Source organism: Enterococcus sp. C76, assembly GCF_040886985.1.
Taxonomy (GTDB): Bacteria; Bacillota; Bacilli; order Lactobacillales; family Enterococcaceae; genus Enterococcus_B; species Enterococcus_B lactis.
On record NZ_JBFOEY010000001.1, the window covers coordinates 288358 to 346028 of the forward strand.

The following is a 57671-nucleotide window of genomic DNA, read 5'->3' on the forward strand; positions in this document are numbered from 1 at the left end:
TTATTAGCACAAACTAGTGAACATCCTATAGGTATGACAGTAGAAGAAGTAGTATCTTACGGACGATATCCCTATCAAAAACTGTTTAGCGGTATGGATGCACAAGATCATGAAGCAATCGAGTGGGCTTTGGATGCAACAGGTTTGTCTGGATATCGCACGCGAGATATCGCAACGTTGTCTGGTGGACAAACCCAGCGTGTCTGGATTGCTATGGCACTTGCTCAGGAAACAGATATCTTGATCTTGGACGAGCCGACGACGTTTTTAGATCCGTCACACCAATTAGAGATCCTACAGTTATTGACTCAAATCAATCAAATAAAACAAACAACGATCTTGATGTCGATCCATGACATTAATCTTGCTTCACGTTTTTCTGATTATTTACTAGGAATGAAAAACGGTGAATTGATCACGGAAGGTACACCTGAAGAAGTGATCACAAAAGAGTGTATGAAAAAAATTTTTGAGATTGATGCAACGATCGTCACACTACCAAAAACGAATAAACCAGTTTTTCTAACGTATGATCTGTTGCCAAAAGAGCAGGAGGATCAACTATGAAGGCTAGGAAAAAAAACAAACTCTTGCTTTTGATCTGTTTTGTTCTTTTGATCATTTTTTTTATTGCTCTTTCAAATGGCGCAGCGAGTGTGGGAAAAATAGCCTTTTGGCAGGCGTTGGTTGATTTTGATGGATCAAAACAAAGTCATCAAATCATAAGAAACATTCATTTGCCTCGGGTTGCAGGGGCATTTCTCGTAGGGAGTTGTTTTGCATTGAGCGGTGCATTGATGCAAGGAGTGACAAGAAATCCTTTAGCAGATTCAGGTTTACTAGGAATCAACGCTGGTGCTTCGTTGGCAATGGCTCTTAGTTTTGCTTTTTGGCCCAAAGCTTCTGGCTTTTCTGTGTTTCTGGTGTCATTGGCAGGTTCTTTTGCTGTGACTTTACTCGTATTTGGCTTTTTGCAGTTTTCGAAAATGGGCATGAATCCTTTATAGCTGATTTTAGCTGGCGTAGCTATTAGTTCTTTTTTTACTGCAATCAGTCAAGCACTTACCCAATTTTTTAATCTACAGCAGGATCTTGCTTTTTGGTTTGTAGGTGGAGCTGCCAATATCACATGGAAACAATTAACAGTGTTGTTCCCTGTATATGTGCTTGCTGTCTTGGTTTCTTTTTCATTAGGAAAAGCGATATCCTTGATTAGTTTGAGTGAAACCCATGCATTAGCTCTTGGAGGTCATCCTAAACGAACACGGTTGATTGTTTTCTGTCTAGTTGCAGTGTTAGCAGCCATTGCCGTTTCGTTAGTCGGACCTGTTTCATTTATTGGGCTGTTGGTTCCGCCGATTGTTCGCGGAATGGTTGGGACAGACTATCGTTATGTCCTACCTGTCTCTTTTTTAGTTGGAGGCGGACTGGTCATGTTGGCGGATTTTGCAGCAAGGATGATCAATCCACCTTTTGAGACACCTTTTGGATTAGTCATCGCATTGATTGGCGTTCCGTTTTTACTGATACAAGTAAGGAGGGAACAACGGTGAAAAGAATATATTGGACGTTGTATTTCTTGCTTTTTCTACTTATCGTCTTGTCTGTAGGTAGTTTGATGATTGGTACGCCTTTTATTTATCTTGATCAGCTTTTTGACACGTTCATAGGGAAAGGCTCCTCTTCTTTGGCGCTGATTGTTGGAGAGTTTCGAGTTCCTCGATTACTGATCAGTTTATTAGCAGGTGCTTGTCTTGGCGTTTCTGGTTATATCCTGCAAGGAGTGACGAGAAATGAATTGGCAGATTCTAGCATATTGGGGATCAATGCGGGAGCTGGATTTCTAGTGATGCTTTATTTAGGTTTCTTTTCACAATATTCTCTGCCGTTTCTGTTGCTAGTCGTAGCCTTTATAGGTGGTATTCTCGCTGCTTGCTGTGTCTATCTTGCGGCCTATGATCGAAATGGATTTTTAGGGATGAATCGTATCTTATTGTCTGGTATTGCCGTTAATGCGGGTCTTTCTGCATTAACGTTGTTGTGCACCATCCAATTGTCAAAGGAAAATTATGGATTTGTCAATGCATGGTTGGCGGGATCGATTTGGGGTGCGAGCTGGTCCTATGTTTGGGCGCTTCTTCCATGGGCGATTATCTTGATTCCGCTAGGAGGATTTTATGCGCAGCGGATTGGCTTGCTATCATTTGGTCAAGAACGCGCGCAAGGATTAGGGCTAAATGTGGCTAAAAGTCAAAAAATCCTTTTGTTGTTAGCTGTTGCTTTAGCAAGCGGTAGCGTAGCGGTGACAGGGAGTTTATCCTTTGTAGGACTACTGGCTCCTCATGCTGCGAAGCTAGTCGTACGTAAAGAAAATCACTGGACCTTTATTCTAAGCAGTTTGTTTGGTTCCGTTTTTGTACTTAGCGCAGATATTGTTGCACGAGTGATTCTGCCAAGTGGGGAAATACCGACAGGGATTTTGATCGCCTTTTTTGGTGCGCCATATTTTCTGTATGTATTGTTTATCAGACAAAAACACGCGCTGAGCAGTTGAAGTTCATTAAAAGGCAAGAAGGCCGATCATTGTTAGGTCTTCTTTTTCTTTTATTTATACATTTATTTGAAAGTTCGATTGCTATTTTTCTTTTTTTCCTATACCATTTTATGAGAGAAGGAAGGGTGATTTTTTGGAGCAAATGAAAGAAAAATTACGCCGACAAGGAATCGAAAAGCTGAAAAATCTGGCCAAAAGCGGTAAGAAAAAGGACAAAGAACAGCGAATCTATGAACAGCTATTCGCAAGCGAGTACTGGAAGTCGGCACAAGTGATAGGGACGACTTTGTCAAATGAATTTGAGCTGGATACACAGCCGATTATCCAACGGGCGAAAAAAGAACAAAAGAAGATAGTTGTTCCTAAAACTTTACCAAAACGTCAGATGGCGTTTTATGAAATGGATGAACACACCGTTTTTGAACGTTCGAGTTTTGGCGTTCTCGAGCCACAATCAGAGAAGCTTTATTTGCCGGAAATGATCGACCTCCTCATTGTACCAGGGATTATCTACAATAGAGCCGGTTATCGAATTGGTTTTGGCGGTGGTTATTACGACCGGTATTTAAAAAATTTCCATCGAAAAACATGCAGCCTCGTTTTTCGAGAACAATTGAATGAACAATGGCAACCGGAAAGTTTTGATCAGAAGATCCAACAATTATTTATTGACTAAAATGAAATGGGAGGTTTTCATGAATTATCAACAGCAAATAAAAATGCGTGCATGGTTGAGGCGACCGTTATGGACCTATGCTTTTTTGGGGATACAGACAATAGTCTTCATTATAATGGAGTTGTTTCCGCGTCTTGAAATTCCTTATTATACTGGAATGTATGGTCCTTATCTTGTTCACTTCAATGAATGGTGGCGCTTAGTGACACCAATCTTCATCCATTTTGGAGTGATGCATTTCGTCATGAACTCACTGATATTGTATTTTATGGGGCAACAAATCGAGGCAATATACGGTCACTGGCGTTTTTTCCTGATCTATATGTTCAGCGGGATAATGGGAAATACAGCAAGTTTTGCTTTCAACGAAGCGAATGTTTTGTCTGGTGGTGCAAGCACTTCGATATTCGGATTGTTTGGTGCGTTGTTTATTTTAGGATTTCATTTTAAATATAATACGGCGATCCAACAACTAGTCAGACATTTTCTTTTATTTATTGCGATGACATTTGTTTTTGGTCTTCTTGACACCTCTGTAGATGTTTGGGGACATGTCGGCGGACTGGTGGGCGGTTTAGTATTAGGGAACATTTTAGGGCTACCGAAACAGCAGACAAGCTATTCGATACACCAGAAGATTCTTTCTACACTAGTTTTTGTATTTCTTTTTGTAATATGTATTTTACTGGGTTTAAAAAAATATGGTTTACTTGTATAATATGAAGGAAGTGCTTAAAGATGGAGAGCTTATATGATGTACAGCAGCTGTTCAAAAAATTTGGCATCTTTATCTATGTGGGTGCACGCATCTATGATATTGAATTGATGACTATTGAATTGCGGAATCTGTATGATAGCCGTTTGATCGATCATGATACATACATGACAGCGTGGCGCATATTAAAAAGAGAGCACCGAATTGAAGAAAGCCGAAAGAAAGGAAATTTGTAATGGACAAGAAAATTATTGGGATTGATTTAGGTGGAACAACAGCAAAATTTGCAATTTTAACACCAGAAGGAGAGATTCAACAAAAATGGAGCATCGATACCAATATTTTGGATGATGGCAAACATATCGTTCCTGAAATCATCGAATCAATCAACCATCGATTGAATTTATATAATATGAAAGCCGAAGACTTTATTGGAATCGGTATGGGTACTCCAGGAAGCGTGGACAGTGACGCTGGAACAGTTATTGGTGCATATAACTTGAACTGGACAGAAGTACAATTTGTAAAAAAACTGATTGAAGCAGGGACAGGAATCAAATTCGCTATCGATAATGATGCGAATGTGGCTGCTTTAGGTGAACGATGGAAAGGTGCTGGAGAAAACGATCCAGACGTTGTATTCGTTACTCTAGGAACAGGTGTTGGCGGTGGTATCGTTGCTGGCGGGAATTTGATCCATGGCGTGAGCGGAGCAGGCGGAGAGATCGGCCATATCACTGTGGATCCTGAAGGGTTCGAATGTACTTGCGGTAAACGCGGATGTTTAGAAACTGTATCTAGCGCTACTGGTGTGGTACGTCTAGGTCGTTACCTGGCAGAAGAATACGCAGGAGATTCAAAACTGAAAGCAATGTTAGATAACGGTGAAGAAGTAACAAGTAAAGATATCTTTGAAATGGCTCAAGAAGACGATCCGTTTGCATTGATGGTTGTTGATCGCGTATGCTTCTATTTAGGCTTAGCTTGCGCAAACTTGGGGAATACATTGAATCCGTCAAGTATTGTGTTAGGCGGCGGAGTATCGGCAGCAGGAGAATTTTTACGCAGCCGTGTAGAGAAATATTTTAAAGAATTCACTTTCCCACAAGTAAGAGAATCAACAAAAATCAAATTAGCAGAGCTTGGAAATGAAGCTGGTGTCATTGGCGCTGCCTCATTAGCCTTGAAATTTGCTTAAAAAAACGGAGGCATTACATGGTTTTATGGGTAATTAATATCATTTTGCTATTGATTGTGCTTGCAATCATCTTTTGGGAAGTCTATCTACGAGTAATGGCCAAGCGTTCAGCAACGACTTTGACAGAAGAAGAGTTTCGAGAAGGAATGAGAAAAGCACAAGTAATCGATGTTCGCGAAAAAGATGTGTTTGATGCAGGGCATATCTTAGGTGCAAGAAACATCCCTTACACTGTTTTGAAAGATTCACTAGGATCGATTCGAAAAGACCAACCTGTCTATATCTATGATCAAAAGAAAAGCTTGAGTATCCGCACGGCAAATAAATTACGTAAAGCAGGTTATAAAGAGATTTATTTGCTTAAGGGTGGATATGACGGCTGGTCTGGAAAAATCAAAAGCAAAAAAGTATAAAGCATATATTTTTATGACAGCTTTGGAAAAACTAGATCAATAATCAGGTATTGACTAAGAAAAAATGAACGACACGAGGGATAGTTGTGTCGTTCATTTTTTATTTTGTGCTATTATCTACATATAAAATATAAAAGAAAAAAGGCAGAAAGAAGGAAACAACTATGATCAAATTAAAGCGTGTTTACCTTGATGCTGAAGAAGAGGATGGCTTTCGGATACTCGTGGATAGGCTCTGGCCACGAGGGATTTCAAAAGAAAAAGCACACTTAGATCTATGGTTGAAAGAAATTGCGCCTAGTAATGAAGCACGCAAAGCTTTTGACCACGTACCAGAACGTTTTGCTTCATTTGCAAAGAAATATCAGCAAGAATTGTCTTTTGAAGAAGAAAAGACGCGAGCTGTTTCCGAACTCACCCAACTTATGAAAGAACATCCAGTCATTACTTTCGTTTATGGTGCAAAAAACGAGCACCAGAACCATGCCGTTGTGTTAAAAGAATTTATCGAAAAGGAGGTGTACAAATGAAAATAGGGATCATTGGCGCCGGACCTAGAGGATTAAGTGTAGCAGAAAGGATTCTCCATAATAATCAGGGCAGACATTCTCTTGAACTTATTCTTTTTGATCCAGAAGGTCCAGGCGGTCGAGTTTGGCGGTTGAATCAGCCGCCAGAATTATTAATGAATTCTGTTTCTCAACAAGTGACGCTTTTTACAGACGAAACGTTGTCCAGTGGGGGAACGGTAATGCCGGGACCTAATTTGTTTCAATGGAGTAAAGGACCTGCTACAGATTATATCGAACAGACGGTAACCAAAAATAAGCAACTATTTATAGAAGAAATTAACCGTCTGGAAAAAGATCAGCAATCTACTCGTTGCCTATACGGACTTTATCAACGCTGGTTTTTCTCAAAGTTGCAAGAAGAATTTCCAGCTTCTACTCAGCTTGTCTATTCTTTAGTGAAAAAGGTCAGCAAAGAAACAGACGGTTTCCTATTACAGACAGATCAGCAAAGCTATCCTGTCGATCAGCTCATTTTAGCGAGTGGTCATTGGGAAAATGATCAGACAGAAGAGGAAAGAGCCTGGGTAGACTATGCAAAGAAAAATGATTTACTGTATCAGCTTCCTTCTAATCCTGCAGATGTCGATCTTTCAAAGATACCGTCAAAAGAAAATGTCTTTCTAAGAGGGCTTGGTTTAAGCTTTTTTGATTATGTCGGATTGTTTACGGTATCAAGAGGAGGGCGCTTCGAAAACAAAAAGGGAAAACTGGTCTATCATCCATCTGGCAAGGAACCGATTGTATACAGCGGGTCAAGAAGAGGTCTGCCTTACTATCCTCGAGGGAGAAATCAAAAGCAAGGCGGAGCAATGGCATGGCCACGGCTACTTACAAAAGAGAACCTTGAGCAATGGCATCGATCGGGACTTTTGACTGGCGAAACATTTTTTGACTATCTGAAAAAAGACGCTGAGTTGTTTTATTACAAGAAAATCATCGAAGAACATCACTTGCCGATTTCAAGGAAAACTTTTGAGCATGATTTTCTTTCCCTCTCTTCAGAAGAGTGTCTTGGAAAGTATCCAGCATTACTTCCTTACAAATGGTCTTGGTCGTGGCTAGAAACTCCTCTTACCTATCAGGATGAGTCCTTTGCAGAAGCTAGCCGAGCATTTATTGAAGGGCAGATAAAAGAAGCGGAAAAAGGCAATTGCACAGGGGCATTGACTTCGACATTTGATGCATTGAAAGACTGGCGTGATCCAATCCGGCAGGCTATTGAATGGCACGTTTTTTCGGCTAAGGAATACAAAGAAATACTGTGGGGATGGTTTACTCATTTAAACAGCTTTTTAACGATTGGTCCGCCAGTTATTCGGACGAAAGAGTTAGCAGCACTGATAGATGCAGGTATTTTTCATTTGATCGAACCGCCACTTGATATTCAGCAAAAGCAAAACCGTTATGTTATTTCTCTACAAGATAAAGAAATCAGCAGTCGCTATTTGATCGAAGCTCGTTTGCCACAAACAAGCTTTTCTCGTTCAAGTAATCCTGTCATAAAAAATTTGAAGGAAAATAAACTTGTTCGCCCTTTTTCGTTTTCAGATAATACAGGAAGTTATCATTCAGAAGCTATAGATGTTGAGCGAGGTACGAATCGCGTGATTGATGCTTCCGGGAAAATCCAGTCTGGCTTTTATTGCTATGGAATACCAGTTGAAGGTGTGGATTGGTTAACTGCAGCAGCAGCTAGACCTTATACAGATCCATGGAATTTGAGACAAGCAGATAAAATAGCACAACTTATATTGACTGACAAATAAAAATACGCATGATGACTTATCTGTTCTTTCACAAGTCTTCATGCGTATTTTTTAAATAATTATTAACGAGAAACGCGTTTGCGCATTGCTTTTTTACGATTTTCTTCAATCATTGCTTCTTTTTCGTCAATCGGATCGATCACTGTTTTTTTCACAGAAGCGACCAAACCAGCAACGGCAGCGGCTGTTGCCAAGCTACCTACTAATATTCCAGATACAAATTTTTTCATTGAATCCACCTCATTTATTATTTGTTATATCTATTATGGAACAAAAGAGAAAAAAAGGCTAGTTTTACGTTTGTTTGTAAACCTTTGCAAAAAATCCTTGAAAATGTTTACTAAATGTTTTATTATAAATTTACCAGATAAATTTACGAAATTTTACTTTCTTCTTTTCTACCATAAAGTAGACTTCGTTTTTTTAATTATATAGAATCAACAAACACAATTTCACTAATCAAAGGAGTGTTTTTTATGACAATTTTAGTACTAGGCGGAGCCGGCTATATCGGTTCGCACGCTGTAGACCAGCTAGTTCAAAAGGGGTATCAAGTCGCTGTGGTAGATAATTTACTCACAGGTCACAAACAAGCAGTACATCCAGATGCTCATTTTTATGAAGGAGATATTCGGGATAAAGAATTTCTACGTTCCGTATTTGAAAAGGAACCGATTGAAGGAGTAATCCATTTTGCTGCAAGCTCTTTAGTAGGAGAATCTGTCGAAAAACCATTGATGTATTTCAACAACAACGTATACGGTATGCAAATCTTACTTGAAGTCATGCACGAGTTCAACGTCAATAAAATCGTATTCTCTTCTACTGCAGCAACTTATGGAGAGCCGAAAGAGTCTCCAATCACGGAAAATACACCAACTAATCCTAAAAATCCGTATGGTGAAAGCAAATTGATGATGGAAAAAATGATGAAGTGGTGTGACCAAGCGTATGGCATGCGTTATGTCGCTTTGCGCTACTTCAATGTAGCCGGAGCAAAAGCAGATGCATCTATCGGAGAAGATCATACACCAGAAACGCATCTTGTCCCAATCATTTTACAAGTAGCTCTTGGTCAAAGAAAAGCATTGGCTGTTTATGGAGACGATTACGATACACCAGACGGAACATGTATTAGAGATTATGTTCAAGTAGAAGACTTGATTGCCGCACATATTTTAGCTTTGGAATACTTGAAAGAAGGAAACGAAAGCAACTTCTTCAATTTAGGCAGTAATAAAGGGTACTCGGTCAAGGAAATGTTAGAAGCAGCGAGAGAAGTGACAGGGAAAGAAATCCCGGCAGAAATAGCACCAAGAAGAGCTGGAGATCCTAGCCGATTAGTCGCTTCAAGTGAAAAAGCGAGAGAGATTCTGGGCTGGAAACCTGAATACACAGATATCAAAGAAATTATCAAAACAGCATGGGATTGGCATGTCAGCCATCCAAATGGTTATGAAGAATAGGGGAATGAGATATGTCAATCAGTCAAACGATTTGTGATTTTGCCACACTTGCGATCGAAGCTGGCGGATGGATGGAAATGGACCGCTTATATTTACAGAATCGTCTTTTAGGGATGGTAGGAGAAGACGCTCTAGAAAGCGTCGAAGTAAGACCAGTTAAGGAAGAATCAGTAGACTTATTGGATCAGCTTGTCGCTAAGGCAAGAGAAAATGGTGTTCTTTCAGAATTACCAGCAGAACAAGAGATTTTTGAAGCACAATTGATGGATTTTCTTACACCGCCGCCTTCCGTTGTCAATGCATTCTTTGCACAGCATTATTCGAAAAGTCCAGAGGAAGCAACTGATTATTTCTTTGATTTAAGTAAGAAAAATGATTACATCAAAACAAGAGCCATCGCTAAAAATATCAAATTTCTAGCAGAGTCAGCATATGGTGAATTGGAAATCACGATCAATTTATCTAAACCAGAAAAAGATCCAAAACAAATTGCGGCAGAACGTGAGGCAGCCAAAGTAGATTATCCTACATGTATGCTGTGTATGGAAAATGAAGGATATAGAGGACGCTTGAATTATCCAGCCCGCACCAATCATCGAATCATTCGAATGAATCTAGATGGTGAAAGCTGGGGATTCCAATATTCTCCTTATGCTTATTACAATGAGCATTCGATCATTTTATCAGAGCAGCACCGTCCAATGAAAATTTCAAAGGAAACATTTGTTAGACTGCTTCGGATTACTGAAGTCTTGCCTCATTACTTTGTTGGTTCAAATGCTGACTTGCCGATTGTTGGAGGATCGATTCTTTCTCATGATCATTATCAGGCAGGACGTCATGAATTTCCTATGGCAAAAGCACCAATAGAAAAACTCATCAAATTAGCAGATTATCCGCAAGTCATCGCAGGAGTTGTGAAATGGCCGATGTCTGTGATCCGTTTGCAATCAACAGATAAAGAGTTGCTGATTGAAGCAGCTAATTCAGTGTTGGAAAAGTGGAAAGGATATTCGGATGAAACTGTAGAAATCCGGGCTTTTTCAGCAGATGGTACACCACACCACACGATTACGCCAATTGCACGAAGAAGGGACAATTACTTTGAGCTGGATCTTGTCCTTCGAGACAATAATGTTTCAGATGAGCATCCTGATGGTATTTTTCATCCGCATAAAGATGTCCAACATATCAAGAAAGAGAACATTGGATTGATCGAAGTAATGGGACTTGCTGTTTTACCACCTCGTTTGAAACCGGAACTAGCAGAAGTAGAGCGGTTCTTATTGGGAGAAGAGAACCAGATGGCTGAATATCATCGTCCATGGGCAGAACAGTTGAAAAAAGAGCATCCTGATTTGACGAAAGACGCGGTCACTGATGTTGTACAAAAAGCTGTAGGTCAGGTTTTTGCTCGTGTCCTAGAAGATGCTGGAGTGTTCAAGCGAGATGAAAAAGGACAAGCAGCGTTTGAGCGGTTTACTGCGATTTTATAAACGGAAAAAAAGGAGGAGAGACAAATGGCAACAATTAAAGACATTGCTCAGTTGGCAGGAGTTTCTCCTGCTACTGTTTCAAGAGTGCTCAACTACGATCCTGAACTTTCCGTCGGCTTAGCCACAAAGCAAAAAATTTTTGAAGCAGCGGAACGCTTGAATTATACGAAGCACCGCAAAAATGCAGCAAATGCTAAGCAAACCCTTCGTCTGATCCAATGGTACGACGATACAGAAGAACTTGAAGATCTTTATTATTTGTCTATTCGTTTAGGAATCGAAAAAAAGGCAGAAGAAGCAAACGTTACTTTGTTGAAAGAAACGTGGGATTCCATTAGTGAGCTTCCAGCGGATGGAACGATCGCATTAGGGAAATTCGATGAAGCTCAGCTGTTGGATTTGAAACAATCCCAACAAGCCTTGCTTCTGGTAGATTCTGATGGCACTTCTCAAGGAATCGATTCTATAGTTGTCGATTTTAAGTCGAGTGTTCAAAAAGTCATTGAGCACTTTGTTTCCCAGAATGCACAACATATCGCTATGCTTGCTGGAACAGAATATACAAAGAAAAACCATCAGCGACTAAGGGATCCTAGAATCATGGCATTCCAACAAGTTTTAGCAGAAAAAGGCTACGACGAAGGTTCAATTATCGAAGCAGATTTTTCTGTCGAGTCAGGTTATCAAGCGGTTAAAAAATATTTAAAAACAAACGAGCAGATTCCTGACGCACTTTTTGCGGCTAATGATGCATTAGCGATTGGCGCGCTGAAAGCGATTCAAGAAACAGGTTTAGCGGTGCCAGAAGATATTTCCGTGATGGGTTTCAACGATGTCAGTGTAGCGAAATATGTGACACCCTCTCTTTCTACTGTGAAAGTTTATACGGAATGGATGGGAGAGCTAGCAGTGGAGACGATCCTTCAACTAAGTAATTCCAAAGCACCAGTTTCAAGAAAAATCATTGTGGAAACAGAGTTGATTGTTCGAGAGTCGACGAAATAAAAAAAGAAAAAGTTGTGGTAAAGTGTCGTGATACCGCAACTTTTTTTGTGTATGTAAGGAAGAAACTAGATTTGCCGGTCAGCAGATAATCATGTATCATTGTACTAGTTTTGCCTTTGATATTTTCATCATTGGAATAAAAAAGTATGCTACAATGGAAGGCGAGAATGTTATAGCAGAAAGGATCAAATATATGATTACATTAGGAATAGATACTGCAAATCAAACTTTGGCGATCGGTGTGGTGGAAGATAAACAAATTCTTGGGCAAATACAGACAAATATCAAACGCAACCACAGTGTGACGCTGATACCTGCCATTGACCAATTGTTTGCAGATCTTCAAATGAGTCCCCAAGACATTGACCGAATCGCGGTTTCTGATGGTCCTGGTTCTTATACAGGACTTCGTATAGGTGTAACGACAGCGAAAACGATTGCTTATACACTAGATAAAGATCTAATAGGAGTATCTAGCCTGAAAGCCATCGCGGCTAATTGTGTCGGGGTGGATAAAATGATTGTGCCCATGTTTGATGCTCGAAGAAAAAATGTCTATGCTGGGGCATACCGCTGGAAAGAAAATAGATTAGAAACTGTACTTGAAGATGTACATATTGCTGCTTCTGATTTGTTTGCACAACTACAAGAGCTGAATGAAGCTATTTATTTCGTTGGGAGTGATTGTCATAAATTCATCTCTGAAATAAAAGAAATACTACCTGATGCGATGATTAATGCAGTTCCAGCATGGGATATCCCAAGTGGTGTGACTGTGGCTCAATTAGGTGCGTTGGATGAACCAGTTGCAGATAAACAAGCTTTTCTCCCTCGTTATTTAAAACGAGTAGAAGCTGAAGAGAAATGGTTAGAGACGCACACACCTGGAGACGAAAGCTATGTTGAAAAAATTTAAAGCATATGCTAGAAGCCTTTTTCAAGATAAAATGATCTATGCAGAAAAAACAATCGAACAAATCGATCGTCGCTATATACTAAGAGAATTGACTACAGAAGATATCAAAGAGCTGTTGGATGTCGAACGAGAAGTCTATAATGGCGAATTGCCATGGACCAAAAGTGCCTTTATGTCAGAATTGAAGTCACCACTTCCTCATCTATATTTAGGGATCTTTGATAATGGAAGAATGATCGGGTTTGTCGGTTCAAGGGCGTTCGGTTTAGATTGTCATATCACGAATATTGCTGTTCGACCGGCATATCAGCGTAAACGAATCGGTTCGCTGCTTATTGACGAAATCGAGAACTTTGCTATAATGAATCGCTGTGAGACGATGTCATTGGAAGTACGCATGAGTAATCAGGATGCGCAAAGACTTTATCGGAAATTAGGGTTTCAAGCAACGACGATCAAAAAAAGATATTACACTGAAACAAAAGAAGATGCGTTGGATATGATAAAAATTTTAGAAAATGAGTGAGATTAGTTGATTTGCAGAAAAAAAGATTTTGATGAAGCATATTTGGCAGAATGCGTATGGGCAATTAGCGAAAATGCTTATCCATATGGCTCACCTTGGACGAAGATGCAGTTTTTGACAGATATCCAACAGCCCCACACAGATTATCTTCTTTTAGTTGAAGATAATCAGATCTGTGGTTTTGTCGGGTATTCGAAAGTAATGGATGAAGTCGAAATCACGAATATCGCTGTTGCAGTTTCAGAACAAGGAAAAGGCTATGCACGGCATTTACTACATCTGCTGATTGCGGAACAAATAAAAGATTCGCTGCATGTTTTTTTAGAAGTACGTCTGTCTAATGAAGCAGCAAGAAAACTTTATGAATCAGAAAAGTTCCGTATATTAGGTAAACGGAAATCATATTATCGCAATCCGACAGAAGATGCGATCATTATGAGCAGAAAGTTAAAAACGGAGACGATGAAATGAATGAAGAATTGATTCTGGCAATTGAATCAAGTTGTGATGAAACGAGTGTAGCGGTCGTTAGAAATGGAACAGAGATCTTATCTAACATCGTTGCTTCCCAAATAAACAGTCATAAACGTTTTGGCGGAGTGGTGCCTGAAGTAGCTAGCCGCCATCATGTAGAACAAATAACCTTATGCTTGGAAGATGCACTGGTAGAAGCTGGTGTATCGGCAGAAGATTTATCGGCAGTCGCTGTCACTTATGGGCCTGGACTCGTCGGCTCTTTGTTGATTGGTATTTCTGCCGCTAAGGCTTTTGCTTGGGCACACCAATTGCCGCTGATTCCTGTGAACCATATGGCAGGTCATATTTATGCCGCACGTCTGGTCAAACCATTCCAGTTTCCATTGATGGCACTTCTTGTTAGCGGAGGACATACAGAATTAGTCTATATGCAAGAAGATGGATCATATGAAATCATTGGGGAGACAAGAGACGATGCAGCAGGAGAAGCTTATGACAAAGTTGGAAGAGTATTAGGTCTTTCTTATCCAAGCGGAAAAGAAATCGATCAGCTAGCTCATCAAGGAAAAGATAATTATCATTTTCCACGAGCGATGATCCATGAAGATAATTATGATTTCAGTTTTAGTGGATTAAAAAGTGCATTTATCAATTTGGTGCATAATGCACAACAGCGTGGAGAAGATTTAGACAAAAATGATTTAGCAGCTAGCTTTCAAGCAAGTGTGATCGATGTATTGATTACTAAAACACTTCGAGCTTGTCAAAATTATCCAGTCAAGCAACTGGTTGTAGCTGGAGGTGTAGCGGCCAATCAAGGGTTGCGTGAAGGATTGCAAGCTGCTCTGTCAACTAAACTCCCTGAAGTAGAATTAGTGATTCCGCCTCTGAGACTTTGTGGAGATAATGCTGCAATGATTGGAGCAGCAGCACATGTGGAAATGCAAAAAAGAAATTTTGCCAGCTATCAGTTGAATGCTGATCCAAGCTTGGTTTTATCTGAATAAATGAAAGAGAGTGTGGAAAAGCTGCCCTGCATCAAGTTATAAGAACAGCAAAGAAAAAACAGCTTCACATGTTTTTGACTTGGTTGAACTTATTACCGTAGATGCAAGCTTTTGAACACTATTTATTGTAATAAGGGTTGTGACAGATTTTTGTCACAACCCTATTTTTTGCCTATTTTTAATTGAATGTGTTATTTAAATTTATGAGATAACTTGTTTTAAAAATGTTTTATGCTGATATCTGTAATAAAAAATAGTTATTATATAAATTGTGTTCGTTTTTTTCCTGTGCTATGATTAATTCAATAAATCATAGGATTTATTCGTGTACATAGAAAGTCTGAATATAAAATGAAAAAAGAAAGTAGAGAGAATATGAAGAAAAAGAAAATAGCTGCCTCTCCGGTTCCTTTAGTTGCACTAGCTGATCAATCGATTACTGCCGAGAAATATCGAACGATCCGGTCCAATATCCAGTTTGCAGCGATTGATCGTGAATTGAATACATTGGTCATCACTTCTTCCGGCCCAGATGAAGGGAAATCTATTACTGCCGCTAATCTAGCAGTAGTTTTTGCAAATAGTGGAAAACAGGTCTTACTTGTAGATGCCGATTTGAGGAAACCAACTGTAGCATTGTCTTTTCAATTGCCGCATAATGAAGGATTGAGTAATTTACTTAGTGAGCGTGAACGGATAGCGGACGATTACATAACTGAAACACATATAGAAAATCTTTGGATCTTGCCCAGTGGTCCAAAGCCGCCCAATCCTTCGGAAGTTTTAGGGACGAAAAGAATGGAAGAGATAATAGAGGAACTGATACTTGACTTTGATCTGGTCATCTTTGATATGCCTCCGGTAGCGACTGTAACGGATGCTCAAATCCTTGCAGCAAAAACGGATGGAACGCTACTTGTTGTCAGAGAAAGAAAGACAAAGAAACAAGAGTTGTTAAAAGCGAAAGAACTGTTGCAGATTGCAAAAGCAAATATATTAGGTGTAGTTTACAATGGAACAAAAAAAGAGAGTGATCTCACTTATTATTACCAATCATTTGAATAGACGAAACAAAAAGAAACAGCGCCCCCGATAAATATCAGGATCGCTGTTTCTTTTTGTCGCGTTATTCTCTCAAAGCTGGAGTAGTAGCGGTCTTACAGAAAGTAAAATGCTTTTTGTGATAATCTAACAGTCCTGAATCACGTAGTTGTTTGATTACTTGTCCAGCAGTTTCACGTGTCGTACCGCTATTCACTGCTAATTCTTTTAAGGTAATTGGATAAGGAATGGTGATATGGCCGTCTTCTGTTGGTACGCCAAGTTCTTCTTTCAAAATGAATAGATTTTGTTTCACTCGATCAAAAGCACTGGAGGTTAATCCAATTTGGATACGTAACTCATGTATTTCGACTACTTTAGAAATTTTTTGGATCATATAGATCAGTTGTTCAGGATTTTTTCGTGCTAATTTTTCATAGTAGGAAACAGGAAGATAGAAAGTTTCGATATCAGTCATCGCTTGAGCTGTATAAGTGTAGGTCTCTTCTCCAAACATTCCTGACATAGGAAAAAGGTTATTGGTAGTCACGTAATCATAATAATAATAGGTGGCACTTTCATCGTAACGTTCTAAACGAACAAGTCCTTTGGTCAAGATATATAACCGTTGTCTAGGATCTCCATCATCAAAAAGGATTTGTCCTTTCTTATAGGAACGAAGAACAGTATGTTCCTTGATCTGTTGGAACTCTTCATCCGAGAAATGTTCAAAATCAGGTTGATATCTGAGTTTTGAAAAGTGAAAATCGATTTTATTAACACGCATTAAAAAGTCCTCTCCTTATTGTTCACTATAGTTATTGTTACTTTTTTTAAAGAATTTGTAAAGTTTTAACACATCTGGATTAAACATAAGTTTTAATACTTTACAAATAAAATTTGTTATTATGTAAAAAATATACATCTACACTGAATAATTTATTTTGAAGATAAGTATTTGTGTATAAAAAACAATAATAATACATATAGCAAACGCTAACAATGTTAGTATAGTTTATTTTTTTGATTTATTCAAAAAAATTTTTTAGATGAATAAATATTTTTTTGGAAGTGTATACAGAATAAAAAATGAATAAATTACGCTTAAAATTAGAAAAACGTTTAATTATTTAATTATCGAATATTAATGTGAGGGATGTCTCATTTTGAATGAGACAAAATTATGAAAGTGATTACAAAAGGAGGCTATCCTATACATGTAATCAAAAAGAAGGAGGCAACACAACATGGATAAACCTATTCACGTTTTCTCTGAAATAGGGAAATTAAAGACAGTTTTACTGAAACGGCCTGGACAAGAAGTGGAAAATTTGACACCAGATATCATGGATCGTCTGTTGTTCGATGATATTCCATATCTTCCGATTGCTCAAGAAGAGCATGACAACTTTGCAAAGACCTTGCAAAACGAAGGCGTCGAAACTCTTTACTTGGAAAAATTAGCAGCAGAAGCGATTGACGCAGGCAACGTCAAAGAACAATTCTTGAATAAAATGTTGGATGAATCTCATATCGCATCGAATGCAGTAAGAGATGGTCTTCATGAGTTCCTTCTATCAATGGAAACACAAGAAATGGTAGATAAAATCATGGCTGGGGTTCGTACAAAAGATATCGAAGTACGTTCTAGCAGCCTATATGATCTTTCAGCAGACGACGACTATCCATTTTACATGGACCCAATGCCAAACTTGTACTTTACACGCGACCCTTCCGCATCAATGGGAAATGGAATGACCGTCAATAAGATGACTTTTGAAGCACGTCGTCGTGAATCGATGTTTACAGAATATATTTTGAAACATCATCCAAGATTTGCCAATAAAGGGATCGAAGTATGGTTGGATCGTGAAAATCCAGATCATATCGAAGGTGGAGACGAATTAATCTTAAGCGACAAAGTAGTAGCAGTTGGGATTTCTCAACGAACAAATGCAAAAGCTTTAGAAAAATTAGCACGCCATCTATTCGCAAAAAATTCAGGATTTGAAAAAGTATTAGCAATCAAAATCCCGAACAACCGTGCAATGATGCATTTGGACACTGTATTCACAATGGTAGACCATGACAAATTCACTATCCATCCAGCAATCCAAAGTAAAGACGGCAAGATGGATGTCTTTACAATCGAACCAGATGGGGATGATATCAAGATCACTCATTCAGATAACTTACACGAAACGATGAAAGCTGCTCTTGGATTAGATGATCTTGTATTGATACCAACTGGTAATGGGGATGAGATCGTTGCCCCTAGAGAACAATGGAATGACGGATCCAATACATTGGCAATCGCTCCAGGTGTCGTAGTCACTTACAATCGGAATTACGTATCGAACGAATTGCTTCGTAGCTATGGTATCAAAGTGTTGGAAATCAATTCAAGTGAATTGTCACGAGGTCGTGGCGGTCCACGTTGTATGAGCCAACCACTTGTCCGTGAAGACTTGAAGTAGTTTATAACCTGACGACAGTCTTACTGTCAGCTGTCGTCAGGATTTCCTCTTTAATCTTAAATAAAAACAATCTAAAGGAGAATGTTTAATATGAAAGAATCAGTATTCCAAGGAAGAAGTTTATTAGCAGAAAAAGATTTTACAAAAGAAGAGTTACAATATTTGATCGATTTTTCAGAACACTTGAAAGACTTGAAAAAACGTGGGATCCCACATCACTATCTAGAAGGAAAAAATATCGCACTTTTATTTGAAAAAACATCTACACGTACTCGTTCTGCATTTACCACTGCAGCAATCGATCTAGGCGCACATCCTGAATACCTAGGTGCAAATGACATCCAATTAGGTAAAAAAGAATCAACAGAAGATACAGCTAAAGTGTTAGGTCGTATGTTTGACGGAATCGAATTCCGTGGATTCAGTCAAAAAATGGTAGAGGAACTAGCAGAATTCTCTGGCGTTCCAGTTTGGAATGGCTTGACTGACGAATGGCATCCAACACAAATGATCGCTGACTTTTTAACTATCCAAGAAAACTTTGGAACTGTAGAAGGTATCACTGTTGCATACTGTGGAGATGGTCGAAACAATATGGCTAACTCTTTATTAGTAACAGGTGCAATTTTGGGAGCAAACATGCGTATCGTTGCACCAAAAGAATTACAACCTGAAGAAGAAATCGTCAAAATGGCAGAAGGTTTTGCTGAAAAATCAGGGGCACAATTGATGATTACCGACGATGTTGATAAAGGTGTAGACGGAGCAGACGTGCTTTATTCTGATGTATGGGTATCAATGGGTGAAGAAGATAAATTTGAAGAACGGATCAAATTGTTGAAACCTTACCAAATCAATATGGAAATGGTAGAAAAAACACACAATACAGATCGTTTGATCTTCTTGCACTGCTTACCAGCTTTCCATGATACAAACACTGTTTACGGTGAACAAATGAAAGAACGCTTTGGCATCACTGAAATGGAAGTAACAGATGAAGTCTTCCGCAGCAAATATGCTCGTCAATTTGACCAAGCAGAAAATCGTATGCATTCAATCAAAGCAATCATGGCAGCAACATTAGGTAACTTGTTTATCCCTCGCGTTTAAGCATAACCACATTCATCTCACGAAAAAACGAGTCAGCATTGAGGGAAAATCACAAAACGCTGGCTCGTTTTGTTATCTAGAAAATTCAGGAGAACTGAAGAAAGGACGAATGAAATGGCCAAACGAAAAGTAGTTGTCGCTTTAGGAGGCAATGCCATCTTGTCTACGGATGCAAGTGCAAAAGCCCAACAAGAAGCGTTAATGGAAACAGCAAAGTATTTAGTGAAATTTATCGAACAAGGAGATGAACTAATCATCTCTCACGGAAATGGTCCGCAAGTCGGCAACCTATTGATTCAGCAGCAAGCTGCTGATTCTGAGAAAACACCAGCAATGCCTTTAGATACATGTGTCGCAATGACGGAAGGGTCAATCGGCTACTGGCTCCAAAACGCGATGGGTGAAGTACTGAAGGAAAAAGGAATCGATAAAGATGTAGTTTCTTTAGTCACTCAAGTTATTGTGGATGAAAATGATCCTTCCTTCAAAAATCCAAGTAAACCAGTCGGCCCATTCTACACGGAAGAAGAAGCGAAAGAACAAATGAATGCTGATTCTACTGTGACATTCAAAGAAGACGCTGGACGTGGATGGAGAAAAGTAGTCGCTTCCCCTAAACCAATCTCGATCAAAGAAGCACGTGTCATCGAAACGCTAGTCGAACAAGGAGTTATCACGGTGTCTGTCGGCGGTGGCGGGATTCCTGTTGTAGAAACAGCGACCGGATTAGAAGGGCGAGAAGCCGTGATCGATAAAGATTTTGCTTCAGAAAAATTAGCCGAAATCATCGACGCGGATTTGCTGATCGTTTTGACAGGTGTAGACAATGTGTATGTCAATTACCAAAAACCGGATCAAAAGAAACTAGAAACTGTTACTGTTTCAGAAATGAAACAATACATTGATGAAAAACAGTTCGCTCCAGGAAGCATGCTTCCGAAAGTAGAAGCAGCCATTGCATTTGTTGAAGCAAAACCGAACGCTAAGGCAATCATCACTTCTTTAGAAAACATTGAAAATCTTTTAGCTTCTGAAGAAGGAACGATTATCGTAGCTGATTAATTTGTTAAGTCTTTCGTATTTACGAAATGATTTATAACTATCCAGGTGGTATTTCTTCTCCTTTAGGCCATCTGGATTGTTTTTTTTATTAGAAACGACTAGCCTTTCGTTTTTTTTTCTGATATAATTCAAGAAAGTTTAATAAGATTAAGATTTGTTGAACAAGAGAGTACTTGTATCATTCTTGGCTAGCGAATTCGGAAGTGGTGGAAGCCGAATGAAGGAGATACAACGAAGCGCACTTGGAGAATTCTGTTTTAAACAGACGGTCGTCTACCGATATCAGATGGAGCTGGTCCTTTTTTTAGGACAATTGGAGTGGTACCGCGGGAAATCTCGTCTCTAATGATGGCATACTAAGTATGTCGTCATTAGAGATTTTTTTTGTTGAACAAATAAGAGAGTATTTTAGGAGGAATAAAGATGAATAATAAAGATCTTGTCGCAAAAGCCGTCTATGACGTTGTCAAAGACGATTTGACACTTGAACAAGTCGAACAATTACTAGAAAATCCAAAATCAGCCGAACACGGGGATGTGGCATTTCCAGCCTTTTCATTAGCAAAAGTTTACCGAAAAGCGCCACAGCAAATCGCTGCAGATTTAGCAGAAAAAATCGACTCTGCCAACTTTGAAAAAATCGAAGTGGTTGGACCTTACTTGAACTTTTTCATGAATAAAGAACTTATCAGCAAAAAAGTTTTGCAAACAGTAGTGAAAGAAAAAGAACATTATGGGGACAGCAATATCGGGAATCAAGGAACCGTACCGATCGATATGTCTTCTCCAAATATTGCAAAACCAATCTCAATGGGACATTTACGTTCGACAGTTATCGGTAATTCGATTGGCTTCATTATGGAAAAAATCGGATACCAGCCAATCCGCATCAATCATTTAGGTGACTGGGGCACGCAATTCGGAAAACTGATTGTTGCTTACAAAAAATGGGGTTCAGAAGAAGCGGTCAAAGCAGAGCCAATCAATGAACTGCTTCGTTTGTATGTCCAATTCCATGAAGTAGCTGAAACAGAACCGGAATTAAATGAAGAAGCTCGTGCTTGGTTCAAACGTCTAGAAGAAGGCGATGAAGAAGCTATCCAATTGTGGCAATGGTTCCGTGATGAATCGATGAAAGAATTCAACAAAATCTATGATCTACTGGAAGTACAGTTTGATTCATTGAACGGTGAAGCTTTTTATAATGACAAAATGGATGAAATCGTCGAACTTTTAGAAGAAAAACATTTGCTGAACGAAGATAAAGGTGCGGAGATCGTTGACCTTTCTGCTTACGACTTGAATCCAGCATTAATCAAGAAATCAGATGGCGCGACACTATACATCACACGTGACTTAGCTGCCGCATTGTATCGTAAACGTACCTATGACTTCAAACAATCTCTATATGTAGTAGGGAATGAACAAAGTTATCATTTCAAACAATTGAAAGCTGTCTTGAAGGAAATGGGCTTTGACTGGTCTGACGACATGCACCATATCCCATTTGGTTTGATCACACAAGGTGGTAAAAAATTATCAACTCGTAAAGGAAAAATCGTCTTACTAGAAGAAGTATTGAATGAAGCAATCCAATCTGCTAAAGAGCAGATCAGCGAGAAAAACCCTGATTTAGAAAACAAAGATGTTGTAGCTAAACAAGTAGGGGTTGGGGCAGTCATCTTCCATGATTTGAAAAACGATCGTCTCAATACATTTGACTTCAACTTAGAAGAAGTTGTTCGTTTTGAAGGAGAAACTGGACCTTATGTGCAATATACACATGCTCGTGCAGTCAGTCTGTTGGAAAAAGCAGGATTCGTCCCTTCAGAAACAGCAGACTATGCGTTGAATGACGATATCAGCTGGGAAGTAGTCAAATTGGTTCAAAAATATCCTGAAACAGTCTTATCCGCTGGGGAAAAATATGAACCTTCAGTGATTGCGAAACATGCAATCAAATTAGCACAGGCATTCAACAAATACTATGCTCATACGAAGATTTTAGCTGACGATGAACAAAAAGAAGCACGCTTAGCTTTAGTGTATGCAGTGACTGTATTATTGAAAGAAGATCTTCGTTTGCTAGGACTTCATGCCCCAGATAAGATGTAAGAAAAAAAGAATGTGAAATCAGTGTTCAGCTCCGAGTCACAAGGAACAATTTCAAAAAACAGCTTCTCATGTTTGTTGGATATTGTGACTTGTGACCGAGGAATTGGCAGGAGAACACCGTTTATTCGCAATAAGGGCTGTGACAATATTTTTGTCACAGCTCTTATTTTGTATAAAAGTCATTCTGGATTCTTGTCAGCGCACAAAATGTACTCTGTTAACTCCTTCAAGTTATTTACGCAAAGATCAGCACCAGCTTGTTGGAATCTAAGTGCAACAGACTGTTTTAAGCGATCTTTTTCCTCCATCTCTATTTGTTGGTATGCATCATATGAAAGTCCCATCAGCGAACTACCTTCAATCACACCTACTGTAAACACCCCAGCATTTTTCCCTTCTTGGATATCTGAGACCGTATCTCCGACTTTGATTACTTCATCAACCGACTTGTTTTTGAAATATTGTATGTTTTTATGAATCATATAAGGAAATGGTCGTCCATATCCTTCGACGTCTTCAGAAGTTGCCATGAAGTCTGGTGAATACCCTTCTTTTTTTGCGGTTTCTGCTACGATTGCCATCATAGGAGCAGTAAATCCAGTCGTGGAACCAATATTGATCCCAGCGCTTCTCAACTGTTCGATCGTTTCCAATGTGTCGGGTTTCAAGGTAGAATGTTGGGCCAAATCTTTAAACAGATAATGTTCAAATTGCTGATACAATTCCTCCACCTCTTTTTCCTGAGGTAGTTGTCCATGAATCGCTATCCATTGTTCTTTGACAGAAGGGAGGGAAAGAAGCTGTTGGATATGATCCCATTTTAATTTTCCCATCGGTTCGCGGATCTCTTTGTCAGTCAGTTGGATCCCTTTTTCTAGAAAAGCATTTCTAAAAGCGTGGACAGGAGCCATACAGCCAAAGTCCACAGTTGTTCCTGCCCAATCAAAAATTACAGTTTTAATCATTAATGTTCTCCTTATAGTCTTTGATAATTGCTGTCAGTTCTAAAATGTCTTCTGGATAAATCTCGCCAATATTACCGATACGAAAACATTCATGATCGCTGATTTTCCCAGGATAGATCACAAATCCGTTTTGTTTTAAATGCTGATAGAAATGATTGAAATCAAATCGCCAGTCTTTAGGGTAAAGAAAAGAGGTAATGAATGGCCCCTGATACTCTTGGATGAAAGGCTGGAACCCCATCTCTGTCATTTTTTGTCGTAGCACATGATTATTGGCGAGATAACGTGAATATCGAGTTTCGATCCCTCCTTCTAGCTCTAGTTCCTTCAATGCCTGTTGAAAAGCCAAAACCGTATGAGTAGGGGAAGTGAAACGCCATTTGCCATTCTCGTTTTCCATCACGCGGTACTGGTCATACAAATCAAGTGACAAACTTCGACTCGCATTTTTTCGCTTTTCTAGTTCCACTTTATTAGCAAGTACAAAAGAAAAACCTGGAACACCTTGAATACATTTATTTGAGCTAGAAATCAAAAAATCGATCCCTAGTTCCGCTACATGAATCGGTATCCCACCAAAGCTAGACATCGCATCTACTATGAACAAAAGATCTCTTTCCTGTGTGACAGCAGCAATTTCTTCCAAATCATTTAAAATACCGGAAGTAGTCTCGCTATGGACCATTGCAAGTGCGGAGATAGACGGATTCTCTTCAATCAACTGTGTAATCATATGTGCTTGGGGGATTTGGTATTCAGGTACTTCATAAACTGCATAGTTTAGTTGCAGACATTTGCACATGGCAATCATTCGTTGACCGTATGCGCCATTTGAACAAATCAGTAAAGTATCTTCTGGTCTGATCACAGAACTTAAAACAGATTCTACCCCAAAGGAGCCGCTGCCTTGCATCAAGACCGTTGTGTATAGTTCTTCCGGTACTTGAGCAAGCTCCAGCAATTTTTTTCTTATCCATTGTGTCATCTCTTTGTATTCTTGATCCCAGGTACAATGATCGGTCAGCATCGCTTTTTTCACTGTTTCAGAAGTCGTTAATGGTCCAGGCGTTAATAATTTATACATGCGATTTCCTTTCATTTCTTTTTTATTGACATACACAAAGAGCAAGACTCTGCTCTTGCTAACATCCAATATAAATGATGAGTATTGTGATTTAATCAAAGTTATGAAAAGTTTAAATAAAAACTGATGTATTTTTGTAAAGAGTGTAAAGGTTTATTTAACAAGGAAAATATTGAAAATAAAAAAACACGCATTCCTTATTAGGAACACGTGTTCTGATTAAAAAAGTGATACTTCAGTCGGATGGTGAAGAAATTCTTCTACTCGTTTTGCATCCTCCTCATTTTCTGAGATGATCATGATCGTATCAAATCCAGCAATCGTACTGACGATAGGAGGAGGCTTGATCTCATCTAAAACAGATGCAAATAAATGAGCATTGTCTGGCAAGGTATTAACGATTGTCAAAAAGTGGACTCGTTCGACTTTCAACACAATGTCTTCAATCATTTGAATCAGCCGATCCTCTTCTTCAGTCTTAGTATCAGGAGTACCTTTTTCGCGAAACAACACAAAACGGGAAATACCGTTTTCATCAGGTGCCTTCACGATTTTCAGATCACGTATATCTCGAGAAATCGTTGCTTGCGTTGCGGTAACGCCATAATGCCCAAGTTTGTTTAATAGTTCTTCTTGCGTACGGATCGGGAATTCTTCAATGACTTGTTTAATCAGCAAATGTCTTTGAGCTTTGCGCATTTTCTTTCTCCTTTACGAAAGATTTCACATGTATCATAACAAAAAAAAGAAGGATTGCCCAATAATATTCGTCTTTTACACCTAAAATTATTTTATGGAAAAAAGAGAATAAAGAAACAAAGAGAAATCTACTGTTTTTCTTGAATTCTGTTTGTCTTTCAGGTAAACTATTGAATGTTGAGCAGAAAAGTACATTTGCTCTTGCGATACGGATCTTTTGTCTGTATAATAGCTGAGGGTGCTTTATGCATCAGCAAATCCACATTCTTATTGGATTGTCGGTAGGTGCTTGAAAAAGTTTGCCGGCAAGGTAGAAGATAAGAAGAGGGAAAATAAAACCAAATCGGAGGAAACAAACATGGCAGTAATTTCTATGAAACAATTACTAGAAGCCGGCGTACACTTTGGTCACCAAACTCGTCGCTGGAACCCAAAAATGAAGAAATATATCTTCACAGAAAGAAACGGAATCTACATCATTGACTTACAAAAAACAGTTAAATTAGTAGATGCAGCTTATGATTACATGAAGAGCGTTGCTGAAGAAGGCGGCGTAGCATTATTCGTAGGTACAAAAAAACAAGCACAAGAAGCAATCAAAGAAGAAGCAACTCGTGCAGGACAATACTTCGTTAACCATCGTTGGTTAGGCGGAACATTGACAAACTGGGATACTATCCAAAAACGTATCAGCCGTTTGAAACAAATCAATGCAATGGAAGAAGATGGAACTTTTGAAGTTCTACCTAAAAAAGAAGTTGCTGGTTTGAACAAAGAACGCGAACGTCTTGAAAAATTCTTAGGCGGTATCGCTGATATGCCAAGAATCCCAGATGTAATGTACATCGTTGACCCACGTAAAGAACGTATTGCTGTTCAAGAAGCACACAAATTAAATATCCCAATCGTAGCTATGGTTGATACAAACTGCGATCCAGATGAAATCGACGTAGTAATCCCTTCAAACGACGACGCAATTCGTGCCGTTAAATTGATTACTTCAAAAATGGCTGATGCTTTCATCGAAGGAAACCAAGGTGAAGATCAAGTAGTTGAAGAAGATTTCACAGAAGAAAACACAGCAACATCAATCGAAGAAATCGTAGATGTTGTTGAAGGCGACAATTCTTCAGCAGAATAATTTTGAATGATGGAGCTGTTTCAAAGGCTGGGCGACAAGCCTCACTCTCCTTTGAAGCAGCTTTTTTTAAAAAGAACACACACAGGAGGAGTTAAACATGGCAGACGTTACAGCTAAAATGGTAAAAGAACTACGCGAAATGACTGGCGTAGGAATGATGGATGCGAAAAAAGCATTAGTTGAAGTAGAAGGCGATATGGAAAAAGCAGTTGATCTTTTACGTGAAAAAGGAATGGCAAAGGCTGCAAAGAAAAATGACCGCATTGCCGCTGAAGGATTAGCTTCAGTTGCTGTGAAAGGTAACACTGCAGCAATCGTTGAAGTAAACTCAGAAACAGACTTTGTATCTAAAAATGAAATGTTCCAAGACTTAGTAAAAGAAATCGCAGAACTTGTTGCTGAAAACAAACCAGCAGACATGGAAGCTGCAATGAAAATCAAAACAGATAAAGGAACAATTGAATCTGACTTGATCGAAGCAACTCAAGTTATCGGAGAAAAAATCAGCTTCCGTCGCTTTGAAGTTGTAGAAAAAGACGACAATGCTGCATTTGGCGGATACTTGCATATGGGTGGACGTATTGCTGTATTGACTGTTCTAGACGGAACAACAGATGAAACAGTTGCAAGAGACGTAGCTATGCACGTAGCAGCTATCAATCCTCGCTATGTAAACGAATCACAAATTCCAGAAGCTGAATTAGAACATGAAAAAACTGTTCTTACAGAACAAGCATTGAATGAAGGCAAACCAGCGAATATCGTTGAAAAAATGGTAGAAGGACGCTTGAAGAAATTCAAAGCAGAAATCGCTTTGGTTGACCAACCATTCGTTAAAGATCCTGATATGACTGTTGAAAAATACGTTGCTTCAAAAGGCGCAACTGTTAAAACATTCGTACGTTTCGAAGTTGGCGAAGGTATCGAAAAACGCGAAGATAACTTTGTAGAAGAAGTTATGAGCCAAGTGAAAAAATAATTCTGTTGAATGACAGACGGGAACGCACGCTTTGTGCGCTCCCTTTTTTTAAGCAAAACAAGAAAAACCAGGCTTAGCGTGTCGAAATCATCTAAGTATGGTAAAATGGCAATAGAAAATATTGGAGGAATGAACATGGTCACACCGAAATATCAGCGTGTAGTCTTAAAATTGAGTGGAGAAGCTTTAGCTGGGGATGCAGGATTTGGAATCAAACCACCAGTAATCAAAGAAATCATCCAAGAAATCAAAGAAGTTCACGAACTGGGCGTTGAAATGGCAATCGTTGTGGGCGGCGGAAATATCTGGCGCGGACAAATCGGAGCACAAATGGGCATGGAACGCGCTCAAGCTGATTACATGGGTATGTTAGCTACAGTTATGAATGCCTTAGCTTTACAGGATACGTTGGAAAACGTGGGTGTACCGACACGCGTGCAAACTTCGATTGAAATGCGTCAAATCGCAGAGCCATACATTCGCCGTAAAGCAGAACGTCATTTAGAAAAAGGACGGATTGTTATTTTTGCGGGCGGTACCGGCAACCCGTACTTCTCGACAGATACAACGGCAGCATTACGCGCAGCAGAAATCGGCGCAGATGTTATCCTGATGGCTAAAAACAATGTAGACGGTGTTTATTCTGCTGATCCGAAAGTAGATGCAAATGCAGTGAAATTTGAAGAACTGACTCATCTGGAAGTGATTGCTAAAGGATTACAAGTCATGGATTCAACTGCAAGTTCACTAAGCATGGATAATGACATTCCATTGCTTGTCTTCAATTTAAATGAACACGGAAATATTCGCCGGGCAATCTTAGGCGAAAATATCGGAACGACTGTAAGGGGGAAATAAAAATGGCAGATGCAATTATGACAGAAGCAAAAGAAAAAATGAAAAAAGCAGCACAAAATCTTCAACGTGAACTTGGGCAAATCCGCGCAGGCCGCGCGAATGCTAGCCTTTTGGATCGAATCACTGTGAATTATTACGGTGCACCAACTCCATTGAACCAAATGGCGTCAATCCAAATCCCAGAAGCACGTGTTTTAATGATCACGCCTTTTGACAAGAGCATTCTTCAAGATGTTGAAAAAGCTATTATGGCAAGTGATATCGGAATCAGTCCTACCAATGATGGAAATGTTATTCGTTTGGTTATCCCGCAACTGACAGAAGAACGCAGAAAAGAATTAGCTAAAGATGTGAAAAAAGAAGCAGAAAATGCAAAAATCGCGATTCGTAACATCCGTCGTGATGCGATCGACGAATATAAAAAACAACAAAAAAATGGTGACATTACCGAAGATGATTTGCGCGGACTAGAAAAAGACGTACAAACATTGACAGATAACAGCATTAAAGAAGTAGATAAGATCGCTGCTGATAAAGAAAAAGAATTATTGGAAGTTTAATAAAACCATAAAAACAGAGGGGCGGATCATTCCGCTTCCTCTGTTTTTATTTATGTTTCTTTTATTTAAAGATTAAAAAAAGAAAAAATTATTCAGTTTTTAAATAAAAAAACAATGATTTCATAGGAAAAACGTTTAGATATTGCTATAATACTTAAGATAGTGGGAATCTTTTAAGTATAGGAGGAAAAAGAATGTTACGTTTTTTTCCGCAAAAAAACAAATATATTCAAGAAAAAAGCGAATTTCAATTTAATGCCGATGGACCAATTCCTCAACACGTTGCCATCATCATGGACGGCAATGGTCGTTGGGCGCAAAACCGGCGTTTGCCAAGAGTCGCTGGTCATAAAGAAGGTATGGAAACAGTAAAGAAAGTTACAAAGAAAGCATCAAGGCTTGGAGTGAAAGTATTGACGCTTTATGCTTTTTCGACTGAAAACTGGAAGCGACCAAAAGATGAAGTAAGTTTTCTCATGCAACTACCTGTCGACTTTTTTGATACGTTCGTACCAGAATTGATCAAAGAAAACGTCAAAGTCCATGTCATGGGGTATGAGAACGTGTTACCAGAACATACGCAAGACGCTGTAAAACGTGCAATTGAGCAAACAAAAGACAATACCGGAATGGTGTTAAACTTTGCTTTGAATTACGGAAGCAGAGCAGAAATCGTGACTGCAGTCCAAAAAATTGCTGAAGAAGTAGCAAAGGGAGAAATAGAGGCAGAAGAAATCGATGATGAATTGATTGCCAACCATCTAATGACAGGTTTCTTGCCCAAAGAATTACAAGATCCTGAGTTGATGATCCGTACAAGCGGAGAAGAGCGGATCAGTAATTTTCTGTTATGGCAGATTGCATATAGTGAATTGTATTTTACAAAAGCACTTTGGCCTGATTTTGACGGTGCGCATCTTGAAGAAGCAATTGCCTCTTATCAAAATCGAGATCGTCGATTCGGCGGTGTAAAAAAAACAGAAAATGAGAAAGGGGATCAGTCATGAAACAACGCGTAATCACAGCAGCCGTGGCGCTTGTCTTGTTTATTCCGATTATATGGATTGGGGGCATAGCGGTTGAGCTTACCGCAGCAGTCTTAGCTGTGGTAGGAGTTTATGAGCTTTTTCGGATGAAAGGATTGACTCTCCTAAGTTTTGAAGGAGTTTTATCCGCTATTGGTGCAGTGCTCCTTGTCTTGCCAAAAGAAAGATGGTTCTTCTTTCTTCCAGAGAACGTCAGTACATTTATGCTATTTTATCTTATCGTTATGATCCTTTTAGGGACGTCAGTTATTTCTAAAAATACGTATACGATTGATGAAGCAGGTTTCCCAGTACTTGTCAGTTTGTATGTAGGAATAGGCTTCCAGAATTTCGTCAATGCACGAACAGAAAGTTTAGCTGTTTTGATTTTTGGTCTGTTTATTGTTTGGGCAACTGATATTGGTGCTTATATGGTTGGCCGTCGTTATGGACAACACAAGTTAAGTCCGGATATTTCCCCGAACAAAACGATTGAAGGCGCGTTAGGCGGGATCGGAAGTGCTGTTGTAGTCGCATTTCTTTATCTATTGTTGTATCCAGCAAAAGAACTATTCAATCATGGTATGTTTGTCATGCTTCTGATGACGATTATTTTTTCGGCAGTCGGACAATTTGGCGATTTGGTCGAATCAGCAATCAAACGCCATTATGATGTGAAAGACTCAGGAAATATCTTACCGGGCCACGGAGGAATCTTAGACCGTTTCGATAGCTTGCTGTTTGTATTCCCTATCATGCATTTATTTGGCATTATTTAGTAAGTATACCTGCGTTTCTTTGTGATTTTCATAAAAGACGCAGGTTTTTGTTTCTCATTTTATTGATACTATTGGTGTCTTAGGTATACTATGGTAAAATTATAGTGTTTTAACGTTGTTTAAAAAAACACACAAAAAACAAGTAAAGGAGAAAAAAGCTATGAAAACGATACTAACATTTATCATTGTTTTTGGTATATTAGTGATTGTTCATGAGTTTGGTCATTTCTTCTTTGCGAAACGATCAGGAATCCTCGTTCGCGAATTTGCTATCGGTATGGGTCCGAAAATTTATGGGCATCAAGCAAAAGACGGGACAACATATACGCTTCGCCTATTACCTATTGGCGGTTATGTTCGAATGGCAGGCAATGGGGATGATGAAACAGAAATGGCACCAGGTATGCCTCTTTCTCTTTTACTAAATTCTGACGGCATCGTAGAGAAGATAAATTTAAGTAAGAAAATCCAATTGACAAATGCTATCCCGATGGAATTGAGCCGTTATGATTTAGAAGATGAGCTGACTATCACTGGTTATGTGAATGGGGATGAAACAGAAGTAGTGACCTATCCTGTCGATCACGATGCGACGATTATTGAAACCGACGGAACAGAAATCAGAATTGCACCAAAAGATGTACAGTTCCAATCGGCTAAACTGTGGCAGCGTATGCTGACCAATTTTGCCGGTCCGATGAATAACTTTATCTTGGCAATCGTGTTATTCATTATTCTTGCATTCATGCAAGGCGGTGTTCAAGTGACAAATACTAATCGTGTAGGAGAGATTATCCCTAATGGTGCTGCGGCAGAAGCAGGCTTAAAAGAAAATGATAAGGTAGTTAGTGTGGACGGTAAAGAAATCCACTCTTGGAACGATTTGACAACAGTCATCACGAAAAATCCAGGTAAAACATTAGATTTTGAGATCGAACGAGAAGGTAAGATGCAATCTGTCGAAGTGACACCGAAATCTGTAGAGTCAAATGGCGAAAAAGTTGGCCAACTTGGCATACAAGCCCCAATGAATACAGGTTTTATGGATAAGATCATCGGCGGAACACGTCAAGCTTTTAGCGGTTCATTGGAAATTTTCAAAGCCTTAGGATCACTGTTTACAGGTTTTAGTTTAGATAAATTAGGCGGACCTGTTATGATGTACCAATTGTCTTCAGAAGCAGCAAACCAAGGTGTAACAACTGTTATTGGTTTGATGGCGCTTCTTTCAATGAACCTGGGAATCGTCAATCTGCTTCCAATCCCTGCCTTAGATGGTGGGAAATTAGTGTTGAATATTTTTGAAGGGATTCGTGGGAAACCATTAAGTCAAGAAAAAGAAGGAATATTGACATTAGCTGGCTTTGGATTTTTAATGTTGTTGATGGTGCTAGTTACATGGAACGATATTCAACGATTCTTTTTCTAGAAAAAGTTGACAAATAGGGTATAATAACAAACGATAACTATTTTGAGGAAATAAAGGAGTATATAGAATGAGACAATCAAAAATGTTGATTCCAACATTACGTGAAGTTCCAAATGATGCAGAAGTATTAAGTCATCAAATCTTGCTAAGAGCTGGATATATCCGTCAAGTATCAGCGGGTATCTATTCTTATCTGCCATTAGCAAATCGTGTGTTAGAAAAGCTGAAACGTATCATGCGGGAAGAATTTGAAAAAATCGGTGCGGTAGAGATGCTGATGCCTGCCATCTTGCCAGCAGAACTTTGGGAAGAGTCAGGACGTTATGAAACATATGGCCCAAACTTGTATCGTTTCAAGGACCGTAATGATCGAAAAATGATTCTTGGACCAACTCACGAAGAAACTTTCACTGATTTGATGCGTAATGAAATCAATTCGTATAAGAAATTACCTTTGAATCTTTATCAAATCCAACCTAAGTATCGTGACGAAAAACGTCCTCGTTTTGGTTTGCTTCGCGGACGTGAGTTTATCATGAAAGATGCGTATTCTTTCCATGCAACAGAAGAAAGTTTAGACGAAACATATAAAGATTATGAAAAAGCCTATACCGAAGTCTTCAAGCGTTGCGGTTTGGAATTTCGTTCGATCATCGGAGACGGTGGCGCAATGGGCGGAAAAGACTCAAAGGAATTCATGGCGATCTCAGAGATTGGGGAGGATACGATCTGTTATTCGACTGAAAGTGATTATGCTGCAAACTTGGAGATGGCTACAAGCTACTATGTATCAAAAAAATCGCATGAAACACAGCTTGAATTAGAGAAAGTAGCTACACCTAACGTAAAATCAATTGATGAAGTAGCAGATTTCTTTTCTGTTGAACCTCAAAAAATTATCAAGTCTGTATTGTTCATTGCGGATGAACAACCTGTCCTTGTTTTGGTACGCGGAGACCATGAAGTCAATGACGTAAAACTGAAAAACTATCTATCTGCTGACTTTTTAGAAGAAGCGACGGAAGAAGAAGCACAAAAATATCTAGGTGCTGAGTTTGGTTCTGTCGGACCAATCGGTGTTTCAGATGACGTAAAAGTATATGCAGACCATTATGTCCAAGATTTAGCGAATGCCATTACTGGAGCGAACGAAACAGGATTCCACTATAAAAATGTGAATCCAGAACGCGATTTCACTGTGCTTTCTTATGAAGATCTTCGTTTTGTACAAGAAGGCGATCCTTCACCAGACAACAACGGTGTTCTTGCCTTTACACGAGGAATCGAAATCGGACATATCTTCAAAATTGGCACTCGTTACAGTGAATCTATGGGAGCAACCGTTCTAGACGAAAACGGACGGGAAAAATTTGTGATTATGGGCTGTTATGGTATCGGTGTGAGCCGTTTATTATCAGCAATCGTAGAACAACATTCAGATGAACAAGGAATCAATTGGCCAAAAGGAATTGCGCCATTTGATCTGCATATCGTCCAAATGAATCTAAAAGACGAATACCAAACAAACTTGACGAATGAACTAGAAGAAGCGATGACAAAAGCTGGCTATGAAGTACTGGTTGATGACAGAAATGAACGCGCAGGAGTGAAATTCGCGGATTCTGATTTGATTGGCTGTCCAATCAGAATTACTGTCGGTAAAAAAGCAGTGGATGGAATCGTAGAAGTGAAAATCAAGAAAACTGGCGAAATGGTTGAAGTACGTAAAGAAGAATTGGCGAATACTTTACCAATCCTCTTGAATCAAGGCGAATAATAAGCGTTAAAACACAGAAAAGTAAAATAGCTGGATCAGCTGTTTTTGACAACCTGATGTTTCGCTTTTAAAATTGGAACTGTGATGTGAATCACAGTTCCAATTTTTTAATGTAAAACTCAGAAAAAACGAGTATACTAAAAGGTACTGAAAAAGAAGAGGATACGATGTAATCAATTGCATAGTTTCTCATCAGAAAGGGCGTATATCTTTGTCAGAAAAACGAGATTTATTTGAAAAACTGTTGGAACAAATCCAACTAGAGGAAGCAGAAAAAAATCATCCACTGCTTACTGCTGGTGAAATGGATAGTGTAGTGGTCCATCGTAAATCGCGTTTATGGGAATTTACGCTGCATTTTTCTAAAATTTTGCCTATTATGCTGTATCGGTCATTGGCTCAGCATCTGACTGTCGCTTTTAAAGAGATTGCACAAGTCAAATTGAACATCTTAGCAGATGACCAGACATTCGATGAACAGCTCTTGCAAGATTACTGGGCCCAAGCTTTGGAAAATCAGCAATGCGATACACCACTAGCACAGCAAGTATTGAAAACGCAAGTACCTGTGATAAAAGATCGTAAAGTCATCTTGCCAATCGACAGTACAGGGGCTATTTCATATTTGAAACAGCAATACTTACCGTTAGTAGAAGAGTTGTTCGTCAGTTACGGATTCCCGAAATTTCGTATCGAACCAGAAGTGGATGAGCAGCAAGCGGAACGTGTATTGAAACTTTTTGAAGAACGTAAACAAGAACAGGCAGAAGCCTTTATGAAGCAAGCAGCTGAAAGTCTAGTTGTTCATGAGCAAAAGAAAAAAGAAAGAAAAGAACAGTCACCAGCTCTTGAAGGACCCATCCAGCTAGGACGAAATATTCCAGCAGATGAGCCCACAACACCAATGATCAATATCGTCGAAGAAGAACGGCGAGTCACTCTTGAAGGGTATGTGTTCGATAAAGAAGTCAGAGAACTACGCTCAAAACGCAAGATCTTGACTTTGAAAATCACAGATTATACTTCATCATTTATCGTCAAAAAATTCTCAAATGGCGAAAAAGATGAACAGATATTTGATGCGATCAGTGTCGGCAGTTGGCTAAAGGTACGTGGAAGTATCCAAGAAGATACGTTTGTCCGTGATTTGGTCATGAATGCCCAAGATATCGTTGAAGTCAAACATACCCCTCGTAAAGATTATGCTCCTGAAGGGGAAAAACGGGTAGAACTTCATGTTCACAGCAATATGAGTACGATGGATGCAACGAATAGCATTTCTGATCTGGTGGCACAAGCAGGAAAATGGGGACACCGTGCCATCGCCATTACAGACCATGGTGGCGCACAAGCCTTTCCAGAAGCTCATAGTGCCGGGAAAAAAGCAGGCGTGAAAATCTTATACGGTGTGGAAGCGAATGTCGTAGATGATGGTGTACCTATTGCTTATAATGATGCGCATGAAGCATTGAACGAAGCCACATATGTCGTATTTGACGTGGAAACGACAGGATTGTCTGCGGTATACGATACCATCATCGAGCTCGCTGCAGTCAAAATGTACAAAGGAAATGTGATCGAAAGCTTTGATGAATTTATCGATCCAGGACATCCTTTATCCCGAACAACGGTGGATTTGACAGGTATTACGGATGAAATGGTTCGAGGATCGAAGTCAGAAGAAGAAGTCTTGCGGATGTTCCTTGAATTTTCAAAAGGTACAATTCTAGTAGCCCACAACGCGGCTTTTGATATGGGATTCTTGAATACTAGCTACGCAAGATATGGCATTCCTGAAGCAGCCAATCCAGTTATTGATACCTTAGAATTAGCCAGATATCTATATCCGCAATTCAAACGTTTCGGATTAGGTGTGTTATCCAAAAAATTTGGTGTCAGCTTGGAACAGCATCACCGAGCAATCTATGATGCTGAAGCAACAGGTCATTTAGCTTGGATCTTTGTGAAAGAGGCAATGGACAATCATCACATGCTTTATCATGATCAGCTAAATGAGCATATCGGAGAAGGAGATTCTTACAAACGAGCCCGACCTTTCCATGTAACGATTTTAGCAAAGAATCAGGCAGGACTGAAAGATTTGTTCAAACTGATTTCAATGTCGAATGTCGAATACTTCGAACGTGTCCCGCGAATACCACGCTCCCAATTGAAAAAGATGCGGGAAAATCTATTGATCGGCTCAGCTTGTGATAAGGGAGAAATCTTCGAAGCCATGATGCAAAAAGGGGTAGAAGAGGCAAGAAACCGAGCAAAATTCTACGATTATATTGAAGTTATGCCAAAAGCGGTCTATGCACCTTTGATCGAGCAAGAATTGGTAAAAAATGAACATGATTTGGAAGAAATTATCCAAAACTTAGTAGAAATCGGAAAAAGTTTGGATAAAATCGTTGTTGCAACAGGCAACGTTCATTATCTCAACGAAGAAGATGCCATTTACCGAAAAATTTTGATCAATTCTATGGGCGGAGCGAATCCGTTGAATCGTCATAGTTTGCCAGATGTCCATTTCCGAACAACCGATGAGATGCTCACCGCTTTTCACTTTTTGGGGGAAGAAACAGCAAAAGAGATCGTAGTGGATAATACGAATAAAATCGCAGATATCTGCGAAGAAGTGATTCCAGTCAAAGATGAGCTTTATACACCGAAGATTCCAGGTTCAGAAGATGAGATATCAGAATTGAGTTACACAAAAGCAAAACAAATGTACGGAGATCCGTTACCTGAAATTATCCAAAAACGATTAGAAAAAGAGTTGAATTCTATTAATGGTAATGGCTTCTCGGTTATTTATCTGATCGCCCAAAAACTTGTGCATAAAAGTAATGAAGATGGCTATCTAGTAGGTTCACGTGGCTCTGTTGGCTCTAGCTTTGTTGCAACGATGACAGGGATCACTGAAGTGAATCCTTTAGCTCCCCATTATTACTGTCCAGAGTGCCAATATTCCGAGTTCTTTGAAGATGGCACGTACGGTTCTGGATTTGATATGCCAGAAAAACAATGTCCAAAATGTGGTGCACGCTTAAATAAAGATGGTCATGATATCCCATTTGAGACATTTTTAGGATTCCATGGAGACAAAGTGCCCGATATTGATTTGAACTTCTCAGGTGATTATCAAGCAGAAGCACATAACTATACGAAAGTATTGTTTGGTGAAGACTATGTTTACCGTGCCGGAACGATTGGTACAGTCGCCGATAAAACAGCATATGGGTATGTAAAAGGTTATGAAAGGGACAATAATCTGCAGTTTCGAAGTGCAGAAGTCGACAGATTGGCAAAGGGTGCAACAGGAGTCAAACGGACAACTGGTCAGCATCCTGGGGGGATCATCGTTATTCCAGATTATATGGATGTCTACGATTTTACGCCGATCCAATATCCAGCAGACGATCAAAATTCGGAATGGAAAACGACCCATTTTGATTTCCACTCAATTCACGATAATGTATTGAAATTGGATATTCTAGGACACGATGACCCAACTGTTATACGGATGCTTCAAGATTTATCAGGGATTGATCCACAAACGATTCCCACAGATGACCCGGAAGTGATGCGGATATTTGCTGGCCCTGAAGTACTAGGGGTAACCCAGGAACAGATTTATTCTAAAACAGGAACATTAGGTATTCCAGAATTCGGCACTCGTTTTGTTCGAGGAATGTTAGAAGAAACACATCCTACAACTTTTGCAGAACTACTTCAAATATCCGGACTATCTCATGGTACAGATGTATGGTTAGGAAATGCCGAAGAATTGATTCGACGTGGGGATGCGACATTGGCGGAAGTAATCGGCTGTCGTGATGATATCATGGTTTATTTGATTCATGCTGGATTAGACAGCGGGATGGCATTTAAGATCATGGAAACTGTTCGTAAAGGACAATGGAACAAGATTCCTGATGAATTGAGAGAAACCTATCTATCCGCGATGAAAGAAAATAATGTGCCTGATTGGTATATCGACTCTTGTTCGAAGATCAAGTATATGTTTCCGAAAGCCCATGCTGCAGCTTATGTATTGATGGCTCTTCGTGTTGCTTATTTCAAAGTATATTTCCCTATTTTGTATTACTGTGCATACTTTTCTGTACGTGCAGATGATTTTGATCTAGTCTCCATGTGCAAAGGAAAAGATGCTGTGAAGCAAGCAATGAAAGAAATCACGGACAAAGGGCTAGATGCTTCCGTAAAAGAAAAAAATCAGCTGACCGTGCTAGAGTTAGCCAATGAAATGTTAGAACGAGGATACAAATTTGGGATGATCGATCTGTACAAATCGGATGCAGTTAATTTTGTTATCGAAGGAGATACGTTGATTGCGCCATTTAGAGCTGTCCCTAGTTTGGGAACCAATGTAGCAAAACAAATCGTTGAGGCAAGAAAAGATGGTCCATTTTTATCTAAAGAAGATCTTGCTACTCGCGGGAAAGTTTCAAAAACATTGATCGAATATATGAACGATAATGGTGTATTGAAGGATTTACCAGACGAAAACCAATTATCGTTATTCGATATGTTATAAGCATCTGTTATCTTGTCTGCTTGTAATTTTAAGCAGAGTATGGTATAGTTTTTATAGGTAATGATACTAACTGTGAGTGAGCGGATTTTTCGCTCACTCTTTTTAATGGAATTACGCACTTAATTTTTAAGGAGGCGAAACTTTTGAGTAGCGTCGTTGAAACAGTCACGGAAATGGTGACACCGATTTTAGATGAACAACATTTTGAACTTGTCGAAGTCGAATTTGTAAAAGAAGGAAAAAGCTGGTTCTTACGAGTATTTATTGACAAAGAAGGCGGAATCGATATCGAAGAATGTGCCTTTGTCAGTGAGAAACTGAGCGAAAAACTTGATGCAGCAGATCCAGATCCGATTCCTCAAGCTTATTTCCTGGAGGTATCCTCCCCTGGAGCAGAGCGGCCATTGAAAAAAGAAAGCGACTATGAAAAGGCACTTGGCGATTATGTCCATGTCTCCTTATACCAACCAGTAGATGGCGAAAAACAATACGAAGGATTTCTTCAATCATTTGATGCTGAACAGCTTACATTGAAAATACGCATAAAAACACGAGAAAAAGAATTGACTTTTGACCGAAAAAATATTGCAAAAGCTCGCTTAGCTATCCAATTTTAATCACGGAGAGGAATCAGAAAAAATGAGTAAAGAAATGTTAAATGCGTTAGACGCTTTAGAAGCTGAAAAAGGGATCTCAAAAGAAATCGTGATCGATGCTTTAGAAGCAGCATTGGTTTCTGCATACAAACGCCACTATGGCCAAGCACAAAATGTCGAAGTGGAATTTGATCAGAAAAAAGGAAAGATCCATGTCTATGCAGTAAAAGAAGTAACGGAAGAAGTGATGGATTCACAGTTGGAAGTCTCATTGAAAGATGCACTTTTGATTAATCCAGCATATGAGATCGGTGATACGATCCGTTTTGAAGTCACACCAAAAGATTTTGGGCGGATCGCTGCGCAAACAGCTAAACAAGTTATCTTGCAGCGTGTACGTGAAGCAGAAAGAACGATCATTTATAACGAATTCAGTGCTTATGAAAAAGACATCATGCAAGGAATCGTCGAACGTCAGGATAAACGTTATATTTATGTCAACCTTGGCAAAATAGAAGCAGTTCTTTCTAAACAAGATCAAATGCCAAACGAATTTTACCAACCTCACGATCGTATCAAAGTCTATGTTTCTAGAGTAGAAAATACGTCTAAAGGTCCGCAAGTATTTGTTAGCCGCAGCCATCCGGATCTATTGCGTCGCTTATTTGAGCAAGAAGTCCCAGAAGTTTATGATGGAATCGTTGAAATCGTCAGCATTGCTCGTGAAGCCGGCGATCGATCAAAAGTAGCTGTCCGTTCAAACGATCAGAACATCGACGCAGTCGGTACATGTGTTGGACCAAAAGGACAACGTGTCCAAGCAATCGTCAATGAATTAAAAGGCGAAAACATGGATATCGTTGAATGGAATGAAGACCCAGCTGTATTCATTGCAAATGCATTGAATCCTGCACAAGTCATGGATGTGATTTTTGATGAAACCAATCCTAAAGCTTGCACAGTAGTCGTTCCAGACTATCAATTATCGTTAGCAATCGGTAAACGTGGACAAAACGCACGTTTAGCTGCTAAATTGACTAACCATAAAATCGATATCAAATCAGAATCTGATATGGCGGAATTTTATGAAAAACAAGAACAACAAAACGAAACAGAAGAATTGCATGACGAAGCAATCGTTCAGTCAGATTTGACAGACGATGAGTATGAAACAATTGCGTTCAATAATGAAACGGTCGAAGAAAAGCCAGAAGCTTAACTTTAGTAAGGAGGCAAAGAGATGAAACAAAGGAAAATTCCTTTACGCAAATCCGTGGTTTCAGGTGAAATGAAACCTAAAAAAGAGATGGTCCGAATCACCCGTTCAAAAGAAGGGGAAGTATCGATCGATCCAACTGGAAAAATGCCTGGACGAGGAGCGTATGTCTCACTTGAGCCGGAAGAAGTACAACAAGCTTGGGATAAAAAAATTCTCGATCGAGTACTCGAAACAACTTTAACAGATGAGTTTTATCAAGAACTACTTGACTATGTCACTCACCAAAAAGCACGTAAAGAGTTATTTGGAAAATGAACACAGTCAATCGGCAAAAAGCCATGAATCTCATGGGTCTGGCGATGCGCGCGGGAAAACTGATCACGGGCGAAGAACTGACCATTGCTGAAATCCGCAAACAAAAAGCAAAATTGGTGTTTGTGGCAACAGATGCAAGTGAGAATACAAGAAAAAAGATAAAAGATAAGAGTTCATACTATGAAGTTCCTTGCTTTGAGCTATTTTCTGAAGCAGAAATCACGCAGATGATCGGAAAACCTCGCAAGGTATTCGGAATAATGGATGCCGGATTTGCGAAGAAGACCAAGGAGCTAATTGAAGGTTAGGAAGGTGATTGCATGGGCAATAAAAGAATCTATGAATTAGCAAAAGAACTCAAAAAATCTAGTAAAGATGTCGTGGAAAAAGCACAACAACTTGGCATCGATGTGAAAAACCATATGGGTGCGATTACTAGCAGTGATGAGAAGAAATTGCAACAAGCGTTCAAAAACCCAAGCACGAAACAACAAGCTGCACAACAAGCAAGCAGAAAACCAGCCAATCAACAGCCGAACGATCAACGTAAAAAAGAAGCAACAAATAATCAACAAAAAAATAAAAATAACCGCAGTTATCAAGATCGCGGTCAAGGGAGCGGTCAAGTGAATCAAGGAAAAAAACCAACAACAAACCAAAATAATACGGGGAATACTAGCAGTCAAAATCGTCCAGGAACGAGCCAAGGCGGCAATCAAAACCGTACCAACAACAAACCAAACAATAACAATCGCGGCAAATTTAATAATAACAACCGTAATCGTTATAATAAAAAGGGTAAAAAAGGCAAACAGCAACAATCAACTAAGCCAGCTGTACCACCACGCAAATTCCGTGAATTGCCAGATGTATTAGAGTATACTGAAGGCATGAACGTAGCAGACATCGCGAAAAAAATTCATCGTGAGCCAGCAGAAATCATTAAAAAATTATTTATGCTTGGCGTCATGGTCAATCAAAACCAAGCACTGGATAAAGATACGATTGAACTGTTAGCCACGGACTATGGTATGGAACCACAAGAAAAAGTCCAAGTTGATATTGCAGATATCGATAAATTCTTCGAGTCAGAAGAAGTTGATCCAGACAAATTAGTCTCACGTCCGCCAGTAGTAACGATTATGGGACACGTAGACCACGGGAAAACAACCTTATTGGATACATTGCGCCATTCACGTGTAACAAGCGGCGAAGCCGGCGGAATCACACAGCATATCGGTGCCTATCAGATTGATATTGATGGCAAACCAATCACTTTCTTGGATACACCAGGACATGCGGCCTTTACAAGTATGCGTGCACGTGGAGCAAGTATCACAGATATCACGATTTTAGTTGTCGCTGCAGATGACGGTGTCATGCCGCAAACCGTTGAAGCAATCAACCATGCCAAAGCAGCAGGCGTTCCAATTATCGTCGCTGTAAACAAAATTGATAAACCAGGTGCAAACCCTCAACATGTTATGCAAGAATTAAGTGAGTATGAGTTAATTCCTGAAGCATGGGGTGGCGAAACGATCTTTGTTGAGATCTCAGCGAAATTCGGCCAAAACATCGAAGAATTGCTGGAAATGATCCTGTTAGTCGCAGAAGTAGAAGATTTAAAAGCAGATCCAACACAACGCGCAATCGGAACAGTGATCGAAGCACGTCTTGATAAAGGTAAAGGTCCTGTGTCAACCTTACTTGTCCAAGAAGGAACACTTCATGTGGGTGACCCAATCGTTGTCGGTAATACTTACGGACGTGTCCGTGTAATGACAAACGATCTTGGCCGTCGCGATAAAGAAGCAGGACCTGCAACGCCAGTAGAAATCACTGGCTTGAATGATGTACCTCAAGCAGGTGACCGTTTCGTAGTCTTCGAAGACGAAAAGACAGCACGTGCAGCGGGTGAAGAACGCGCAAAACGTGCATTATTGGAAAACCGTGCTGCAAGCAGCCGTGTAACCTTGGACAACTTGTTTGAAAGCTTGAAAGAAGGCGAGTTGAAAGAAGTTAACGTCATTATCAAAGCCGACGTTCAAGGTTCAGCAGAAGCATTAGCTGCCTCGCTGAAAAAAATCGAAGTTGAAGGCGTACGTGTGAAAATCGTCCATTCAGCGGTAGGTGCAATCAATGAAAGTGACGTAACACTTGCAGCAGCAAGTAATGCAATCATCATTGGATTTAACGTCCGTCCTACACCTCAAGCAAAAGCGCAAGCAGAAGCTGAAGAAGTAGACATTCGTTTACACCGTATCATTTACAAAGCTATTGATGAAATCGAAACAGCGATGAAAGGAATGCTAGATCCTGAATTTGAAGAAAAAATCACTGGTCAAATGATTGTACGTGAAACATTCAAAGTATCCAAAGTCGGCACGATCGCTGGTGCATATGTAACAGAAGGCTATATCCGCAGAGACAGCGGTGTCCGTGTGATCCGTGACGGTATCGTTATCTACGAAGGCCAATTGGCAAGTTTGAAACGTTTCAAAGATGACGTAAAAGAAGTCAAAATGGGCTATGAATGTGGTGCTATGATTGAAAAATTCAATGACATCAAAGTAGATGACGTAATTGAAGGATTTATCATGGAAGAAGTCAAAAATGACTAAAAACTGATAAAAGGAGGCCAATCATTATGGCTAACTATCGTGACCGCCGAGTCGGTCAAGAAATCTTAAAAGAAGTCAATGCGATCCTACGTAAAAAAGTAAGAGATCCTCGTGTGCAAGATGTAACGATCACTGATGTACACGTAACAGGCGATCTTCAACAAGCAACAATCTATTACAGCATCCTTTCTGATTTAGCATCTGAAAAGAAAAAAGCACAAGAAGGATTGGATAAAGCATCAGGATTGATTCGTCGAGAGCTAGGGCACAATCTAAGTATTTACAAAACACCTGAGTTGTCCTTTGAATTAGATGAATCAGTTGTCTATGGCAACCATATTGATGAATTGCTTCGTGACTTGAACAAAGACTAATCAAAAAATCCTGCAAATCCTGTGAAATCAGGGGTTGCGGGATTTTTTTGTTTTCATTAAGACGTATTACCTAAAAGTTCCATGACTTTAGTCTTGCGGCGTGTTAGCTAACCAAAAAAGAGAAAAAGTAAAAAATTCGACTTTCTTTTTTCTATAGTATATAAATTTTTGCATATAGATAAAGATCAAGATACCGATGACGGAAGCTAGATTGTAATCCATTGTAGTGACAGTCAGGTTATATAGCCAAGTAACTAGAAGATCAGTGGAACTTGCACCATAAAAGTTTGAGTTTGTCGGTCTGCCGCCAGTTAAAAGAAAAATCACGTTGAAGTTTTTGACTAGATATAAAATCTAAGCAAATGAACAGAAGTGCTTATTAGGTTTCAATTAGGAGTATCTGCGCTAGAATAAGAGTAATAATGAAAAGGAGTGTTACGTATGGATTATTCTAGTAAAGAATACTTTGATAAAATGACGGCTTGGTGGCGTGCTGCCAATTATCTTTCTGTCGGGCAAATTTATCTTAAAGATAATCCCTTACTGAGACGTACATTGAAACCAGAAGATGTCAAAAAACATCCAATCGGTCATTGGGGAACGATTCCTGGCCAAAATTTTATTTATGTCCATTTGAACCGAGTCATCAATAAATATGATTTGAACATGTTTTATATCGAAGGGCCAGGACACGGCGGACAAGTCATGGTATCGAATGCTTATTTAGATGGAAGTTACACAGAGATCTATCCAGAAGTAACGGAAGATGAGACAGGAATGCAAAAATTATTCAAGCGATTTTCATTTCCTGGAGGCATTGCTTCTCATGCAGCACCAGAAACACCAGGTTCTATCCATGAAGGGGGAGAGCTTGGATACTCTCTTTCACATGGAGTCGGAGCTGTATTAGACAATCCTGAAGTAATCTCTGCTGTCGTGATTGGTGATGGTGAAGCAGAAACCGGTCCTTTAGCTGGAAGCTGGTTCTCAAATGTCTTTATCAATCCGGTGATAGATGGAGCTGTTTTACCAATCCTTCATTTAAATGGTGCTAAAATAGCCAACCCAACGATCTTGGCACGTAAATCAGATGAAGAATTAGCAAATTACTTTAACGGACTTGGCTGGGAACCTTTCTTTATTGAAGGAAATGATCCAGAAAAATTAAATCCTGTTATGGCTGAAAAAATGGATCAAGCAATCGAGAAAATCAAATCCATCCAAAAAGAAGCTCGCCTGAAGACAGCGACAGATGTCGTGATGCCAAAATGGCCAGTATTGATCGTACGCACACCAAAAGGATGGACCGGTCCAGAAGAATGGGACGGGGAGCCAATTGAAGGAACCTTCCGAGCACACCAAGTACCGATTCCTGTAGATCAAGAACATATGGATCATGCAGATGCTTTACTCCGTTGGTTGAAATCCTATGAACCAGAAAAATTATTTGATGCACAAGGACGTATTTTAGAAGAAATCAGAGAAATCGCGCCCACTGGTGACCAAAGAATGGCAAAAAATCCTATCACCAATGGCGGAATTAATCCGAAACCGCTTATTATGCCAGATTGGAAAAAATATACTTTGCAATTTGAACAACCGGGCTCCGTTAAAGCAGAAGATATGACTGAACTTGGTAAATTCGTTCGCGAGATCATTGAGAAAAATCCAGAAAATTTCCGTATATTTGGACCAGATGAAACAAAATCAAACCGATTGAATCAAGTTTTCAAAACGACAAATCGCCAATGGATGGAAAAAATCGAACCAGAAAATGATGAATGGCTTTCGCCATCTGGTCGCGTCATCGACAGTCAATTATCGGAACACCAAGATGAAGGGTTCTTAGAAGGGTACGTTCTGACTGGACGGCATGGTTTTTTTGCAAGTTACGAATCATTCTTGCGAGTGGTTGACTCTATGTTGACTCAGCACTTCAAATGGATGCGGAAATCACATGACCTTTCTTGGCGAAATGATTATCCTTCGCTGAATCTCATTGCAAGCTCAACAGTCTTCCAGCAAGATCACAATGGATATAGCCACCAAGATCCAGGAATATTGACACATTTGGCAGAAAAGAAGGCGGAGTTCATCCGTGAATATCTGCCTGCGGATGCAAATACATTGCTCGCAGTCATGGATAAAGCATTCCGCTCGTCAGAAAAAATCAATTTGATCATCTCTTCCAAACATCCGCGTGCTCAATTTTACTCAGCAGAAGAAGCAGCCGTCTTAGTGAATGAAGGCTTGAAAATCATTGATTGGGCTTCGACAGCAAAAGAGGAGGAACCTGAATTGGTCATTGCTGCTGCAGGAACGGAATCTAACTTAGAAGCATTAGCAGCTGTGACTTTGATGCTGGAAGAATTCCCAAAACTAAAAATCCGGTTCATCAATGTCGTAGATTTATTGAAATTACGTCATCCAAGTCAAGATCCGCGTGGGTTGAGCGATGAAGAATTTGACCAATATTTTACAAAAGACAAACCGATCTTATTTGCTTTCCACGGTTATGAAACATTGGTCCGCACGATTTTCTTTGATCGTCATAACCATCATTTAATGATTCATGGCTACAAAGAAAACGGAGATATCACGACACCATTTGACATGCGTGTGGTAAATGAACTTGACCGTTATCATTTGGCAAAAGATGCAGCTTTAAAAATCAAAGGAAGTCAAGTAGAAGATTTTGCAAAAAAAATGGATCAGAAATTACAAGAACATCAAAACTATATTCGTGAAAATGGTATTGATCTGCCAGAAGTATTGGATTGGAAATGGAAAAATCTTGACCAATAAAGTGATAAAATCAACCCCGAAAAACAGATTTTTTTACATTGATCAAGAAACTGAAAAAATAAATAAAAAAAACGGAAAAAAGACTGGAAGAATGGCCAGTCTTTTTTTTTCGTTTTTGGGAAGTGAAAACCAATCTATTTACCTGTAAGCCACCCATAAATCCAATCAAATGGTGCAAAGAAAAAATCTTCCATTCTATTCCCTCCTTTAAAAAAAGCATAACATGGTTTCTATTTACATGAGCATGAATTTTGTTACGTTTTTATTGCCGAAAAATAAAAACCGTTCATTATGATGTCAAATTCGTCAGTAATAGATGCAATGTGTTATAATAATTCAGTTAAATCAAAAATGAAATGGAGAAAAGACATGGACGGGTTATTACCTTTATGGAAAGAACGCGGAATGACAAGTCATGATTGCGTATTCAAATTAAGAAAAATCTTACATACGAAAAAAATCGGACATGGGGGTACGCTTGACCCGGATGTAGACGGTGTATTGCCTATTTGTATCGGAAAAGCCACAAAAGTTATCGAATATTTGACAGATTCTGGGAAAATTTATGTGGGCGAGATGACTCTAGGTTTCAGTACAACGACGGAAGATCGATCCGGAGAACGAGTAGAAATAAAACCAGTGGATATGTCTTTATCTGAAGAAAAAATAGATGAAGTGATGGCTTCATTTATTGGTGAGATCACCCAGATACCGCCAATGTACTCAGCGGTAAAAGTAAACGGTAAACGGTTATATGAATATGCACGGAATAATGAACCAGTGGAGCGGCCTGTTAGAAAGGCTCAAATTTACCGTTTTATCCGAACAAGTGAACTGACAAGAGACGAAGTGGCAGGAACCATTTCTTGGCGTTTCGAAGTAGAATGTGGGAAAGGAACCTATGTCCGTACATTAGCTGTGGATACAGGCAAGAAACTTGGTTACCCTGCACACATGTCTGATCTCACTCGAACAGCAAGTGCCGGTATGACCCAAAAAGAAGCGTTAACATTAGAAGAAGTAGCTCAAGCTGTAGAAAACGGTACGATCGATGAGTATTTGCTGCCAATTGAAAAAGGAGTGGAACGGTTCAAACGAGTAGATATTACTGATGAGGTATGGCAGAAAGTAAAAAACGGTATGAGACTTGATTATACTGTATTTGCGCTCCCAGAAATGCCTTCAGAGGAAATTGCCTTGTTTTATAAAGAAAAAGTCGTAAGTATCTACCAGCCAAACCCGAAAGAAAAAAATAAACTAAAACCTAGTAAAGTATTGAGAAATGAGGAATAACGAATGAATATCATCAAGATCAGACATCCTTACCAACCAGAACAAATTCCAGAAGACGATGTCGTTTTAGTACTGGGATTTTTCGACGGCGTGCATATCGGACACCAGAAAGTCATAAAGACAGGTATGGAAATTGCACAAAAAGAAGGATTGAAATTAGCATTGATGACTTTCAATCAACATCCATCGATTGTTTTTAAGAAGATCGATCCTAGCAGTGTGAAGTATTTGACTAGCCTGAAGCAAAAAGAAGAAAAAATGGCAGCTTTGGGTATCGATTATTTATATGAAGTCGATTTTACTTCTTCTTTTGCTCATTTAGCGCCACAAGAGTTTGTTGATCAATATATCGTAGGATTACATGCGAAATATGCTGTTTCCGGTTTTGATTACACCTATGGACCAAAAGACATTGCAGATGTCGCTCATTTTCCTGAATATGCTAAGGGAAGATTCAAAATCGTCACAGTCTCTAAAGAAGAAGAACAAGGCGAAAAAATCAGCTCTACACGTATTCGAGGATTGCTAGACAGCGGTCAAGTAAAAGAAGCGGCAAAACTATTAGGTTGCATATACGAGGTGGAAGGGGTAGTTGTTCATGGCGATGCACGAGGCAGATTATTAGGATTCCCTACAGCAAATGTCAAAGTAAAGAGCACAGTCCATTTACCTAAAGAAGGTGTTTATGTATCAGAAATAAAAATTGGGGAAACTTGGTATCCAGCCATGGGTTCAATTGGACATAACGATACATTCGGTGAAGGACGGGAGCTGACTGTAGAGTTGTATATTTTGGACTTTAATCAAGATATCTATGGCGAGCACGTCAAAGTACGTTGGAATCAATTTTTAAGAGATCAAGTGAAATTTTCAAGTGCAGAGGAATTGATTGAACAACTCAAGGAGGATGAACAAGCAACAGCTGAATATTTTTCTCAGCAATAAAATAATGTCCGTGAGAGCTAATCTTTATGCATAACTAGCAATTACAACGAAATGGTTGATAAATAAGCGCATGAAAGGGCTGTGGCAAAAGTCTTGTCACAGCCCTTTTTCCGAATAAACGGTGTTCCAGAAGTAGCTTCTTCGGAAATAAGCCGAAATTTCACAAAAATTTTGAGAAGCAATTTTCGTCAATTCCTTCTTATTTCTTGAAGCTGAACACTTCTGTCACAACCTCTTTCTTTATAGAAATAGAAGGATGCTACCAAACAATGAGAACGATTACTGGAGCGTATCATTTGCTTTAGACTATATATATTGGTGTACACTCATTTTAAGGCGGAAGTAAAAGTTATCCGTAATAATAGGTTTAGGTATAAAAAAGGAGTGGGTACTATGTATAAGGAATTAGAAAACAAAGTCGCAGTAGTAACTGGCGGCTCAAAAGGGATTGGAACAGCGATTGCTCAACGATTCGGGAAAGAAAAAATGAATGTAGTCGTCAACTATAATTCGGATAAAGAAGGGGCAGAAAAAGCAGTCAAAGCAATCGAAGAAGCAGGCGGAAAAGCAGTCTCTGTACAAGCAGATGTCAGTTCCGAAGAAGGAATACAGCGTTTACTTGATACGGCTTTAGAAAATTTTGGGACACTGGACATTTGGGTTAATAATGCTGGGATGGAAAATCAGCATCCGACCCATGAACTTAGCCTTGAAGATTGGGAAAGAGTATTAAAAGTCAATTTGACTGGCGTTTTTATCGGAACGAAAGCAGCTTTGAATTATTTTACAGAGAATGATAAAAAAGGAAATATCATCAATATGTCTTCTGTTCATGAACAAATCCCATGGCCAACATTTGCTCATTACGCTGCTTCAAAAGGCGGGGTAAAATTATTTACCGAAACGGTAGCAATGGAGTACGCACCTAAGGGAATCAGAATCAATAGTATAGGACCTGGCGCTATCCGTACACCTATTAATGCGGCAAAATTTGATGATCCTGAACAAAAAGAAATCTTGGAAAGTATGATCCCACTAGGACGCGTAGGTGAACCAAAAGAAATAGCAGCGGCAGCTGCATGGTTGGCTTCAGACGAATCCAGTTATGTTACAGGTATTACACTATTTGCAGATGGTGGGATGACTTTATATCCTTCTTTCCAAGGTGGAAAAGGATAAGGGTGAATAAAAATGGGTTTATTGATTGCATTGATCCCGGCAGTTGGATGGGGGATCCAGCCACTGATTTTGAAAAAGATTGGCGGCAGACCAACAAATGAGATATTAGGAACTGGTATTGGAGCGGTGCTCGTTGGCTTACTCGTTCAATTATTCGCTTCTCCAGCTGGTATTTCAGTGACTACATTTTTGATTAGTTTACTTTCTGGTGCATTTTGGGTTATTGGACAAACAGGACAGTATACATCTTTCAACTTGATTGGTGTTTCTAAAACGATGCCTATCTCGACTGCATTACAGTTAGTCGGAACCTCGTTGATTGGTGTCTTCGCTTTTGGAGAATGGTCTGGAAGTATGGGGAAAATCATTGGTGCAGCAGCGATCATTCTTCTTGTATTTGGTTCTGCTTTAACGGCAATCAGTGATGATCCTGGAAAAAAAGGCGGTATCACAAAAGGAATCAGTCTATTAGCATCAACAAGTATTGGTTATTGGGTTTACAGTGCATTGCCCAAACTAGTTGATGCAAGCGGACTTTCCATTTTCTTTCCGCAAATGATCGGTGTCTTTTTAGGGGCAGTTATTTATGTGATTTTCCGAAAACCAACTGCATTTTCTGAAGACAAGAGTTGGAAAGCAACAATAGTTGGAGCCATCTTCAGTGTGTCAGCGTTGGCTTATATTTTTTCAGCGAATGAAAATGGGGTTGCTACTGCATATATCATTACACAGCTAAACGTAGTTATCTCTACATTAGGCGGTATGTACATCCTGCATGAAAATAAGACACCAAAAGAAAAAAAATTAACGATTATCGGCTTGTTGCTGATCGTAGTAGGAAGTATGGTCACGGTCTTTATTTGAGGATAAAGAGAGCAAAAGAATACTTATAAAAAGTGCTAGAATTTCCAACACCATTGGAAATTCTAGCACTTTTAATCGTTTAAGAAACAAGTGAAATATCTGTCTGCATCAATAATTTTCCATTGATCCATTGACTAAAGTTCGTTACATAATTAAAATTACCACCTATAAGTATCTCCGCATGATTATCTTTATAAAGATCGTATTGTAAAAGACGGTCTTTTTTATTTGCGTAAACATCGTTATGGTACTGGACTAATTGTTCTCGGAATTGATTAATCGCTGTAAAATCACGATACTGAAGGTTGAAACGCATCGTGATTGGTGCATCTAGCATGAATCGCTGCATGTCTTTTGCTGCTTCATCTGCTTGATCTCCGTAAAGAAATTCAAAAAGATTACGTTCAGAAAATTTCCATTGTCCGCCGACCTTTGTTCCTTTTAGTTTTCCTTCATGAAGATAATTTCTGATAGAACGTGTAGTAACACCTAATTGTTCGGCTAATTCATTTACTGAGTAAAAATCTTTCAATGTTCACCCTCCTATGTGAATGGTTCTATTGGTTTGGTTGTTAGTTGCTTTATCACGAGATGTAGAAAGAATGATCTCACTTAAAGTCATTGCAAAAAAACGAATCAGAAAATTCTAACTTTTCTTTCTCTAAAGAAATTCATTCTCTTCTAAAGTGATATTATATTTAAATATACCTGAAAATAATGGATAGTATTATGAAAGATTGCTGATATTTTCTCGTATTTTTTCCTTATTCAAAAGATTTGCAGGAAAATTGCTGAAAAATAATTTTACTAAGTTGAAAATTCAAGGTCATTCGTATCAGTGATTTTTTTCAGCACAAGAAAGACTCCTTATAAAAACAGCAAATACGTTGCCAATTAAATGTTTAACCAGTGAGGATAAAAAGGATAGAACAAAGCCTGTACAAGGTAATGGATAGATTCTTCGCCAGTACAGGTTTTGTTTGTATAAAGCTTTATCGCCAAAATTTATCATGGTCTTTCTTGTCTTCAATATTAAATGAAATCAAATGGTCAATCAGTTCCCAATTGATTGCACTTTTCCAAGGAACTTTGATGACATTATCCGTATATATGTAACCAATTTCTTGGATAGTCTTTTCAAGGGCACGAATCGCTGCTTTTTCTGGTGCGATGGAAAAATGATTTTTAGCAAAACTGAATGCAATAATAAAGGTACCATGATCAGTAAAGATAGGCTGGTTCCATTTTACAGTTGTGTCTAGCTGGGGATATGTCTTCGCTATCTTAGAGAAAAGGTCATTGATCTTTTGTTGGTTTTCTTTTTCTTTTATTTGATCAATAATCAGCCGGAATTTTTCCATTCTAAAACGCCTCCATTAAGTGGTTTGATTTATTTTACCAGAAAAACAATGGTTATGTATAAAAATAAATTAGAAAACAAGCAATATTGTATCCGGTATATTTTGATGATAAGATGGCTCAAAGACCAAAATAGAAAAGAGGCATAAAAATGATTGACTTGGCAAAGAAATTCTCACACGCAAATATTTATTTTGAGTTGTATCATCATCGAGCTATTTATACAAATGAAGATGCTTTGGTGGTGAAGAAAGAGCAAGGATTTACAGGCACAGAGACCAAAAGCTTATTCTTAAAAGATAAAAAAGATAATAACTATGTATATCTGACTTTTACTACGAAACAAACGGATTTCAAAGCATTAGGAAAGATCATCGGTAAAAGGCTTTCTATTGTTTCATCAGAACGGATGGAAGAACAAACGGGACAAAAACAGGGCGCTGTTTCTCCATTTGGTTACGAAGAACAGATACCGATTATTATTGACGAAGAACTATTGTCAAAAGAAAAACTTGTTTTTGCACCAGGGAGACCAGATCAAACGATGGTCATCAAAACGATTGACTTAAACAAAATCATCCAGCTACTTAAAATACCGATGTTTTTGATGCCAGCAAATGAAAATAACAACTAATCAAACAAAATAGTGCGTACTAGGAGCTGAAGCATTATGATAAGATATCCGTCATTAGGAAAAAACACAACGATAGGGATTACTGCACCATCATCGGGCGTACCAGAAGAACACCACCTGTTACTAGGAATGGCTTTAAAGAGTATGGAAGAAAAATCTTTTCATGTCGTTACTGGAAAGACGCTGTGGACGCAAGATAAAGAAAAATCAGCTCCAGCAAGAGAACGAGCAGATGAATTCAATCAAATGATGCAAGATGAGAATTTCCAAATGATTCTTCCGCCTTGGGGAGGAGAATTATTGATTGAGATCCTCGATTCTGTCGATTTCGATGCGCTACAGCCAAAATGGATAGTAGGTTATTCAGATATTAGTACGTTGCTACTCGCCGTCACATTAAAAACAGGGATAGCCACTGCACATGGGACCAACCTTATTGATTTAAGAGGGAATTATTCAGATAAAACGACAGCGATGTGGAAAAGTGTGCTAGAAACAGGCAAAGGAGAATCAATCTTACAGCATTCTTCTGAAAAATATCAAAAAGAATGGCATCATGAGCAACCGTCACCTTCAGTTTTCCATCTTACTGAACCAACAAATTGGCAATCAATCAGCGAAGAGGCAGTAAGGATAAAAGGCCGATTATTAGGTGGTTGTATAGATACAATCAGACATTTAATTGGTACACCTTATGGAGATGTCCAAACGTTTAAAAGAACGTATAATGATGGAAAGCCAATCTTGGGGTTTCTAGAAAACTGTGAGCTATCGTCCGTTGATTTAAGAAGATCACTTATTCAGATGAAACTAGCAGGATGGTTTGAGGACAGCTCTGGTATCATGTTCGGCAGAAGTGCAGCAGAGGATTTGCTAGATTATCGAATGAAGGATGTATATGAAGATCTTTCAAAAGAATTGAACATACCAATCTTGTATGATATTGATTGCGGTCATGTACCGCCACAACTAACATTAATCAACGGTGCCTACGCAGAAGTAGCGGTAGAAGATGGAAAAGCGACTGTTTTGCAAACGTTTATTTAGCAAAAAATATAGGGGATTTTCCACGTGAGGTTGTGAAAAAGCTCCCTTGCATCAAGTAATACGAACAGCCAAATAAAAACAGCTTCTCATGGTTTATGACTATTGTGACTTGTGGCTGAGGATTTGATAGGAGAACAGTTTTTATTTAATGATTTTTTACAAATTTAAGAAAAAATAGTTCTAATTGTGAAGCAATAAAAATAGATGTTTTGCTATCCTTATATAAGTAAGATATATTTTTGATAATGGAGTGAGATTATGGATGTAGTTAACTTGATAAATGACTTCGAAGGTTTTAGTATTTACAAAGAATTTGATCCAAAATTGTTTGCAAAAAGGTTCAATAAGTTGAAGAGACCAAGTGAATTTGAATATTATTTTAATATATTTGAGAAGCAACTCAGAGCAACTGATAACAAAAATTATCTTTTATATCATGAAAATGGATTATCTTGGACCGATGCTTTATTGAAGCTTTGCGAGAAAAAATTGAATAGCCGTGAAGAATTTGATTCTTTTCTAGAAAAATTCCGGTCACCTTACATTAATGAAGTATATATTCAGAAGAAACGTATAGATTATGGACAAGATAAACTAGAAGGGTTTAGTAGATTTGATATCAATCAAAAATATGATCCACGTCTTTTTACAAAAACATTTGGGAATGTAAAAGAACCAAGAGAATTTGTTAACCATTTTTCCGTATTCGAACAACAACTGAAGGCTTCCGCTAATAGCAAAAGTTTAGAAATCTATCATAAAAATGGGCTAGTTTGGACGCAAGCTGTTTTAAATCTATTAAAAAATAGATTAACAGTATCATCTAGATACGATACATTTTTGAAAAATCTGAATTCACCATTTATCAATGACCGCTATATTAAGCAAAAACTTGATGAATTAGTTGCTCCTGCTCTCGCTAAAAAAGAAATAGAAGATACAGGCGTAAAAAAGAAAATTCCACTTCCAGTAAGAAGAGAAAAGAAAAAACAAGTTGTTCAAGCTGCTGGATCAACAAGTCATTTTGAGAAATTCGAGAAACAAGATACAAAGAAAAATCTTTCACAGTTAAAATCAATGACACTAAGTCATTCTAATGAACAGCAAGAATTAACCTATGCACAATTACAATTTGATAATAACGTTAAATGTCCTAATAATGCTAGAAGTGTTTCTGCAGAAAAGACTATCTATGCAACCATTCGACACACTAAGGACCAGCCTATCAAAGACCAGCAAAAAAACTATAGAAAAGAAAGTGAAAGAAGCTGACAAAATGCTGTCAGCTTCTTTTTGTATAACATATTAGAAAGTTTAATTATCTATAACTGTCACATCAATTAACTGTTTCACGTCATTTGGGTTGCCTGTAGGAATAACAACCACAGATGCATGATCAATGATTTCTTGAGTTGTTTTTTTAATGAATGCTGGGTCAGAGGCTTGATCTGCAGGCATTTGCCAATGTGAAGGAACTGGATAACTAGTGATCGTCCCGTCGTGGTTACTAGAATACACTAGAATTCCTTGGTAGCCGTATTTCCCAGTAAGCATAACTACGTCTTTTGGATAACCTACGCTCCCTGCATCATAGGGATCGATAGGTGTTCCTGCCGGATAATGAATAACATGTAGTTCAAAATCGCCTGATGCATCTTTAAAAGTATTACCCTTGACAGCCAACCAAACGCGTGCATACTCAATTTGCAGATCAGAATATCCTGCTAACGGATCTACTGACTGAGAAGACTGTGAGAAGGATGTGTCTGCTGTGGAAGAAGAAAGACTCGTGTCAACCGTATCACTAGATATAGAAGAAGGGTTGGACTCTGAAAGTTTGCTGGTGGTTGAAGATGCATTCGATTCAGAAGAAGCTGATTTCTGTGTACTTGATTTTTCAGCTGAACTAGTTTGTCTGATGGAACTTTTGACTGCGGTCGCAGATGACTCACTGGTTTCTTTACTAGCAGATGTACATCCTACAAGGAATAAGGAGATCGACGCTAAAATAAACCCTAACTTTTTCATATAAAACACCTCGTCACTTTATTTAATACTAGTATAGCATAATTCTAAATTTCTCTGGTCAAAGGAGAAGTATAGACAAAAATTTCTATACATTGATTAAATCTGTCTTTTATTTATGTATTTAGGGAAATTTCCCATTATATGCTACCTAAGAACTATTATTGAAATCAAGTTCCTTAAAGTGTAATAGCTATTGTAACCGGTTTCTTTTGTGCTTATACTAAATCTGCGACACAAGATGTGTATGGAAGGAGTTGACTTATTATGATAATGGAAAAGATTCAACGCTTTGGCGGAGCTATGTTTACACCGGTTTTGCTCTTTTCTTTTTCGGGGATCATGGTGGCTTTATGTATCATCTTCAAAAACCCAATGTTAGTGGGGAGTATTGCTACAGAAGGAACAGCATGGTATTCGATCTGGTCAGTGATTGAAAGTGGTGCTTGGACCGTATTCAATCAAATGGAGTTGTTGTTTGTTATTGGATTACCTATCGGATTAGCTAAAAAAGCAAGTGCTAGAGCAGTGATGGAAGCATTTGTAGTCTATATTACTTGTAATTATTTCATTTCTACTATGTTAGGCTTTTATAGCGGATTTTTTGGTGTTGATTTTTCTACCGACCCGGGCGGTGCGAGTGGACTGAAAATGATTGCGGGTATCAAAACATTGGATACAGGAATTATAGGGGCAATCTTGATTTCAGCTGTTGTAGTGTATCTGCATAATCGATTCTTTGATAAAAAGCTGCCGGATTTTTTAGGGATCTACCAAGGGTCATCATTTGTTGTGATTATTAGTTTTTTCGTTATGTTGCCTATTGCATTTTTGATCTGCCTTATCTGGCCCAAGATCCAGTTGGCAATTAGTTCATTGCAAGGTTTCTTAGCAGGTGCTGGTATCTTTGGTGTCTGGCTTTACACTTTTTTAGAACGTATTTTGATTCCAACCGGTTTGCATCATTTTATTTATGCACCCTTTGCATTTGGTCCAGCAGTAGTAGAAGAAGGGATTGCGAGATACTGGATGACACATCTTCAGGAGTTTGCTCGCAGCGAACAGCCACTTAAGCAGCTTTTTCCAGAAGGCGGTTTTGCTTTGCACGGGAATTCAAAGATATTCGCTTCTCCAGGTATTGCCGCAGCGTTTTACTTCACTGCAAGGTCTGAGAATAAGAAAAAAGTGCTGACGATCCTGATCCCCGCCACTTTGACAGCTGTTTTGGCAGGTATCACTGAGCCGTTAGAGTTTACGTTTTTATTTATATCTCCACCATTATTTGCTGTTCATTCATTTTTGGCTGCTACAATGGCGGCAATAATGTATGGTTTTGGCGTGGTAGGGGATATTGGTGGTGGATTTATTGACTTGTTCGTGAAAGTCTGGATTCCATTATTCCAAAACCATAAAGGGATGATCTTTACTCAACTAGTGATTGGGCTAGCTTTTACAGGGATCTATTTTGTTGTGTTCCGATACCTGATTCTCAAATTTGATATTGCTACTACGGGAAGAGAAGAGAATACCGACGCTGTTAGATTATATACTAAAAAAGATTACAAAGAAAAAGAGAGGAAAACTTCAAAAACAGAAATTGAAAATGTATATGAGAATCAAGCTGCTGTTTATTTAGAAGGTTTTGGAGGGGCCGACAATATTGAAAAAGTCACAAATTGTGCTACACGCTTGAGAATAACTGTAAAAAATGAAATGTTGGTTTTAGAAGATACGATTTTTAAAGAAGGTGGAGCACACGGTGTAGTGAGAAGCGGCAATGCTTTTCAAGTAATAGTTGGTTTGGACGTGCCACAAGTACGTGAACAATTTGAACGTTTATTAGAAATAGAACAATAGTTTCACAAAAGTCTTAACAGACAAATAGAAAGGGGATGTTAATATGAAAAAATTTTCAATCACGATTGCCGGCGGAGGGAGTACAT

At 38.9% G+C, this 57671-nt stretch carries 56 protein-coding genes and 1 pseudogene (2 of these 57 only partly in view); 48 read left to right on the forward strand and 9 right to left on the reverse strand.

The annotated features are described in order from the left end of the window. The 10 genes and pseudogenes from AB3I00_RS01455 to AB3I00_RS01500 all read left to right on the forward strand — a co-directional run. On the forward strand, positions 1 to 567 hold the 3' portion of the coding sequence (locus tag AB3I00_RS01455; protein ID WP_002314789.1) for an ABC transporter ATP-binding protein. 240 nt of this gene lie to the left of the window's left edge; the window shows 567 of its 807 coding nt (coding positions 241-807); the start codon falls outside the window, past its left edge; it ends in the stop codon at positions 565 to 567. Continuing rightward, positions 564 to 1553: pseudogene (locus AB3I00_RS01460) on the forward strand (FecCD family ABC transporter permease). The gene AB3I00_RS01455 and the pseudogene AB3I00_RS01460 overlap by 4 nt, the downstream one beginning before the upstream one ends. Then, positions 1550 to 2554 carry a FecCD family ABC transporter permease gene (locus AB3I00_RS01465; RefSeq protein WP_368024655.1) on the forward strand — a complete coding sequence of 335 codons (1005 nt, stop codon included), beginning with the start codon at positions 1550 to 1552 and terminating at the stop codon, positions 2552 to 2554. Before AB3I00_RS01460 ends, AB3I00_RS01465 begins: the two are co-directional and overlap by 4 nt. Before the next feature lie 133 nt (positions 2555 to 2687). Then, positions 2688 to 3230 carry a 5-formyltetrahydrofolate cyclo-ligase gene (locus AB3I00_RS01470; RefSeq protein ID WP_010718150.1) on the forward strand — a complete coding sequence of 181 codons (543 nt, stop codon included), beginning with the start codon at positions 2688 to 2690 and terminating at the stop codon, positions 3228 to 3230. Positions 3231 to 3249: 19 nt separating this feature from the next. Beyond that, the gene (locus AB3I00_RS01475) at positions 3250 to 3948 is read left to right on the forward strand and encodes a rhomboid family intramembrane serine protease (protein ID WP_002338841.1); all 699 of its coding nucleotides are present in this window, start codon (positions 3250 to 3252) and stop codon (positions 3946 to 3948) included. Between the two features lie 20 nt (positions 3949 to 3968). Next, on the forward strand, positions 3969 to 4181 hold the full coding sequence (locus tag AB3I00_RS01480; protein ID WP_002293902.1) for a YqgQ family protein: 213 nt from the start codon (positions 3969 to 3971) through the stop codon (positions 4179 to 4181). Beyond that, a complete protein-coding gene (locus AB3I00_RS01485) occupies positions 4181 to 5143 on the forward strand; it encodes an ROK family glucokinase (protein ID WP_002308870.1) in 963 nt (320 codons plus the stop codon). The genes AB3I00_RS01480 and AB3I00_RS01485 overlap by 1 nt, the downstream gene beginning before the upstream one ends. 17 nt (positions 5144 to 5160) lie before the next feature. Next, on the forward strand, positions 5161 to 5556 hold the full coding sequence (locus AB3I00_RS01490) for a rhodanese-like domain-containing protein (protein ID WP_002308872.1): 396 nt from the start codon (positions 5161 to 5163) through the stop codon (positions 5554 to 5556). Between the two features lie 164 nt (positions 5557 to 5720). Continuing rightward, entirely contained in the window at positions 5721 to 6086 is a 366-nt protein-coding gene (locus AB3I00_RS01495; protein WP_002400379.1) for a DUF488 domain-containing protein, read from the forward strand. Continuing rightward, the gene (locus AB3I00_RS01500) at positions 6083 to 7894 is read left to right on the forward strand and encodes an FAD/NAD(P)-binding protein (protein ID WP_368024656.1); all 1812 of its coding nucleotides are present in this window, start codon (positions 6083 to 6085) and stop codon (positions 7892 to 7894) included. Before AB3I00_RS01495 ends, AB3I00_RS01500 begins: the two co-directional genes overlap by 4 nt. 62 nt (positions 7895 to 7956) lie before the next feature. On the opposite strand, the gene AB3I00_RS01505 is transcribed toward AB3I00_RS01500, so the two are convergent. Beyond that, a complete protein-coding gene (locus tag AB3I00_RS01505) occupies positions 7957 to 8124 on the reverse strand; it encodes a DUF3042 family protein (protein WP_002288457.1) in 168 nt (55 codons plus the stop codon). A 246-nt stretch (positions 8125 to 8370) separates the two neighbouring features. Here AB3I00_RS01505 and galE point away from each other — a divergent pair, with 246 nt between their 5' ends. The 8 genes from galE (at position 8371) to AB3I00_RS01545 (ending at position 15852) form a co-directional block, all read left to right on the forward strand. After that, entirely contained in the window at positions 8371 to 9360 is a 990-nt protein-coding gene (gene galE, locus AB3I00_RS01510) for a UDP-glucose 4-epimerase GalE (RefSeq protein ID WP_002329353.1), read from the forward strand. Between the two features lie 11 nt (positions 9361 to 9371). Next, on the forward strand, positions 9372 to 10856 hold the full coding sequence (gene galT, locus AB3I00_RS01515; RefSeq protein ID WP_368024657.1) for a UDP-glucose--hexose-1-phosphate uridylyltransferase: 1485 nt from the start codon (positions 9372 to 9374) through the stop codon (positions 10854 to 10856). Positions 10857 to 10880: 24 nt separating this feature from the next. Continuing rightward, positions 10881 to 11861, forward strand: a complete 981-nt coding sequence (locus tag AB3I00_RS01520) for a LacI family DNA-binding transcriptional regulator (RefSeq protein ID WP_002308880.1) — start codon at positions 10881 to 10883, stop codon at positions 11859 to 11861. 193 nt (positions 11862 to 12054) lie between these two features. After that, a complete protein-coding gene (tsaB, locus tag AB3I00_RS01525; protein ID WP_368024658.1) occupies positions 12055 to 12777 on the forward strand; it encodes a tRNA (adenosine(37)-N6)-threonylcarbamoyltransferase complex dimerization subunit type 1 TsaB in 723 nt (240 codons plus the stop codon). Continuing rightward, entirely contained in the window at positions 12761 to 13303 is a 543-nt protein-coding gene (gene rimI / locus AB3I00_RS01530) for a ribosomal protein S18-alanine N-acetyltransferase (RefSeq protein WP_002329349.1), read from the forward strand. The genes tsaB and rimI (AB3I00_RS01530) overlap by 17 nt, the downstream gene beginning before the upstream one ends. A 6-nt stretch (positions 13304 to 13309) precedes the next feature. Beyond that, on the forward strand, positions 13310 to 13774 hold the full coding sequence (gene rimI, locus AB3I00_RS01535) for a ribosomal protein S18-alanine N-acetyltransferase (protein ID WP_002308883.1): 465 nt from the start codon (positions 13310 to 13312) through the stop codon (positions 13772 to 13774). Next, positions 13771 to 14787, forward strand: coding sequence for a tRNA (adenosine(37)-N6)-threonylcarbamoyltransferase complex transferase subunit TsaD (gene tsaD / locus AB3I00_RS01540; RefSeq protein ID WP_104764074.1), 1017 nt, complete (start codon positions 13771 to 13773; stop codon positions 14785 to 14787). Before rimI (AB3I00_RS01535) ends, tsaD begins: the two co-directional genes overlap by 4 nt. Positions 14788 to 15162: 375 nt before the next feature. Beyond that, positions 15163 to 15852 (forward strand): CpsD/CapB family tyrosine-protein kinase, encoded by a 690-nt coding sequence (locus AB3I00_RS01545; protein ID WP_002329348.1) that lies wholly within the window; start codon positions 15163 to 15165, stop codon positions 15850 to 15852. Between the two features lie 61 nt (positions 15853 to 15913). Here AB3I00_RS01545 and AB3I00_RS01550 read toward each other — a convergent pair whose 3' ends face one another. Then, positions 15914 to 16615: a Crp/Fnr family transcriptional regulator gene (locus AB3I00_RS01550; RefSeq protein WP_002329347.1), complete on the reverse strand. Its 702-nt coding sequence runs from the start codon at positions 16613 to 16615 to the stop codon at positions 15914 to 15916. A gap of 460 nt (positions 16616 to 17075) precedes the next feature. Here AB3I00_RS01550 and arcA point away from each other — a divergent pair, with 460 nt between their 5' ends. The 5 genes from arcA to argS all read left to right on the forward strand — a co-directional run bounded on the left by arcA (position 17076) and on the right by argS (position 22592). Further along, entirely contained in the window at positions 17076 to 18305 is a 1230-nt protein-coding gene (gene arcA, locus AB3I00_RS01555) for an arginine deiminase (RefSeq protein ID WP_002308888.1), read from the forward strand. A gap of 90 nt (positions 18306 to 18395) precedes the next feature. Then, positions 18396 to 19415, forward strand: a complete 1020-nt coding sequence (gene argF / locus AB3I00_RS01560; protein ID WP_002288437.1) for an ornithine carbamoyltransferase — start codon at positions 18396 to 18398, stop codon at positions 19413 to 19415. Between the two features lie 114 nt (positions 19416 to 19529). Further along, positions 19530 to 20477: a carbamate kinase gene (gene arcC / locus AB3I00_RS01565; RefSeq protein ID WP_002313642.1), complete on the forward strand. Its 948-nt coding sequence runs from the start codon at positions 19530 to 19532 to the stop codon at positions 20475 to 20477. A gap of 217 nt (positions 20478 to 20694) precedes the next feature. Beyond that, a complete protein-coding gene (locus AB3I00_RS01570; protein WP_257973276.1) occupies positions 20695 to 20823 on the forward strand; it encodes a hypothetical protein in 129 nt (42 codons plus the stop codon). A gap of 77 nt (positions 20824 to 20900) precedes the next feature. Continuing rightward, the gene (gene argS, locus AB3I00_RS01575; protein ID WP_002308891.1) at positions 20901 to 22592 is read left to right on the forward strand and encodes an arginine--tRNA ligase; all 1692 of its coding nucleotides are present in this window, start codon (positions 20901 to 20903) and stop codon (positions 22590 to 22592) included. 179 nt (positions 22593 to 22771) lie between these two features. Here argS and phnX read toward each other — a convergent pair whose 3' ends face one another. From phnX to AB3I00_RS01590, 3 genes are all read right to left on the reverse strand, one after another. After that, positions 22772 to 23557: a phosphonoacetaldehyde hydrolase gene (gene phnX / locus AB3I00_RS01580; protein WP_010718143.1), complete on the reverse strand. Its 786-nt coding sequence runs from the start codon at positions 23555 to 23557 to the stop codon at positions 22772 to 22774. Continuing rightward, positions 23550 to 24641, reverse strand: a complete 1092-nt coding sequence (gene phnW / locus AB3I00_RS01585; protein ID WP_368024659.1) for a 2-aminoethylphosphonate--pyruvate transaminase — start codon at positions 24639 to 24641, stop codon at positions 23550 to 23552. Before phnW ends, phnX begins: the two co-directional genes overlap by 8 nt. Positions 24642 to 24860: 219 nt before the next feature. Continuing rightward, on the reverse strand, positions 24861 to 25340 hold the full coding sequence (locus tag AB3I00_RS01590; RefSeq protein WP_002316352.1) for an arginine repressor: 480 nt from the start codon (positions 25338 to 25340) through the stop codon (positions 24861 to 24863). Between the two features lie 358 nt (positions 25341 to 25698). On the opposite strand from AB3I00_RS01590, the gene rpsB reads away from it, so the two are divergent. The 15 genes from rpsB (at position 25699) to rbfA (ending at position 43577) form a co-directional block, all read left to right on the forward strand. After that, a complete protein-coding gene (gene rpsB, locus AB3I00_RS01595; protein ID WP_002293880.1) occupies positions 25699 to 26481 on the forward strand; it encodes a 30S ribosomal protein S2 in 783 nt (260 codons plus the stop codon). 97 nt (positions 26482 to 26578) lie between these two features. Beyond that, complete coding sequence (gene tsf, locus AB3I00_RS01600; protein WP_002293878.1) at positions 26579 to 27460, forward strand: translation elongation factor Ts; 882 nt, start codon at positions 26579 to 26581, stop codon at positions 27458 to 27460. Positions 27461 to 27595: 135 nt separating this feature from the next. After that, entirely contained in the window at positions 27596 to 28318 is a 723-nt protein-coding gene (gene pyrH, locus AB3I00_RS01605) for a UMP kinase (RefSeq protein ID WP_002293877.1), read from the forward strand. 2 nt (positions 28319 to 28320) lie between these two features. Beyond that, the gene (gene frr / locus AB3I00_RS01610; protein ID WP_002293875.1) at positions 28321 to 28878 is read left to right on the forward strand and encodes a ribosome recycling factor; all 558 of its coding nucleotides are present in this window, start codon (positions 28321 to 28323) and stop codon (positions 28876 to 28878) included. 194 nt (positions 28879 to 29072) lie between these two features. After that, on the forward strand, positions 29073 to 29885 hold the full coding sequence (locus AB3I00_RS01615) for an isoprenyl transferase (RefSeq protein ID WP_002340783.1): 813 nt from the start codon (positions 29073 to 29075) through the stop codon (positions 29883 to 29885). Further along, positions 29882 to 30682, forward strand: coding sequence for a phosphatidate cytidylyltransferase (locus AB3I00_RS01620; protein ID WP_002308898.1), 801 nt, complete (start codon positions 29882 to 29884; stop codon positions 30680 to 30682). The genes AB3I00_RS01615 and AB3I00_RS01620 overlap by 4 nt, the downstream gene beginning before the upstream one ends. Before the next feature lie 160 nt (positions 30683 to 30842). Further along, positions 30843 to 32111: an RIP metalloprotease RseP gene (gene rseP, locus AB3I00_RS01625; protein ID WP_002314808.1), complete on the forward strand. Its 1269-nt coding sequence runs from the start codon at positions 30843 to 30845 to the stop codon at positions 32109 to 32111. A gap of 67 nt (positions 32112 to 32178) precedes the next feature. Next, positions 32179 to 33888 (forward strand): proline--tRNA ligase, encoded by a 1710-nt coding sequence (locus AB3I00_RS01630; protein ID WP_368024660.1) that lies wholly within the window; start codon positions 32179 to 32181, stop codon positions 33886 to 33888. A gap of 211 nt (positions 33889 to 34099) precedes the next feature. Then, positions 34100 to 38452, forward strand: a complete 4353-nt coding sequence (locus AB3I00_RS01635; RefSeq protein ID WP_002314810.1) for a PolC-type DNA polymerase III — start codon at positions 34100 to 34102, stop codon at positions 38450 to 38452. A gap of 143 nt (positions 38453 to 38595) precedes the next feature. After that, the gene (gene rimP, locus AB3I00_RS01640) at positions 38596 to 39069 is read left to right on the forward strand and encodes a ribosome maturation factor RimP (RefSeq protein WP_002308902.1); all 474 of its coding nucleotides are present in this window, start codon (positions 38596 to 38598) and stop codon (positions 39067 to 39069) included. 22 nt (positions 39070 to 39091) lie between these two features. Further along, positions 39092 to 40267 (forward strand): transcription termination factor NusA, encoded by a 1176-nt coding sequence (nusA, locus tag AB3I00_RS01645; RefSeq protein WP_002329343.1) that lies wholly within the window; start codon positions 39092 to 39094, stop codon positions 40265 to 40267. 21 nt (positions 40268 to 40288) lie between these two features. Beyond that, positions 40289 to 40582 carry a YlxR family protein gene (locus AB3I00_RS01650; RefSeq protein WP_002288501.1) on the forward strand — a complete coding sequence of 98 codons (294 nt, stop codon included), beginning with the start codon at positions 40289 to 40291 and terminating at the stop codon, positions 40580 to 40582. After that, on the forward strand, positions 40579 to 40890 hold the full coding sequence (locus AB3I00_RS01655) for a YlxQ-related RNA-binding protein (RefSeq protein ID WP_002314812.1): 312 nt from the start codon (positions 40579 to 40581) through the stop codon (positions 40888 to 40890). Before AB3I00_RS01650 ends, AB3I00_RS01655 begins: the two co-directional genes overlap by 4 nt. A gap of 12 nt (positions 40891 to 40902) precedes the next feature. Further along, positions 40903 to 43203 (forward strand): translation initiation factor IF-2, encoded by a 2301-nt coding sequence (gene infB, locus AB3I00_RS01660; RefSeq protein WP_002314813.1) that lies wholly within the window; start codon positions 40903 to 40905, stop codon positions 43201 to 43203. Between the two features lie 26 nt (positions 43204 to 43229). Next, positions 43230 to 43577, forward strand: a complete 348-nt coding sequence (rbfA, locus tag AB3I00_RS01665) for a 30S ribosome-binding factor RbfA (RefSeq protein ID WP_002308906.1) — start codon at positions 43230 to 43232, stop codon at positions 43575 to 43577. Positions 43578 to 43664: 87 nt separating this feature from the next. Here rbfA and AB3I00_RS01670 read toward each other — a convergent pair whose 3' ends face one another. Further along, on the reverse strand, positions 43665 to 43904 hold the full coding sequence (locus AB3I00_RS01670) for a sugar ABC transporter permease (protein WP_368024661.1): 240 nt from the start codon (positions 43902 to 43904) through the stop codon (positions 43665 to 43667). Positions 43905 to 44018: 114 nt separating this feature from the next. Here AB3I00_RS01670 and AB3I00_RS01675 point away from each other — a divergent pair, with 114 nt between their 5' ends. The 5 genes from AB3I00_RS01675 (at position 44019) to AB3I00_RS01695 (ending at position 50663) form a co-directional block, all read left to right on the forward strand. Beyond that, positions 44019 to 46382, forward strand: a complete 2364-nt coding sequence (locus AB3I00_RS01675) for a phosphoketolase (RefSeq protein WP_368024662.1) — start codon at positions 44019 to 44021, stop codon at positions 46380 to 46382. Between the two features lie 369 nt (positions 46383 to 46751). Next, complete coding sequence (gene truB, locus AB3I00_RS01680; RefSeq protein WP_368024663.1) at positions 46752 to 47675, forward strand: tRNA pseudouridine(55) synthase TruB; 924 nt, start codon at positions 46752 to 46754, stop codon at positions 47673 to 47675. A 3-nt stretch (positions 47676 to 47678) separates the two neighbouring features. Continuing rightward, positions 47679 to 48620 carry a riboflavin biosynthesis protein RibF gene (gene ribF / locus AB3I00_RS01685; protein WP_002314817.1) on the forward strand — a complete coding sequence of 314 codons (942 nt, stop codon included), beginning with the start codon at positions 47679 to 47681 and terminating at the stop codon, positions 48618 to 48620. Positions 48621 to 49013: 393 nt separating this feature from the next. Beyond that, positions 49014 to 49799, forward strand: coding sequence for a glucose-1-dehydrogenase (locus tag AB3I00_RS01690; RefSeq protein WP_368024664.1), 786 nt, complete (start codon positions 49014 to 49016; stop codon positions 49797 to 49799). Between the two features lie 12 nt (positions 49800 to 49811). Continuing rightward, on the forward strand, positions 49812 to 50663 hold the full coding sequence (locus tag AB3I00_RS01695) for a GRP family sugar transporter (RefSeq protein WP_002288523.1): 852 nt from the start codon (positions 49812 to 49814) through the stop codon (positions 50661 to 50663). A 79-nt stretch (positions 50664 to 50742) separates the two neighbouring features. Here the strand turns inward: AB3I00_RS01695 and AB3I00_RS01700 are convergent, their stop codons facing one another. Further along, positions 50743 to 51195: a helix-turn-helix domain-containing protein gene (locus AB3I00_RS01700; RefSeq protein WP_002329339.1), complete on the reverse strand. Its 453-nt coding sequence runs from the start codon at positions 51193 to 51195 to the stop codon at positions 50743 to 50745. A 460-nt stretch (positions 51196 to 51655) separates the two neighbouring features. Continuing rightward, a complete protein-coding gene (locus tag AB3I00_RS01705; protein ID WP_002329338.1) occupies positions 51656 to 52024 on the reverse strand; it encodes an iron chaperone in 369 nt (122 codons plus the stop codon). A 149-nt stretch (positions 52025 to 52173) separates the two neighbouring features. Here AB3I00_RS01705 and AB3I00_RS01710 point away from each other — a divergent pair, with 149 nt between their 5' ends. From AB3I00_RS01710 to AB3I00_RS01720, 3 genes are all read left to right on the forward strand, one after another. Further along, a complete protein-coding gene (locus AB3I00_RS01710) occupies positions 52174 to 52656 on the forward strand; it encodes a YbaK/EbsC family protein (RefSeq protein ID WP_002335762.1) in 483 nt (160 codons plus the stop codon). 36 nt (positions 52657 to 52692) lie between these two features. Then, a complete protein-coding gene (locus AB3I00_RS01715; RefSeq protein WP_368024665.1) occupies positions 52693 to 53703 on the forward strand; it encodes a S66 peptidase family protein in 1011 nt (336 codons plus the stop codon). A 258-nt stretch (positions 53704 to 53961) separates the two neighbouring features. Next, positions 53962 to 54975, forward strand: coding sequence for a hypothetical protein (locus AB3I00_RS01720; protein WP_368024666.1), 1014 nt, complete (start codon positions 53962 to 53964; stop codon positions 54973 to 54975). Between the two features lie 42 nt (positions 54976 to 55017). Here AB3I00_RS01720 and AB3I00_RS01725 read toward each other — a convergent pair whose 3' ends face one another. Continuing rightward, entirely contained in the window at positions 55018 to 55731 is a 714-nt protein-coding gene (locus tag AB3I00_RS01725) for a hypothetical protein (RefSeq protein WP_368024667.1), read from the reverse strand. Positions 55732 to 55995: 264 nt separating this feature from the next. On the opposite strand from AB3I00_RS01725, the gene AB3I00_RS01730 reads away from it, so the two are divergent. Both AB3I00_RS01730 and AB3I00_RS01735 read left to right on the forward strand, forming a co-directional pair. Continuing rightward, on the forward strand, positions 55996 to 57585 hold the full coding sequence (locus tag AB3I00_RS01730) for an alpha-glucoside-specific PTS transporter subunit IIBC (protein ID WP_368024668.1): 1590 nt from the start codon (positions 55996 to 55998) through the stop codon (positions 57583 to 57585). Positions 57586 to 57628: 43 nt separating this feature from the next. Beyond that, positions 57629 to 57671: the 5' portion of a 6-phospho-alpha-glucosidase gene (locus tag AB3I00_RS01735; RefSeq protein ID WP_070770066.1), read on the forward strand. 1289 nt of this gene lie beyond the right edge of the window; only the first 43 of its 1332 coding nucleotides appear in the window; the start codon lies at positions 57629 to 57631; the stop codon falls past the right edge of the window.

Coding starts and splice junctions, on each gene's coding strand:
- AB3I00_RS01675 (WP_368024662.1), top strand. CDS start 44,019: ATGGATTATTCTAGTAAAGAATACTTTGATAAAATGACGGCTTGGTGG.
- argS (WP_002308891.1), top strand. CDS start 20,901: ATGAATAATAAAGATCTTGTCGCAAAAGCCGTCTATGACGTTGTCAAA.
- AB3I00_RS01500 (WP_368024656.1), top strand. CDS start 6,083: ATGAAAATAGGGATCATTGGCGCCGGACCTAGAGGATTAAGTGTAGCA.
- tsf (WP_002293878.1), top strand. CDS start 26,579: ATGGCAGACGTTACAGCTAAAATGGTAAAAGAACTACGCGAAATGACT.
- AB3I00_RS01705 (WP_002329338.1), bottom strand. CDS start 52,024: ATGGAAAAATTCCGGCTGATTATTGATCAAATAAAAGAAAAAGAAAAC.
- AB3I00_RS01570 (WP_257973276.1), top strand. CDS start 20,695: ATGAAGGAGATACAACGAAGCGCACTTGGAGAATTCTGTTTTAAACAG.
- phnW (WP_368024659.1), bottom strand. CDS start 24,641: ATGTATAAATTATTAACGCCTGGACCATTAACGACTTCTGAAACAGTG.
- AB3I00_RS01495 (WP_002400379.1), top strand. CDS start 5,721: ATGATCAAATTAAAGCGTGTTTACCTTGATGCTGAAGAAGAGGATGGC.
- arcA (WP_002308888.1), top strand. CDS start 17,076: ATGGATAAACCTATTCACGTTTTCTCTGAAATAGGGAAATTAAAGACA.
- arcC (WP_002313642.1), top strand. CDS start 19,530: ATGGCCAAACGAAAAGTAGTTGTCGCTTTAGGAGGCAATGCCATCTTG.
- pyrH (WP_002293877.1), top strand. CDS start 27,596: ATGGTCACACCGAAATATCAGCGTGTAGTCTTAAAATTGAGTGGAGAA.
- nusA (WP_002329343.1), top strand. CDS start 39,092: ATGAGTAAAGAAATGTTAAATGCGTTAGACGCTTTAGAAGCTGAAAAA.
- AB3I00_RS01505 (WP_002288457.1), bottom strand. CDS start 8,124: ATGAAAAAATTTGTATCTGGAATATTAGTAGGTAGCTTGGCAACAGCC.
- AB3I00_RS01650 (WP_002288501.1), top strand. CDS start 40,289: ATGAAACAAAGGAAAATTCCTTTACGCAAATCCGTGGTTTCAGGTGAA.
- AB3I00_RS01615 (WP_002340783.1), top strand. CDS start 29,073: ATGTTACGTTTTTTTCCGCAAAAAAACAAATATATTCAAGAAAAAAGC.
- argF (WP_002288437.1), top strand. CDS start 18,396: ATGAAAGAATCAGTATTCCAAGGAAGAAGTTTATTAGCAGAAAAAGAT.
- AB3I00_RS01520 (WP_002308880.1), top strand. CDS start 10,881: ATGGCAACAATTAAAGACATTGCTCAGTTGGCAGGAGTTTCTCCTGCT.
- AB3I00_RS01730 (WP_368024668.1), top strand. CDS start 55,996: ATGATAATGGAAAAGATTCAACGCTTTGGCGGAGCTATGTTTACACCG.
- ribF (WP_002314817.1), top strand. CDS start 47,679: ATGAATATCATCAAGATCAGACATCCTTACCAACCAGAACAAATTCCA.
- infB (WP_002314813.1), top strand. CDS start 40,903: ATGGGCAATAAAAGAATCTATGAATTAGCAAAAGAACTCAAAAAATCT.
- AB3I00_RS01475 (WP_002338841.1), top strand. CDS start 3,250: ATGAATTATCAACAGCAAATAAAAATGCGTGCATGGTTGAGGCGACCG.
- AB3I00_RS01550 (WP_002329347.1), bottom strand. CDS start 16,615: ATGCGTGTTAATAAAATCGATTTTCACTTTTCAAAACTCAGATATCAA.
- AB3I00_RS01725 (WP_368024667.1), bottom strand. CDS start 55,731: ATGAAAAAGTTAGGGTTTATTTTAGCGTCGATCTCCTTATTCCTTGTA.
- AB3I00_RS01720 (WP_368024666.1), top strand. CDS start 53,962: ATGGATGTAGTTAACTTGATAAATGACTTCGAAGGTTTTAGTATTTAC.
- AB3I00_RS01620 (WP_002308898.1), top strand. CDS start 29,882: ATGAAACAACGCGTAATCACAGCAGCCGTGGCGCTTGTCTTGTTTATT.
- rpsB (WP_002293880.1), top strand. CDS start 25,699: ATGGCAGTAATTTCTATGAAACAATTACTAGAAGCCGGCGTACACTTT.
- galE (WP_002329353.1), top strand. CDS start 8,371: ATGACAATTTTAGTACTAGGCGGAGCCGGCTATATCGGTTCGCACGCT.
- galT (WP_368024657.1), top strand. CDS start 9,372: ATGTCAATCAGTCAAACGATTTGTGATTTTGCCACACTTGCGATCGAA.
- tsaD (WP_104764074.1), top strand. CDS start 13,771: ATGAATGAAGAATTGATTCTGGCAATTGAATCAAGTTGTGATGAAACG.
- AB3I00_RS01690 (WP_368024664.1), top strand. CDS start 49,014: ATGTATAAGGAATTAGAAAACAAAGTCGCAGTAGTAACTGGCGGCTCA.
- AB3I00_RS01490 (WP_002308872.1), top strand. CDS start 5,161: ATGGTTTTATGGGTAATTAATATCATTTTGCTATTGATTGTGCTTGCA.
- AB3I00_RS01545 (WP_002329348.1), top strand. CDS start 15,163: ATGAAGAAAAAGAAAATAGCTGCCTCTCCGGTTCCTTTAGTTGCACTA.
- AB3I00_RS01655 (WP_002314812.1), top strand. CDS start 40,579: ATGAACACAGTCAATCGGCAAAAAGCCATGAATCTCATGGGTCTGGCG.
- AB3I00_RS01485 (WP_002308870.1), top strand. CDS start 4,181: ATGGACAAGAAAATTATTGGGATTGATTTAGGTGGAACAACAGCAAAA.
- rimI (WP_002329349.1), top strand. CDS start 12,761: ATGTTGAAAAAATTTAAAGCATATGCTAGAAGCCTTTTTCAAGATAAA.
- AB3I00_RS01695 (WP_002288523.1), top strand. CDS start 49,812: ATGGGTTTATTGATTGCATTGATCCCGGCAGTTGGATGGGGGATCCAG.
- rbfA (WP_002308906.1), top strand. CDS start 43,230: ATGGCTAACTATCGTGACCGCCGAGTCGGTCAAGAAATCTTAAAAGAA.
- AB3I00_RS01590 (WP_002316352.1), bottom strand. CDS start 25,340: ATGCGCAAAGCTCAAAGACATTTGCTGATTAAACAAGTCATTGAAGAA.
- phnX (WP_010718143.1), bottom strand. CDS start 23,557: ATGATTAAAACTGTAATTTTTGATTGGGCAGGAACAACTGTGGACTTT.
- rseP (WP_002314808.1), top strand. CDS start 30,843: ATGAAAACGATACTAACATTTATCATTGTTTTTGGTATATTAGTGATT.
- tsaB (WP_368024658.1), top strand. CDS start 12,055: ATGATTACATTAGGAATAGATACTGCAAATCAAACTTTGGCGATCGGT.
- AB3I00_RS01715 (WP_368024665.1), top strand. CDS start 52,693: ATGATAAGATATCCGTCATTAGGAAAAAACACAACGATAGGGATTACT.
- truB (WP_368024663.1), top strand. CDS start 46,752: ATGGACGGGTTATTACCTTTATGGAAAGAACGCGGAATGACAAGTCAT.
- frr (WP_002293875.1), top strand. CDS start 28,321: ATGGCAGATGCAATTATGACAGAAGCAAAAGAAAAAATGAAAAAAGCA.
- AB3I00_RS01480 (WP_002293902.1), top strand. CDS start 3,969: ATGGAGAGCTTATATGATGTACAGCAGCTGTTCAAAAAATTTGGCATC.
- AB3I00_RS01710 (WP_002335762.1), top strand. CDS start 52,174: ATGATTGACTTGGCAAAGAAATTCTCACACGCAAATATTTATTTTGAG.
- AB3I00_RS01630 (WP_368024660.1), top strand. CDS start 32,179: ATGAGACAATCAAAAATGTTGATTCCAACATTACGTGAAGTTCCAAAT.